Source organism: Faecalibacterium prausnitzii (assembly GCF_003287495.1).
GTDB lineage: Bacteria > Bacillota > Clostridia > Oscillospirales > Ruminococcaceae > Faecalibacterium > Faecalibacterium prausnitzii_I.
On record NZ_PRLE01000007.1, the window covers coordinates 1 to 56,419 of the forward strand.

Below are 56,419 nucleotides of genomic sequence, written 5' to 3' on the forward strand. Positions count from 1 at the left end.
ACATGTTTTCCACTGAAAAATAATTGCCGGAATGACATGACGGCGTTCAACCGCAACTTCGGCGGCTCGTCCGGCGGTAGTGGTGGAAACCACAACAATGGCGGCGGATGCGGCTGTCTGACTGCTATTATCTTGGCAAACAGAATGGGCACGGTTCCCGAATCCTGTACTGAAAATGGAGAAAAATGTTGAAATACAGAGAAATCGTGGACGGCATTTTTCTTGAGTTCCCCAACTATTTTATTGCCTATGTGGGCGTGAACGGCACGGTGGAAACCGCCCTGCGGGAACTGTCGGAGGGCGTTATCGAAAAGCTGAAACTGCTGACCGATGCCGAGTTTGCCGAACTGGATTTTCCACTGGACTGACTTTTGCCGCCTGCGGGCGGCGTACATAAAGTATTTTGTTCTTCCAAAAGATATGCTATAATCAAATTAGACAAAATTCCTCTCTTCAAGCGATTTCTCCGCAATTTTCCTGTGGCTCTGCTCGTATCAAAAATAAGGGACCGATTTTTCATTGTCAGAACGGAGGAACCATTATGGCAATCCTTGAAAAGACCATCCGAAACAAGAATTTTGACAAACTGCTTCGGAAGCTGGAACAAGAAATCCCGGACAGCAGTTGGTCGGCAGATTTAGAGGCAGGCAGTGATTTCAAAGAGGGCGATGCCCGGTGCAGTGTCCGTGTGTTTGAACGGTACAGCATGATGGGAGGCAACCGCCTGAGTCTGACACTGACCATGTTCCAGAATGCGGACAGTCCGATTCGGCTGTCTGCCATCACCGCAGGAGGCAGTCAAGCGGTGTTCTTCAAGGTGAACACCCTCGGAGAAGAATCTTTTCTGGACGATGTAAAGGACCTGCTGGAAGAAATTTTGGAGGAATAAGATGTTTTACGCTGGAATTGATATGCTGTTCAGCATTCTGTTTCCCATCCTGTTTCTTGTGGTTTTGGGTATGATCCTATACACCATCATCGGAAATATCAGCACATGGAATAAAAACAACCATTCGCCGCGGCTGACTGTTCCGGCAACGGTTGTGGCAAAGCGAACGGAAGTTTCTCGCCACCATACAGACAATACGATGGCGCATACGTTCACGACCTATTATGTGACCTTTCAGGTAGAGAGCGGCGACCGCATGGAGCTTACCGTAAGTGGTCCGGACTACGGAATGCTTGTGGAGGGCGACATTGGAAAGCTGAGTTTTCAGGGCACCCGCTATCTTGGGTTTGAGCGGAGCTAAGCGTTCTCTTACATTATATAGTATCGTATCACATTCACCCATTCTCCTTGGAATGCCTGATGCTGAAATTTTCAGCTTCGACAATGGCACGATTCATCCTTGTCAGTATGAAGATACGGACAGCTACGTTATCACCAAAACAGTTGTAAATAATCGGCAGCATTTTTTGAACCAGCTTCTGAACGAAGAGCCGTAATGCCGGGAAAGGACATTCCTTATGAGTGATTCTACGTTGAAAGAACTTTGGCAGCAGGTCGCTGAAAAGAAAAGCTGCGAAGCAAAACAGAAAGAACTGACCGCCCAGAGAGATACGCTTGCTGACCGCCTGAAAAAGCTGGAAAAATCCAAGCTGGCAGAGCAGGCTGATGTGGACCGTCTGGAGGGACACAGCCTTGCCGCATTTTTCTATCAGGTTATCGGAAAAATGGATGAGAAGCTGGACAAGGAACGGAAGGAAGCCTATGCAGCCCGTGTCAAGTACGACGCGGCTCTCCATGATCTTTCTTCCGTTGATGCCGACTTGGGGCAGATTCAAAATAGACTGGCACGGCTGTCCGATTGCGAAAGGCAGTATCAAGCTGCTCTTTCCGAAAAAATCAAAAGCATCAAAGCATCTGCCCACCCTGCCGCACAGCAGGTTGCGGAAAGCGAAAGCCGCATTGCCGCGCTGAAAGTCCAAAAACGGGAGCTGCTGGAAGCCATCAACGCCGGAAAGACCGCCCTGCATACGGTCAATGAAGTTCTGGAAACCCTCGACAATGCCGAGAGCTGGAGTACATGGGACGTAATGGGCGGCGGTTTGATGGCCGATCTTGCCAAGTATGAGGAACTGGACGATGCACGGGAACAAATCGAACAGCTCCAAGTGGAACTGCGGCGGTTCAAAACTGAGCTTGCCGATGTTGAGATCACCGCAGACCTTCAGGTTACGGTGGACAGCTTTTTGAAATTTGCGGATTTCTTCTTTGATGGCCTCTTTGCGGACTGGGCAGTTCTGGATCACATCAATCAGGCACAGAGCAGGGTGGAAAACACCAAGGATCAAATCAAGCGAGTCCTTGCACTTTTGAAAAAGATGCGCGAAGATGTTGATGTCCAAATCGCTGACGAAAAAGAGAAGCAGGAGCAGCTTGCAGTGGAAACTGAGCTGTAAGTTTGAAGCATCCACTTATGTGATATGACTCGATAAAACCGAATTTACAGGAGGTGTTTCGATGAAAACAAGAAAGTTTGCCTTATGTCTGGCAGCGGTTTTTCTGGTGGCGATTTATATCAATATTCAGAGAAGCCATACTTTCACCCTTTCAAACGATGAAGGCACCATAAAGACAGAACAAATACAGCCACTTTGGGGAACTGTAAAAGTGAGCGGTGATTGTGATACTGAGGTGGTCTTTACCGATGTAGAGACTGGAGAAAAATACAGAATCGGATATATTACACAGGGCGTAACGGAAAGAATCAAACTCGAAAGAGGCAAATGGTATAAGGTGGCGGGCGGAGGCAACCTTACACTGAATCCGGTAAACATTCGAGTCGAATAAATGGAAGTTCCTTGCGGGCAGCTATGAAAGCTGAAGCTGAGAAGAGAGCTTTGAATATTCACATAGGAAGGAGTACAGTTCTATGAATTATGGATGGGCAGCGATTTTCACCGTGGGAGCATGGTTTATCGGAGGCTTCCTTGATGGTCTTTTGGATTCTGGTGCCCTCGGTCTGAACACTTTGTTCGCTATTATTGCAATGGGCTGCTGCATCATGAAATTCATAAAGGACAACAATATTCAATAATCAATCTTTATTACATCCCTTGCGGGCAACCTTAAAACGGTTGCCCGCTCTTTTTATACCCTAAAATCTGAAAAAGGAGGAACGCTATGCCAAGCAAAACCGAAGAATATCTCGCCCTTGCCCAGCGTCCGGCTGGGGCTGGTGCAGGAGTTGCGGCTCATGCAGTGCTATCTGATGCCCGATGAAACCGCCCTGCGGGAACTGTCGGAGAGGGTTATTGAAAAGCTGAAACTGCTGACCGATGCGGAGTTTGCCGAACTGGAATTTCCACCGGACTGATTTTTGCCGCCTGCGGGCGGCGTACATAGGGTTGTTGTCAACGATGATATTGCTCTATTCTGAGAATATGTGTATAATAAATAAAAAAGAAAAGGAGAAAACTCATATGGATAACACTACATATTCGAACTGTATCTTTTGCGGAAATAGCATAAAAACAGAATTGATTGCGAATCCGCATAGTCGATTGTATGTTTGCCCCATCTGTGGTAGGTATGAATATCTCCCACAGTATTGTGATTTTTCTCACTTCAACCGAAATCACCTTTCATCATATCTTGCTTATAATGGATTTAATAACCTCAGTAAAGATTATGGCTTCTTTTCGACTCGTTCCAAGGACGCTTGTGCGAGATTAAAGGAAAACCATGAAAAAGGACTCTTCCTATATGGATTTCCCGTACATTTAGATCCTATTGATGTTGAAAACTGGTTTCCGTACAAAATCGAGGAAAAAGTTGAATGGATTCTGAAATGGCTTGATTGGAATACCAGATATTGGGGTGATTCCATCTGCATAGAAAACAAAAAAGTTTACAGTGCTTTTTTTGTCGAGATATATAAACACGAAGAAGATCAGTGGATAAGACGCCCTGATGAAGAGTTAGATACACAACTTAAATATATTATCAATTATCTGCGAGAGCAAGAGTTGATTGAAAGTCCACTGAGCTATTCTGGAAATCGCCCCATAACATTAGCTCCAAAAGGCTATGCAAGACTAGAAAAATCAAAATATACCTCGACAACACAAAAAAGCGCATTGGTTGCAATGGCGTTTAACGAAAAGACCTTAAAACTGCGTGAAGCAATACGAAAAGGAATTCAAGATGCTGGATATCTTGCTGTTTTTATTGATGAGGTTGAACATAATGATTTTATCACTCCGGAACTGTTAAAGCATATCGAGGACAGCAAGTTTGTTGTAGTCGACCTCTCACATCAAAATAATGGTGCATATTTCGAAGAGGGCTACGCAATGGGCATAGGTAAACCAGTAATTCAACTGTGCAAGCAAGATGTGAAATTGCATTTTGACATTGCTCAAAAGAACACCATAATTTGGAGCAATGAATCGGAAATTCCTGACAGACTAAAAAGAAGAATTCTTGCAACAATTGATTGACCAAGGTTGTGATTTAATGAATAACGCGAAATGGGGGTTTGGAATGGCTCCCCTAAAGCCTATTACTGACTTAAAAAACAAACAGGCGCTTCGTGAAGTGAAAAAATTCGTCATAGGCGAGGATATTGTTGATTTTGACACATTACCAGAAAATATCAGCTTGGTGAAAGGCCTTTTTAATCGTGTCATAAAACAAGATCAGTGGGATTGGTTTACAGTCAATATGTACTTTGACTATCCGACTTACCGACATATGGAAAACATTGTCAAATCTTTGCGAAATCTTCGAAATGCCATATCTTATAACAACAATGCTTTGGGAGAAGAAAGCCTAATTGCTTTAAAAAAGAATCGATTTATAGAGTATTGTGACAACTATTTAACATTTGATATTGGCAACGACTCTAATAGTGAATACCTTTATATACTATCTCGACGCGAAGAAAAGGATATTTTAAAAATCGGTATGACCACACGAAACATTCAAAAACGTGTTAATGAAATAAATTCAGCAACGGGTGTTTTATATCCATACTCAGCCAGAAAAGTGTTTAAAGTGAAAAATTGCAAAAAAGTCGAGAAGGAAGTTCATGAACTATTGGCTCAATATAGAATTCGCAATGACAGAGAATTTTTCAAGCTAAGCTATTCAGATGCTTGTTCATTTATTGAGCAGTATTTAACTAGCACCCACCAACATTATTATGACTAAAGCTCTTCTATTAGCAAAATTTTATGCGGGCAACCTTAAAACGGTTGCCCGCTCTTTTTATACCCTAAAATCCGAAAACGGAGGAACGCTATGCCAAGCAAAACCGAAGAATATCTCGCCCTTGCCCAGCGCACAGCCAACGGCTTGACCCGGTACTGGGAAAGCTGGACGGATTAAACGAATACCGCCGAGGAACTTCCCCAGTTGGGAGGCATCCTCGGCGGATTTTTTAGTTTATAGAGCAGTTTTTCGGAGCAATGCGCCTGTTACCCGTATATTTTCCCCACGATCTTTCCTCGTGCTGCAGCAGGCAGGAGCTTGCACAAAAGGCTCAGGAATTTATACTGTGCACCGGCAACATAAACGACTGCCGGGTTCTTTTTCTCCACAATACCGGCGATGTACCGTCCAATGCGTGCCGGGTCCATGCCGTTTTGCTCGTCATGCTCCATCTGACTGACGCTCCGGGAAATACGCCCGCCGTATTCATCATCGCCGAGAATGCTTTTCTGGCGTGCTTTTGTAAAACCGGTACAGATGTCACCCAATTCTACGACGGTAACATGGATGCCGTAGGGCTTGACTTCGTTTGCCAGCGCATAGGAGTAAGAGGAAACAGCAGCTTTGCTTGCAGAGTAGAAAGCCTGGAACGGAATGTGCGCTACGGCGGCAACCGAGCTGATGTTCACAATATGCCCCTTCCCTTGATGGCGCAGGAAGGGGAGAACTGCTCTATTTACAGTGACCGTCCCGAAAAAATTCACATCAAACTGTGCTTTGGCTTGCTCCAAGGACGTAAACTCCACCGCACCGGAAATGCCAAAGCCTGCACAGTTGATCACTGCATCAATTTTGGTCTCTTTTTGGATGACCTGCTGCACAGCGGCGTTGACCGCATCTTCATTGGTCACATCGACGGATAGATGGGTGACGCCCTCCATAGGGATACTTCTGCGGCTGAACTCATAGACGATGCAGCCGTTCTCTTTCAGAGCGGATGCCGTGCACCGTCCGATGCCGGAGCTTCCTCCGGTAACAATGACCACCTTGTTGGTTTCTCCCACCATGATTTTCCTCCTGAAAATGTTGATCTGGTTCGAGTATACCGCATCGCAAGACGACTGTCTATACGGATAGCCGGATTGTGGAAAAGTACAGGGATCAACTTGCGTAAATTTTCACGCAGATTGGCCTCTCTTTTTTTTACACAGCCAATGCCAATTAGCGCTTGAAATCGAAACGCTGCGCAAGTATACTATACTATATTAGCGATACTGTACAAGCTTGATCAAAAATCAGTATGCCAGTTGACCATAAAAGACATACCAGAATTGAAGTGCGCGGCAGAATCAAAACCCTACGAGGATGAAAATGAAATTCGATAGAAGACTTACAGATGAAATCTACACTTCCGACACGGTAAGGCTGGGAAAAGATGCATTTCAGGCCATGCAGGAGACGATCTATCATAATGGCGGTGTCGGAACCATTGCCGGGTACTATGATGCCGAATTGTCGATCCTGTCGGTCAGTGATCTGTTGCTGCATAATCTGAACCATAGCTATGCATCCCTGATGGAGCAGACAAAGGGTTCGCTGAAGAATCTTTTCAATCAAAAGGATGCTACGTTCCTCGACAATGCGCGCTTTCGTCAGATTCAGGGCGAAGGGGAAGGCCGGATCCTCACGGCAGATGGGTCTCCCGTCTATGTGCGTCTCTACAAAAAAGATGCAGTCGATACGGATGGAACACCGATCTGGATCATGTCAGTACAGATGAACTGGGCGTATGAGAACCTTGCGCTGGTCAACGAATCCATCCATTCTGCACTATGGTATTTTGAGTGTAATGAAAACGGTGAGATCGTTCATGTGAACTGGAGCCATGCGTTCCGGCAGATCCTTGGTTATCATGACATTCTGGATTTTCCGAACAAACTGGATTCGTGGTCGAACCTTCTGCACCCGGAGGATCATGACCGGGTAATGCAGCTGCTTTTGGAAACGATTGCGGACAAAACCAATACTACAAAATATAATGTTGAGTACCGACTGAAAATGCAGGATGGCCAATACCAGTGGTTCCGGGCATCGGCGGAGGTGATACGCCGTCTGGATGGTTCGGCCAATCGAATTGCCGGAATCATCAGCAACATTGACGCGGAAAAAAGAAGCCGGATGCAGGCGCAGCGGGCAGCGGCATTTCACCGTGCATTTACCAGCGCAAACCTCTGCGAATACTATGTAAATCTGGAAAAGAACACCTTTGATACGTTCAAAGTGGAGCCCTCTTTGATGACGGCCTTTGAGCAGAACCACACATGGGATGGACTGGTCCGATTCTTTGTGGATCACTATGTGGTGGAAGAGGACAAAAAGCCTGTAACGGATTTCTGCAATCGCGCTTACATCACAGAAAAACTAAAGGGGCTTGAGACGGAGCTGCGTCAGGAGTGCCGCATCGTTCTGGATGGGGAGGAACGATGGGTCAGCAACGTGGTCATGCGCGGTGAGATCGAAGATTCCGAATATGCGATGATTTTTCTGCGGGACATCACAGAGTCCAAAGCAGAGACGGCACGGCGGATGCAGATGGCCTCAGATAACGCATCGATGGATCTTTTGATCAAGAGTATGGTGCGTCTGCTGGACCGCTTTGTCGTCTGCGATCTGGAGAATGACCGGTATCGGTTCTATAATCTGCAAGGTGAAATGATATACGCGCCGACGGGAACCTACCATGATTTTGTGGAGCAGGTGGTTGCAAAGTATAAGACACTGGAACCGCTGGACGCATTGGCCACTTTGATTTCACCGGAAAATATCCGAAAGAATCTGCAGGGCGAGAACGACATCTACAAATTTGAATACTGCTCCATAGATGAGAACACCTATAAGATCGCTTCTTTCATTCCGCTGGAGTGGGATGGCAAAAAACTGGTCAAAGCACTGTTGGCATCTATGGATGTGTCACAGGAGAAAAAGGCCGAGATCGAATCCCATAAGGCACTGAAGGAAGCGTACCGGGTGGCGGAAAACGCAAGCCACGCCAAGACGGAATTCCTCTCCAATATGTCCCATGATATCCGTACACCGATGAATGCAATCGTTGGCTTGACCGCCATTGCGGGCGCGAATATCGAGAGTCAGGACAGGGTGGTCGAGTGCCTTGGCAAGATCACAAAATCGAGCCGTCATCTGTTGGGACTGATCAATGAAGTGCTGGATATGGCCCGGATCGAGAGCGGGCGAATGAGCCTTGCCGAGGAGGATTTCAGCCTGCCGGAGCTGGTCGATAACCTGCTCACCCTCATAAAACCGGCAATCGACGAGCACCACCATCAGCTCGAAGTCCATGTTGAGCACATCGAGCACGAAGCTGTCTGCGGCGACAGCCTGCGCATCCAGCAGGTCTTTGTGAACCTGATGAGCAACGCCGTCAAGTATACCCCGGATGGAGGAAACATCACCTTCACGATCAAGGAAAAACCGAACGGCTTCTCGGAGCTTGGCTGCTACGAGTTTTCCATCGAGGACAACGGCATCGGTATGACGCCGGAATTCCAGAAGATCATGTTCGAGCCGTTCAGCCGGGCAGACGATCACCGGACGACCAAAGTGCAGGGCACCGGTCTTGGCATGGCCATTGCAAGAAACATCGTCAACCTGATGAATGGTGACATTCAGGTCGAAAGCGCTCCCAACAAGGGAACGAAGATCACGGTCACGGTCTATCTGAAACTTCAGGAGAACGAGAAGGAACAGGAAAAAGAACTGCTCGATCTGCCGGTACTGGTCGTGGACGATGACAAGACCTGCTGCGAAAGCACCGTTGCAACCCTTCAGGAGATCGGCATCGCGGGCGAATGGGTCCTGACCGGCAAGGAAGCCGTGGAACGCTGCGCGGCGCGGCACAAGACCGGCCGCGACTATTTTGCGGTGATCCTGGACTGGAAGATGCCGCAGATGGACGGCATCGCAACGGCCAGAAGAATTCGGGAATGCGTCGGGGAGGACGTCACGATCATCATCCTGACTTCCTTTGATTTTAGCGAGATCGAAGAAGAAGCCAGAGCAGCGGGCGTGAATGCGTTTATGGCAAAACCGCTGTTCCGTTCCCGTCTGACGGCAACTCTGCGGCAGTTTACATCCGGGAAGAAGGAGAAAAACGCCCGGAACTATCTGGAAGACTTTGCAAAGGAAAACTATGCGGGCAAGCGGATCCTTCTTGTGGAAGACAATGCGCTGAACCGTGAGATCGCAACCGAGATCATAGGCATGACGGGCGTGACCATTGACATTGCCGAAAACGGAAAAATTGCAGTCGAAAAGGTGATGGAAGCGCCAGAAAAGTGGTACGATCTCATTTTTATGGACATCCAGATGCCCATCATGAATGGTTACGAAGCCACTGCTGCGATCCGTGCCCTTGCCGGCAGCCGGGGCAAAGTGCCCATCATTGCCATGACGGCAAATGCCTTTGCCGAGGACGTGCAGCTGGCAAAGAACACCGGCATGAACGAGCATATCGCCAAACCGCTTGATTTGAATAAGCTGAACGATGTGCTGAAACAGTGGCTGTGATCTGTGCATTGCCGTAAGGCGCGTGATAAGGCTGAAGCCCCAATTGCTCCAGCCAATGTCAGAGTTTCTTAATTGTCCATTAAAAATACGTTGGTACGTTTTACACTGTGACGATTCAAAAAACAGAGGAGAGATATTTTACTATGATCTACAAAAAGCGATACGGTCAACCGTTTGATACCGAAAGTGTAGTGGGTTCTTTTTTGCCCATGATGGAAACGATCCCCTATCTGACCAAGGAGCCGGATGGTTTCTCCTATGCCATGGAGCCGCAGGATGTCCTGTATGGTCTTGGCGAAAACGTCCGTGGTATCAACAAGCGTGGGTGGGTGTACGAAAGCAAATGCTCCGATGACGGCAACCATACCGAGGGCAAATCCTCGCTGTACGGTGCTTATAATTTTATGATCGTGTCCGGCAAGGATACATTTGGCTTTTTTATCGACTACCCGGGCAAGGTCACCTTTGACTGCGGCTACACCGACATGGATACTTTACGCATCACGGTGGCCGAGGAAAATTACGATGTCTACATCATTGAGGGGGAGAGCCTGACCGATATTGTGCACCAGTTCCGCCAGTTGGTGGGGCGCAGTTATATTCCGCCCAAATGGGCTTTTGGCAACGCCCAGAGCCGTTGGAGCTACATGAACGAGGACGAGGTCCGCGAGGTGGTGGCAAATTACCGTGCCAACAATATGCCGCTGGACGCTGTGGTTCTGGATATTGATTACATGGAGCGTTACAAGGACTTTACGGTGGATGCGCAGCGCTTCCCGCGTTTTGCAGACTTTGCCGCCGAGATGAAAGCGCAGGGCATCCATCTTGTCCCCATCATCGATGCAGGAGTCAAGGTCGAAGAGGGATATGATGTGTACGAGGAAGGCGTGAAAAACGGCTACTTCTGCACGAATCAGGATGGCACCCCCTTTGTAGCCGGTGTGTGGCCGGGACGGGTACACTTCCCCGATATGCTCAACCCGGAAGCCCGTGCTTGGTTTGGCAGTCAATATAAAGTTCTGCTGGATCAGGGAATCGAGGGCTTCTGGAATGATATGAACGAGCCTGCGATCTTCTACGCAGAGGAAAGACTGAAAAAGACCTTTGCTAAAATTGGGGAATACAACAAGCAAAACCTGGATATTTCCAGCTTTGGTGCTTTTACCGGCATGGTGGCAGAGCTTTCCAACAACGAAAACGATTATAAGATGTTCTACCACAACACCAAGCAGGGGCGTATGCGGCACGACAAGGTACATAATCTTTTTGGTTATAACATGACCCGTGCTGCAGGCGAGGCTTTTGAGCGGCTGGAGCCGGACAAGCGCATTTTGATGTACTCCCGTTCTGCCTGCATCGGGATGCACCGGTATGGCGGCATCTGGACTGGCGACAACCATTCTTGGTGGAGCCACATTCTGCTTGCGCTGCACATGATGCCCTCCCTGAATATGTGCGGCTTCCTGTACGAGGGCCCCGACATTGGCGGCTTTGGCAGCAATACCACGGAGGATCTGGTGCTGCGCTGGTACGGCATGGGCATCTTCTCTCCGCTGCTGCGGAACCACTCTGCCAAGGACACCCGCCGGCAGGAGCCCTACCGCTTTAAGAACAAGGCTGCCTTTGCCGGTATTTTACAGCTGCGCTACCTGCTGCTGCCCTACATTTACAGCGAGTACATGAAAGCTGCCCTGCACGACGGCATGTACTGTATGCCGTTGGCGTTCGCCTTCCCGGAGGACGACTTTGCCCGCCGGGTGGAGGATGAGGTGATGATCGGTGAAAGCCTGTTGATCGCCCCGGTATATGAGCAAAATGCCCGTGGTCGGTATGTTTATCTGCCGGAGGAGATGCTGCAGGTGCGGGTAAAGTGCAGCGAAAGCAACCGCATCGAAACCAGCGTGCTGCCAGCAGGCCATCATTACATTCCGGTGGAGCTGGATGAAGTGGTGTTCTTTATGCGCAAGGGACACCTTCTGCCCCTTGCCAAGGACGGCAAAAAGATCCAGAGCGTTGCCGATGTGGATTTTGCAGATCTGCGCCTGCTTGCCTATGCTCCCGATGGTGCATCCTATGAATACTATACCGATGACGGCGAGACAAAGGATTACGACAAGCCGGAACATTTTGTGCAGATCACGCTGGATGCGGATGGAAACGCAAAGAGCGATCGTGCTACGGTCAAAGTAGAAAGATAATCGTCAGTCATTACGCAGTTCCTACAGAGTGACAGTGTTTCAGCTTGAAATGCTGCCACTCTTTTTTGTTGTCTGAATCACAGAGATCGGTTCTGTTTGAGCTGTTTCATGAAGTCGTCGGGTACCCGCTGTGTGCTGGGAAGTGGCTCAAGGATAGATTGGCATTCACAGCGACATTTGTGAAAAGAGCAGATCCTGTAGGGATGCGCTTTGCAACACCGAAAACGGACGGATGATCGTGGAGCTGTATCTGGGCAAGCAGGAACATCACGTCTCCAGAATTTTGTACTGAAAAAAAGGGCTGCTGCACAGGGAACAGACCTTGTGCAGCAGCCCTTTATGGTATGGAGGAACTCAGTCCTTCTTCTCGGCGGTGCGGGCAAAGAAGTTGGCGAGGACGGCACCGGAAATGTTATGCCACACAGAGAACACAGCGCCGGGGATGGTTGCCAGCGGATACTGTGCAAAGTGGGCGGCAGCCAGAGAGGTGGCCAGACCGGAGTTCTGCATTCCGACCTCGATGGAAATTGCACGGCACTTGGTGGAATCCAGCTTCAGCAGCTTCCCCACGCCAAAGCCGGTGAGGTAGCCCAGCAGGTTGTGCAGGATGACCACGGCAAGGATCAGCAGGCCGCTGGTCATGATCTTGGCGGAGTTTGCGGACACAACAGCGCAGATGATGAGCACGATGGCGGTGGTGGAGATCAGCGGCAGCACCCGGACGGCGTTCTGGGTGAAAGCGTGGAAGAAGTGGTTGACCACAAAGCCCAGTGCGATGGGAACCAGCACCACCTTGACGATGGACAGGAACATATTTACAGGGTTCACATCCACGCGCTGGCCGGCATACAGCAGGGTGAGCAGCGGGGTGAGGAAAGGTGCCAGCACGGTGGAAACTGCGGTCATGCCAACGGACAGTGCAACGTCGCCCTTGGAAAGGTAGGTCATCACGTTAGAGGAGGTGCCGCCGGGGCAGGTACCCACCAGAATGACACCGATGGCAAGCTCAGTGGGCAAGTGGAACACCTGGGTCAGCGCCCATGCCAGAAAGGGCATCAGGGTGAACTGGGCAATGCAGCCGATGACCACGTCTTTCGGGCGGCTGAACACGACCTTGAAGTCCTCCGGCTTCAGGGTGAGACCCATGCCGAACATGACGATGCCCAGCAGGGTGTTGACCCATGCGGTCTTTACCACACTGAAAGTGCCGGGGAACAGCAGAGCCAGTGCCGCTACCACAATGACGATGGCGGCCATATACTTGCCCACAAAGTCGCTTACTTTTTCCAATGTTTTCATGATGAAATCTCCTTTTCTGAACACTTATTTTTGCGGATGCAAAGGCAATGAAACATCCGGAAAATGGCTTTCCCGCAAACAAAAACGCCTTTGTCCCCTACGGTTCGTAAGAGACAAAGGCGTATAAACTCCTCTGCGGTACCACTCTTATTGCCGGTGCAAAGCCCGGCCCCTCAGTGCGCATCCAACAATGCGCGGCCCGTGATAACGGGGGCCTGCCGTTCCCGCTTACTGGGGCGCATACACCGCCCATTCAGCCGGAAAGCTCGGAGAGGATCTTCCCACGGACGCCCTGCACTGCCTTGCACCATCCGGCAGCTCTCTGCAGCATTCTTTCCGGGTACTCTTTCTCGTCATAGCCGAATATTTCACTGCCACGGAGTATACTCTTCTGCCGGGTCGAAGTCAAGAAAAACGACCCTTCTAGTTTTTCATCCGGCTCACGCCAAAAGTGAAGCTGGCTCATGCAATGGCGAACGGCATTTTTCTTGACCGCCCCAACCGTTTTATTGCCCATGTAGATGTGAACGGCACAGTGGAAACCGCCCATGTCAAAAACACCGGGCGGTGCAGGGAACTGCTGCTGCCCGGTGCGGCGGTGCGTCTGGAAATCGTGGAGCAGCGGGAAATGAAAGATACCGGTGCATCGGATCTGTCCCCGGAGAGTGGCAACAAGCCCTCCGGGGGCATTTTTGTTTTTCACTATCTTTTCCGCAAGGGAAAACCATGGTATACTGAACGCAACGAATCCAAAGCCATAAAATGGGAGGTACCGTTATGAAGTGGGGAATTTTAGCGACCGGCACCATTGCCAAAAAGTTTGCATCCACGGTGGAACAGATGGGCGCAGAGGGAGAGCAGCTTGTTGCCGTGGGGTCACGGCACATGGAAAGTGCCCGGGCGTTTGCGCAGCAGTACGGCATCCCCCGCTGCTATGACTCCTATGAAGCCCTTGCCGCCGACCCGGAGGTGGAGGCCATCTATATCGCCACCCCCAACACCCTGCATTACGAAAACTGCAAGCTCTGCTTGGAGCAGGGCAAGCACGTTTTGTGCGAAAAGCCCTTTACCATCCGCCCGGAGCAGGCGCAGGAGCTGTACCGTCTGGCAGAGGAAAAGCACCTCTTTCTCATGGAGGCGTTCTGGATCTGGCTGCTGCCGCTGTACGACCGCCTGCGCCAGATCCTTGCGGCGGGCACCATCGGAGAACTGAAGCAGATCACCTGTCAGTACGGCTTTGTGGCCTCCGGTGCCCGGAAGGACCGCAAGTTTGATTCCGGTCTGGGCGGCGGTGCGCTGCTGGATATCGGTATCTACAATCTGGGCTTTCTGCGCATCCTTACCGGACAGGACCCGGAGAGGGTGGAGACCAAAGAGGTGCACATCAACGAGTACGGCACCGATGATTACAGCCGCCTTGTGCTGACCTACCCCGGTGGCTGCAAGGCAGAGTCGGTCCAGACCATCGGGCAGGAGCTGGAGCGCAATGCCCGCATCCTTGGCACCAAGGGCAGCATCTTTCTGCCGGATTTCCAGCACGCCGAGACCATGACGCTGGAAGTGGAGGGCAAAGAGCCGGAGGTCATCCGCTGCCCGGTGGACATCAACGGCTTTGAGTACGAGATCCGGGAAGCAAGCCGCTGCGTCAAGCTGGGGCGCACCGGCAGTGACCGCTACACCCCGCAGGACAGCCTTGCCCTGACTCGCCTGATGTACGACACCCGCATGAACTGGGGCATGAAGTTTGCGGGCGAGGTGTAAGTGCACACCCTGCCGCAAAGGGCTTTTTTGCGTGCGAAAACCATGGTATACAGAGAGCGAAAACTCGGAATTTGTTAAATTGAAAAATTAGAATTTAGAGGAGGCAATGCAATGGATATTTCCTATAATTGTGAAAATCAAAAATTTAATTATAGAGTATGTGCCATGATAATCGCGGAAAATAAAATTTTAGCGATGCACGATGAACGTTCACCCTATTTTTATCTTCCGGGTGGAAGAGTTAAGATGGGTGAAACTGCTGAGCAAGCAGTGGTTCGGGAAGTTCAGGAAGAACTTGGTGTAACTCCAAAGATTACACGTCCATTATGGCTCAATCAGGCTTTTTTTACCGAAGATGTGGATAATCTACATTATCATGAACTGTGTATTTATTTTCTGGTGGATATTTCAGAGACAACTCTACTGGAAAGAGGAAACGTCTTTACTCTGACAGAAGGAAAGCATATCCATACTTTTGAATGGCTGGAGTTTGATAGATTGAAAGATGAATATTTTTATCCGCTTTTCCTGAAAAAAGCAATTTACGATCTTCCCGATGAATTCACCCTTCGCACGGAATTAGAGTAACAAATCCCAGTTTGCCGGGCAGACAGGCAACTGAAAACCACACAAAAACGAGGAAACAGCCATGGTACTTTATTTTACGGGAACCGGCAACAGCCGGTATCTGGCGCGGCGCATTGCCGAAAGGCTGGAGATGCCGCTTTGCGACCTGAACGCCTGCATCAAGGCAGGGGATACCGCCCCGGTGCAGACCGGGCGGGACGTGGTGCTGGTGACGCCTACCTACGCATGGCGCATCCCCCGGGTGGTGTCCGAGTGGCTGGGCAAGACCGCGCTGACCGGGGCAGAGCGCATCTGGTTTGTGATGGATTGCGGCAGCGAGATCGGCAATGCGGCAGGCTATAACCGGCAGCTTGCAGCACAAAAGCAGCTGCAGTACATGGGCACAGCCCAGATCATCATGCCGGAAAACTACATTGCCATGTTCAATGCACCCCAAAAAGAGCAGGCACGGAGCATCGTGGAGCAGGCAGAGCCAGCACTTCAGAGAGTGCTGGCGCAGCTCAAAGCCGGGCAGGAATTTCCCCCGCCGAGAGACAACCTCTACGACCGCCTTATGAGCGGCCCGGTGAACCCGGTGTTCTATCGCTTTTTTGTAAAAGCCGATGCTTTCCGGGCAACGGATGCCTGCATCGGCTGCGGTAAGTGCGTGGAGTTGTGCCCTTTGAACAACATCCGTCTGGAAAACGGCAAACCGGTCTGGGGCCAAAACTGCACCCACTGCATGGCCTGCATCTGCTATTGCCCCAAAGAAGCCATCGAGTACGGCAAAAAGAGCAAAGGCAAGCCCCGGTATCACTTTGAAGCACTGGAAAAGCAGCAGGACGTATGAAGAAAAAAGGAAAAACGATGATGGTAAAAAGTAGATGAAGTATTTATACTTACATGGATTAGGACAAAAACCAGACAGTTGGGACAGAGTAATAAAAGAAACGACGGTTTCGGACAGAAGCGTCAGCTTGAGTCTGGCAGAGATGCTGGAAGGAAAAGCGGCTACCTATGGGGAGCTGTATACTGCATTCTCAGAAGAGTGCAACAAGGAAAATGACGAAATCGTCTTATGTGGGCTCTCTCTGGGTGCTGTTTTGGCACTTAATTATGCAATAGACCATCCGGATAAAGTAAAGGCGCTTGTGTTAATTGCGGCACAATACAAAATGCCTGAAAAATTATTGAAATTCCAGAATATGCTGTTCCGCTTTATGCCAAATGCAATGTTCAAGCAATTTGGATTCAAAAAAGCCGATGTGATCAGTTTGTGCGGCACGATGGCAGAATTGGATTTCAGAGATTCATTGTGTAAAGTGTCTTGTCCTGTATTGATCGTTTGTGGGGAAAAGGACAACGCAAACAAAAAAGCCTCAAAGGAACTTGTCAGCTATTTGAACGATTCCCACTTCCATGAACTTCTGAAAGCAGGTCATGAAGCAAACATAGAATCTCCGGAGGAATTGGCAACAGTGTTACAGGAATTTTATGATAATGTCGAATAAACTACGATTCATCAAAGAAAGAGGACTGTAAAATGAACATCGAAGAACGGGCGGCACAGGCAGATGCTTGGAAAGCACCTGCGGTGCACGAATCGGCGCGGTGATGGCGGCGGGCAACCGGCGGACGAAAAGGCAGAGTTGTCTTTACGAGAACAAACCTATTGACATGGTGCGAAAATGGGTTTATACTATCCCCAACACAAGGAAAGGGAGCACAGGCAGATGAAACGTACAGCAGATGCCCGGCACGGGCTGCCCGGGCGAATGCGCTGCTCCCAGACAAATTCCCGGCAGACAGACTGAGAAAAAACAGGAAGATGCCGTTGTCTGGGAGAAGTGCCCGAACATACATCGTCACAATAAAAGGAGAACCGACAATGGCTGATTATAAACTGTGGAACGCACTGAAGAATGCTAAAAAATATCGCTGGGTGGAACTTTCTCACTCGCTGAACAACGAAAGCCCCTACTGGTCCGGCATCCCGGAAGGCTCTGTGGAGCTGGCAAAGACCGTGTGGGACTGGGGCAAGCCGGAACTGGAATGCCTGATCCAGACTTTCAAATTCCCCGGACAGTTCGGTACCCATATCGACTTTCCGGGGCACTTCATCAAGGGCAAAGCGCTGTCCGAAAAGTACGATGTGAACGACCTGATCTTCCCGCTGGTGGTCATCGATATTTCCCAGCAGGCCAAGAAAGACCCCCGCTACGCCGTGACGGTAGAGGACATCAAGGCCTATGAAGCAAAGTATGGTCCTATCCCGGATGGTGCGCTGGTGGCTCTGCGCAGCGACTGGTACAAGAAGTGGCCGGATATGGATGCGCTGTCCGGCATCGACGCAGAGGGCAAAGAAAATGCCCCCGGCTGGTCGCTGGAAGCATTGGAGTATATCTACAAGGTGCGCAACGCCGCCGCCAACGGCCACGAAACGCTGGATACCGATTCCTCTGCGGTGGCGGAGGAAAAGGGCGACCTTGCCTGCGAGCGCTATGTTCTGGACAACGACAAGCTGCAGGTGGAGGTGCTTGCAAATCTGGATAAAGTTCAGCCTGCCGGTGCGGTGGTCATCGTTTCTTATCCCCGCATTGAAGGTGCAACTGGTCTGCCCGCACGAGTCTGGGCCATTACCGAATAAGAGCGGAGAAGTGGGAAAATGTCCTTTGAAAAAGCAAAAGCAGACCTGTTGGAGCAGAAGTCTTCCCTGTAAAAATGGTACGCCGGAGCGTCCGCAGAGGCTCCGGCGTATCGAAATGATAGATCTCCCAGCCAAAAGGAGGCTGCTGCACAAATACTGCGCAGCAGCCTCCTTTTTTTAGTTCAGATGAATCGGCAAAAGCCCAGCCAGCAGCCCAGCAGGAAGAAGAGCAACCCTTTACCCAGCACCGGCAGCCATAGATGCTTGCACAAGGTGGTATCCCACCGGTGGATGTTCTGCTTGGGGCAGGTGCCAACGCAGGCTTCACAGGCGATGCATTCCGCGCTGCGCAGGCTGGTTTCCTCCAGCTTCAGGCACACCGGGCACTGCTGTTTACAGGCATTGCAGTCCGGGATGCAGCCGTCGCTCTTCCGGTGCAGCCGCGCAAATGGCAGCACCGGCAGCAGGGCAAACACCGCTCCCATGGGGCAGAGGAACTGACAGAAGAACCGGGGCTGCACCGCCATACCCAGCAAAATGAGCACAAGCAGCCCGATGCCCACACCAAAGCCCTCCGGCGGCAGATGCAGAGCCGTCAGGCGGGAAAACACCTCCCACGGGCTTGCGCCGGTCAGCATCTTTTCCTGCCGGGTCACATACAGTGCTACCAGCCATGCCAGCAGCAGATATTTGACCTTCTGCCCCAAAAGCACCGCCCGCTCCGGCAGACGGAGCTGCTTTTTGCGGTGGAACAGCTTTTTCTGAATAAGCCCGGAAAGCGCCCAGACGGCATCGCCCAAGCTGCCGAAAGCACAGGCGTACCCACAGAAAAAACGGTCGAAAAGCAGGGTGAAGCCGCACAGCCCCAGCAGGGAAAGTGTGAAGCTGTCCACAGAGAGCACCTCGCCTGCACCGATGTGCAGAAAGATCTGTTTTACCCCGGAAAACCCGGCCACGAATGCGCCCGGCATGGACACAAAGAAGAACAACTGCACCCCGGTGCGCAGCCATGTACGGCGCTTTTTGTCCCGCTGACGCTGCTGCGCCGCTGTTAAAGGCTTTGCCTGCGTTTTTTCCATCATCCTGCCGCCTTTCCCAGTGCGTTCTCTACCGCACCGATCAGTCCTTCTGCCGTGAGGGTGGCGCCGGAAACGGTATCCACCTCAGCAGACTGCACTGCCAGCATCTCGTCCAGCAAAGGCAGCGCCTGCTTATAGTAGGGCTTATCCTCGCCGGAAGCATCCAGCACCGCAATATCGGTCATTTTTCCGTTCTGGATCGTCACCGACACCCGAATGACATCGCCAAAACCATAGGCGCTGCCCTCATAGATGCCGTCCCGGTAGCCGCTCTGCTCTGCCTGTGCTGCGCTCTGCGCCTGCAAAACGGAAGCATTGTAGGCTTCCACTTCGGCAATTTCCTGCTCGCGCTGGCTTACCGCTGCCGCCCGGGTCAGCGCCACCTGCTGGTATTGCCACAGTACCCCCAAAATTAGCAGCAGGTTCACCGCCCGGAGGAGAAAATTTTTGTATTTCATTCTGCTGCTCCTTCCGTTTCAGGTTCAATCCCGGTCTCTTCCGGCGGCAGTGCCGGCTCGGATGTCGGCAGCACTTCCTCAGAAGATGCCGGTTCCGGTTCAGAGGATGCCGGTGCATCTGCCGGGAAAAGCTGCTGCCATACTTCCTTGAGCCACACGGGAACGGCGCTCTTTTCCTCCGGCTGCACCACCTCCACGGTGGGCGCGGTGACCGGCGTTTCCCCGGGCTCTGCTGCTTCAGACAGTGCGGTTTCCTCTGCCGTCTCTTCCGATGCAGTCTGCTCCGGAGCGGTTTTCTCTGCCGGGGCAACAGCGGCCTTTGCCAGTGCCAGCTTGACTGCGTTCAGAATTCCGGTGGAGGAGTAGGTGGCACCGGAAACAGTATCCACGTTGGGGCTTTGTCCCTCCAGAATGGCGGGGATGACCTGTTTTGCCCGGGAGAGATATTCCTCCTCGTCCTCGGCGCTCAGGATCGTGATATCGGTAATTTTATCCTCTGTCACCGTGACCTGCACTGTGATCTGCCCCTCAAAGCCCGTGGCTTCGGCAGTGTAGATGCCGTCCAAGTAGATGGAGGGAGCCGTAAATTCCTCCACCACAAGCGTTGCAGCGGGCTTTGGCTGGGGCGGCAGGGGATTGTTGACCACCTCGCCGGTCAGGGCGTTCTGCACTGCGCCCAGAATGCCCCGGCTGGTGTAGGTGGCCTCGGAAATGGCATCCACCTCCCAGCTCTGAGCCTCCACCACGGTGGTCAAAAGCCGCTTGGCACGCCGCAGAAACTGCTTGGTCTCGTGGGATGCGTCCAAGATCTCCACCTCCGTGATGCTGCCGTTTTCCATGGTGACCTGTACTCGGACGGCACCGCCGTAGCCCCGGGAAGAGCCGACGTAAACGCCGTCGGCATAGGGCAGCTTGGGCAGGGTTTCTTTCTCCGCTTCGGAGGAGGCGGCTTCCACAGGCTGCTCCACCACGGTTGTCAGCTTTTCCGGCACGGCGGCCAGCACCGGAACGGTGCGGGGCAGGGCAAAAAGTACAGCTGCCGCTACCGCCACCGTCGGGAGCAGCTGCACCAGCGGCAGCAGGGTATGGCATCGTTTTTTGTTCATTCCAACTCCTCCTGACACGGAAAAGCAAGGCCGCCTGATGCCAAGCGACCTTGCCGTTTTGTGCTATATTTTACAATAAATTAGGCAGTTTCCCGTGCATTCACAGCGCCACATTGACCGGCAGGACATACACGCCGTCGGCGGCGTAGAAGGTGATCTGAGTAATCGTCTTGCCGATGATGGATGCAAAGTAAGGATCATCGGCATTGAAGCCCAGCTTGGTACCATGCCAGATGTTGGTCACATGATGCAGGCCGTACTCACTGCCATCGGCGGTGGTCAGAACTACGCCGTAGACCTTGTTGGCCTTGTAGTCCAGATCAAAACCGGAGAGCTTCATCTCGTAGGTGGCGTGGTGACCGTTGGGATTCAGCTCCACAGTGGTGCCCTCTACGGTGGTCTCGGTGGCGTGGACCTTGCCAAACTCCCACTTGCCGCTCAGCAGGTTATACCATGCGGTGATGTAGTAGGCAGGGGTCTCACTGAGTTTGTAGTAAGCGTAGCTCTCGTTCTCAAACAAGGCATCTACGCCGGTGTAGGTGGTGGTGGATTCCTTGCCCTTCAGGGTAACGGTAATGTCGTAGCTGTCGGCATCGGTGACCTGCTTTGCGTTCTTCAGCGCCCACGGGGTCAGCACCTTGACCGGGAAGGAAACGCCGGTGATGTCGGTGCCATCTGCGTTGACGTGGTAGGAACCGGCGGCAAGGTTGCCTGCACGGGTCTTGTTCTTGGTGGCGCTGGTCACAGCGTCGATCTCAGATGCGTTGTCCACACCGGCAGCCTTGTAGAAGTCGGCGTAGGGGATGTTCATCTGGACATAGCTGGAGGTCAGGCCGTTTTCCTGTTCCACCTCTTCCGCAGCGAAGGCCGGGACTGCCACAGCGCATACCAGCATAGCGGTCGCAAGTGCACCTGCAAATACTTTTTTCAATCTCATGATAACACACCTCTATCTCAGTTTTGAAAAAACAGTTAGCTTTACCTAACAATTGATGCAAAAAAATGCAGGGGCAAAACCCCTCAGATGGTTAGGCAAAACAAATTCGCGAACTAAAAATAGCACTCCCACTGGGCGTTGTCAAGCAGAAACCGGCAAGTTTGCAGAGGTGAACTTTTCGGTGCAGGAAACGATCTGCATCCGCTATCTCGCAAAGTCCTTGACCTTTTTGCCGGAGCGCAGGATTCTGGCAGCAGGCATCGTGGTGCCCGCGTTGCCCTATCTGCTCAGCTTTGCTGCCGGAGCCATGCTGTATGTCGTGGCGGAGGAACGGATCCCCGAAATGTCGCAGAGGCAGCACTCCAACGTTGGCACGGTATTTTTCGCGGTGGGCTTCAGCGTGATGATGGTGCTGGATGTGGCACTGGGGTGACGGTTGGGGGTTCCCGAAAGCGAAATCTCTTTCGGAATCTCCGAAAATGCCTAAACTCCTTGACAGAGGCAACGGCAGGGCGTATTATTTTGGCAGAAGGACCGCTGAGAGGCGGCTTTTTATAGAACAGAAAGTTAGCTTTACCTAACTTGCAGCACGAGGAATTGCTGGCCTGTCATCCGGTGCAGTGGGCGCATCTGGTAAAAAGCATTGCATTGTGAACGGTAAACAGAAAGAGGGAGGCATTATGTCCTTTTTTGAAAACACCCGAAAGCCCGTAGGACTTGGCGGGAAGATCATGGTTGCTATGATGAACTTTGGACACAGCGCAATGGCAGAATGGGGGCTACGTTTTTTACAGCCTGCCCCGGATGCCATGGTGCTGGACTGCGGCTGCGGCGGTGGAGCGAACATGAAAACGCTGTTGAAACTGTGCCCCAACGGCAAGGTGCAGGGCATCGACTACTCAGCCGTCAGCGTGGAAAAAGCGCGAAAAGTCAATGCCGGAGCCATTGCGGCAGGACGGTGTACCGTGCAACAGGCAAGTGTGGCAGAACTGCCGTTTGAGGCGGAGCAGTTTGATGTGGTGACTGCCTTTGAAACGGTCTACTTCTGGCCGGAGCTTGCACAGAATTTCAGAGAGGTTTATCGGGTGCTGAAACCCGGCGGAATCTTTTTTATCTGTAACGAAGCAAACGGCGAAACGACAAAAGACGATAAATGGACGCAGATCATCGATGGCATGGCCATCTATACGGATACTGCACTGAAAGAGTATCTGGAACAAGCAGGATTTTGTCAGATCCAAAGCCACAAAAATAAAAAGGGCTGGCTTTGCGTTACGGCGCAAAAGCGGTGAAGTAGTGCAACCGTAACACTTGGAACAGGGAAGAGCATGGCATGGTTTGTCTGCCGGAAAGCAGAATGAGGAGAACAGGGAGGAACCTATGAAATACAAGATCGAGAAAAACACCGTGCAGGAGACGTTGATCCTCCCACTGTATTCCCGGAAGCTGTGCACCGAGCTGTATCCGAACCTTTACCGGGACGAAACGGCGGTGCGCTTGCTGAGCGAGATCGACTACGACTTTTCAGAGGCAGAGAAAAATTCCCGCAGCCTGATGCAGCGTTTCGGTGCACTGGAGGTGGCCATGCGGCAGAATGACCTTGCCTTTGAAGTGCAGGCGTACCTGAAAAACCACCCCTGCGCGGCAGTAGTCAACCTGGGCTGTGGGCTGGATAACACCGGCAGAGCCTGCGACAACGGCAGATGCAAGATCTACAATCTGGACTTCCCGGATGTGATTGCCTTGCGCCAGCAGCTTCTGCCCGCCGGGGAGCGGGAACAAAACATCCCCTGCGACCTGAAAGACCCCGCATGGTTTGACAAGATCGATGCCACCGGCGGGGCGGTGTTTTTTGCCTCCGGGGTGTTCTATTACTTCCTGACCCAGCAGGTCAAGACGCTGGTGCAGGGGATGGCGGATGCTTTCCCCGGCGGGGTGCTGGTGTTCGATGCCGCCAACCGCACGGCGGTAAAGATGATCGCCAAGACATGGCTCAGGACGGCGAAAATCAAGGATGTAGGAGCATATTTCGCGGTTTCGGATGCGAAAAGCGAGCTTTCCCCATGGGACAGCCGTCTGCAGGTCACAAGCCGGGGCTATATGCTGGGGTACAACGATTTGAAAGATCCTTCTGTCAGCGGCTTTTTCCGATTTCTCGCCAAGGTCGGGGACAACGGGATGAAAATGCAGATCGTGAAGATCAGATTTGGAGACAGACAATGAAATATGTCGGGATGCCCATGGGGATGTGGGTGCTGTTTGCCGGTTCCTTTCAAAAGCAGCCGACCGCAGCCCCTACTCGTGGAACAGTGTTCTATATATAGCAGCAATATGAAAGCAGTATTTCACAGCGGGGCATGATGAATCTATAATAGTAGTTGGAAATAAACAGAAAGAGGGTCTTTTTGATGGCAACGATATTTCCAAGAGAAGAAAAGGCAGAGGCACTGTTCGGGGAGATCCTGAAAAATCCAGAAGCCTGCCACCGCCTGATGGATACCTTCAACGACTCGCTGGACATGGCAGACGTACTGGATGCGCCGGCCGTGAGTGCACAGCAGTTTGCCGCGGCGCTGTTCAATGCCTACGAGAACAAGGATCTGTCTGCCTTTCTGATGGCGATCTGCCAGCACAGTATGTTTGACCTGCTACGGAACGCTGCCCTGATCCCGTTCAAATTCAACGCCGATGGTCAGCCGAACCCGGTGATCCTGACGGATGATGCCGGCGTTCTTTTGCCGAACAACAAAGTTGCCGTGAGCAGCAAAGTATACGACCGGTTCACCCGGGTGTTCCAGAAGCAGGAAAAGGTAAAAATGTACCTTGCCAGCGGCTACTGCAAGTATCACGGCTACGACGAAGGCTCGATGGATGTGGTGGAGTACCACTACAACCAGCATTTGGGGCTGCTGCTGATCTACGAACTGCCGGACACCGTGAAGCAGAAGGTAACGGAAGCGGAGGCCTACTCCACCGTCTGGGATATCCAGATGAAGCTGCAGCACGCACTGCCCCGTTCCGTGGTCTACTATGGACAGGATACGCTCAAGGACGGCGGAACCCGCTACGATGAACTTGGCGTTTTTCTGCCGCTGGAACACTTTGCCGACCGGCTGGAACGCCATGTGGAAACTGCTACCAAGATCGTTTACGGCGAGTAAACGCCCTGTAAACGGACTCCCTTATAAGTGCATCACAGCAAAACAAAACGCAGCGAACCGTTAAAAGATTCGCTGCGTTTTGCCTTATAAGGGAGAATGGAAATGCTGCACATCAGGTGCAATAACGGAAAGTCTTGTCAGTGACAATACGGGCGAAGATCAGCCCTAACGGCAGTGCTACGATGATGAGAATGGCATCTGCAAACCATGTGGCGGAGTCCATCAGAGACAGGATGCCCAGATTATAGATGGCACGGTAGAAATACAGTCCCGGTACCATGATAACGATGGACGGCACGGTGACGGAGATGCGGGGATAACCGACGGCGCTCTTCAGGCAGGAGGCCAGCAATCCGGACAGCAGTGCGCCCAGAAACGCTGCAATAGCGGGCGGAAAGCCCGCAAGGCTCACCAGCTCCAGCCGGAACGTGTTCGTTACCGCACCGATAAGGGCGGCGCAGACTGCCAGGTTCCGGGGACTGTTGAACATGAGCGAAAAGCCGAACACACCGCCAAAACTTGCCAGCAGCCGGAACACGATCTCTTCCGGGAGTGTCAGGCTCAGGGCAGGGAACTGCACCGGCTGCAAATGCAGCAGCAGTGCCATGATCCAAGCCGTCATGGTTGCCACCAGAATGATGAGGACGGCGTAGGCCAGACGTTCCAGCCCGGAGCGCATATCCAGCTTGGCAAGGTCGATGCCGCTGGTAATGAACGGAAAGCCCGGAATGATGAAGAGCATGGAGCAGATATACCCCGCCTCGTGCTGCACCGATACGGCAAACAGCACCTCTGCCAGCTTCAGCAGGATGGCATACACGAGGCTTGCTGAACAGACCGACGCCGTAATGCCCAGAAACAGGGTGAAATGGTGCTTTGTCAGCTTGCACCGTACAAAGTTGCCGATGCCTGCACCGCAGAAAGCACACAGCATTTCCACAATGCCGCCGCCAAGCAGAAAGGTGAAGCAGCCGCAGGCCAGTGCAGCTGCAAAACCCAGTGCGATGGGCGAATACAAGCCGTGGATGCGCTCGATCTCATCAAGGTGGCTGTGCAGCTCTTCGCCGGTCATAAATTTTCCTTCCCGTTCGAAGTCGCTGACGAAATGCTCCAGCCGGTTCAGCCGGGAGGTATTCACGCCCGTATTTGTCAGACAGAGTGACTGGGTATAACACTGGTCACCGTCAAAGCAGGTGAACTCAATGGACAACAGGCCGATGTCCGCTGTTGTTGTGACTCCCAGCTCCCGCGAAAGGGTGTTCATGGAGCTTCGGACACGCCATGCGCCGGTGCCGCATTCCAGCAGCATCAGCCCGGTGCGTCCAATGACGGAAGCTTTTTCCACAAGCCCCGCCTCGGTAATGGGGACGCCCTTGCTGGCCGAAGCATAGTCGTGCCAGTAGACTTCCATGTGATTTTTGATGATCTCACTTTGCCGTTGTCCCATACCGGAAAGCCTCCTTTGTGATATGGGAATGTTGCAGCCGTTTCAAGACTGCGGTGCTATTATAAGGGAAATTGCAGGGCGGGTAAAACGTATCTTGGATATGCCGGCAATGTTCGTTTGGTATTTCAAAGAAGAAAATACGTTGCGTTTTTGGCGGCTCTGCGGTAGGATAGAAAAAACACGCCGAAAGGCAACCGCCGTGACCCTTCAACAACTCCGCTATGTCACGGCTGTTGCCGGCACCATTACTTGATAACTGTATACGATAAAACCAAAGGGAGCTCTGCCCGGATCTTCGTCCGTGACGGAACTCCCCTTTTTAGCTTTATAGAAAAACCATAAGTCATCTGCCACACTCAACGGAGCAAGAACCACACGCCCAGCAGGAGCACAAGGAAGATCAGGTTGGATAGGGTGAACAGCCCAAAATATTGCTTCTTCCCCTGTGGCAGCTCCCGTGCGATCTGCCGGTAGGAAATAAGACTGGCCATGGATGCGATCAAAGTGCCAAGACCTCCCAGATTGGTGCCGATGATGAGGGCTTGTGTCTCTGCCGTGAACCCGGATAGCAGCAGGGCGGCGGGAACATTACTGGTGACCTGCGAAGCAAGAACCGCCACCAGCACTTCCCGGCCGGTCAGAAACTCCTGCAGCCAGCCGGAAAAAGCGGGAATACGGCCCAGATTGCCAATGAAGATGAAAAAAGCCACAAAGGTCAAAAGCAGGGAATAGTCCACCGCCCGTAAGGTGTGCGGGTCTGCAAAAAGGGCGCAGACGAGCACAGCGGCAAAGGCAATGCCATAGGGCAGCACCCGGATCACGGACAGCAGGCAGACGGCAAACAACACCAGATACAGCAGGATGATCTTCTGATCTCCCTGAGATGCAGAGGAAGAAACAAGCTCGTCCACGGAGAGGGCGGCAGAGGCTTTCCGGCAGACCAGCGCTGCCCAAGCCAGCAGCAGGAGCAGAGAGACCAGGGTGTAGGGCAGCATAAGAAGCACAAATCCCCCGATGCTCATGCCGCTTTTTCCGTAAAGATAGAGGTTCTGCGGGTTGCCGATGGGGGTCAGCATGCTGCCAAGGTTTGCCGCAATGGTCTGCATACAGACCACCGGAATCAGAAGGGAGCGGCGAACATCCGCTCCCAGACGGCTCAGGACTACGAACGTAAAGGGAACGAAGGTCAGCAGGGAAACATCGTTGGTGATGAACATGCTTCCGAAAAAGCACAGCCCGACCAGCACCAGCGTCAGCTGAAAGGTGCTGTGGGTACGGGACAGCAATGCTCGGCCCAGTCCATCAAAAACGCCCTGCCGCCGCAGTCCGGCCATGACCGTCATCAGGGAAAACAGAATCGCCAGCGTGCGCAGGTCGATGTAGCCGAGATACTGCACATCCGGCGGAACAAAGAAAGCGGAGACAACGGCCAGCACAGCGGCTGCGGTGAGGACCGTTTCCTGCTGAATGAATTGTTTGAGTAGTTTCATAGAGACACATCCTTATAGTTGCAAAGGCAGTCCTGATGCGGTGCCGGACGGCCTTTTTTGTATTTCAGAGCAGCAGCTCAAACAACCCGATCATCAGCGGCATGGTCAGGATGGAAAGCAGCGTGCTCAGGACATAGATCGCACTGGAATGAGAAGCATCCCGGTCATAGAGCTGTGCCATGGAGGTGACCGTTGCACAGGCGGGGGTAATGGCAGAAAGGTAGACCGTCATCAGGATGGGCTTGCCGTCCGGGATCCAAAGGGATGCGTGAACTGCCCAAAGCAGCAGAACGATGACCAGCGGAACACCCAGCAGACGCAGAAATACCGGCAGATAGTTGCGCGGGGTGCAGAAAACCTTTTTCAGGGGCACTTCCGCAATGGCCATGCCTGCCAGCAGCATTCCCATGGGGCCGATCATATTGCCGACACTGCTCAGTGTGCTGGTGATCGGGGCAGGCAGCGAGACGTGCAGCAGGTACAGCAGAGCACCGGCTGCAATGGCAATCAGGTTGACATTGGTAAGGAGCTTGCGCCATTCCAGCTGTGCAGACCCTTGCAGGCAGGCGCTTGCATGGGTCCAGAGCAGCACCAGCTGTACAATGACAAAGGCGCAGGAGTAGACAACATATTCCTCCCCCAGCAGGGCTTGCACGATGGGGATGACCAGCGCGGCGGCATTGCTGTAAATGATATTGACCTGCTCCACAGCGTCCAGCTTGAGAGCTTTGCGGAACAGCGCATTCAGAAGCAGAAATACAACGTGCATTCCAACGGCGATGCCCATGGAATAAAGCAGGCCGGTGCGGATCTCCGGTGTATCCTTGATCTGAAAGGCGTTCAGAACGACACAGGGCATGACCAGATAGACAAAGACCACAGACAGCACCTTACTGTCCGATTCCTTCAACAGGCCGGTTTTTACAACGGCATATCCCATCAGCAGAATCAGAAATAGCTGCGCAATCTGCTGCATCAATAAAAGGCTGATTTGCATTTGAATCTCCTCTTTTGCAATTCGTTTTTGCAGCACCATCCTACTCCATTGGCGGGGCATCGTCAAGAGAAAACAGAAAAAATACGATTAGAGCAAGAAAAAACGGATGGCTCCGCAGAACCATCCGCTAAAATCTGAGATCCACCCGGCAGCGAAAGGATCCATACATGCCCATTTTTGTATCGTTACTCGGAAGATATGTTTACTTATGCCTGTGGGGGGGCTGGCCATTTCCCTTGTTGATACAATTCAACACACATCCTTTTGTATTCATAACTGTATCGCATAAAAATACCCCCAATACTGGGTGTCCAGGATTAGGGGTACATATTAAAATGCTGCCACTCTTTTTTTGTTGTCCGAATCACAGACAAAATAGCTGCTCTATCTTGAAAACAGCGTAAAGATTTGCTTTAATAAGATAAATGGTTGTATCTTTTGCAAAGGAGGGCAGAAGTATGGCAGCGCAGCGCACCTATCTGGCAATCGACCTGAAAAGTTTCTACGCCTCGGTGGAGTGCGTGGACCGCCATCTCGACCCTCTGACCACCAATCTGGTGGTGGCGGACGCAACCCGTACCGAAAAGACCATCTGCCTTGCAGTGTCGCCCTCCCTGAAAGCTTACAAGATACCCGGCAGAGCGCGGCTGTTTGAAGCCGTTCAGCGGGTGAAAGAGGTCAACGCTCAGCGGCTGCAGACTGCCATCCGGCAGCAAAAGGCAGTCCGAGGAGAGGATGGCAAATATCACTTTGCCAGCACCTCTTTCGATGCCAACGCCCTGAACGCAGACCCGGCGCTGGGCTTGAGTTACATCATTGCGCCGCCCCGGATGCAGCGATATCTGGACGTGTCCACCCAGATCTACAAGACCTACCTCAAATATGTGTCCCCGGCGGATATCTACCCCTACTCCATCGACGAGGTTTTCATTGATGTGACGGGCTACCTGCCCTATTACCACATGAGCGCCCACGAGCTTGCCATGACTATGGTGCGGGAGGTGCTGACCAACACCGGAATCACCGCAACGGCAGGCATCGGCACCAACCTCTACCTTGCAAAGCTGGCCATGGACATTGTGGCCAAACACATCCCGGCAGACAAAGATGGCGTCCGCATTGCGGAACTGGATGAGCAGTCCTATCGGTATCTGCTGTGGGACCACCGCCCGCTGACGGATTTCTGGATGACAGGACCCGGCACCGTCAAACGACTGGAGGCCCACGGCATTTATACGATGGGGGACTTGGCACGGTTTTCCATCCACGGGGAAGATCGTCTGTATGAAATTTTCGGCGTGGATGCAGAGATTCTCATTGATCATGCATGGGGCTATGAACCCTGCGGCATGGAGCAGATCAAAAGCTACAAGCCCAGCACCAACAGCATCAGCGAGGGGCAGGTGCTATCTACTCCTTATCCGTGTGATAAAGCAAAACTCATCGTCCGGGAAATGGCGGAAATTCTGATGTTCCGGCTCACGGAAAAGAAACTGGTGACGGAATCCATCACTTTGGAGGTGGGCTACGACCGGGAGAACGTGGACAACGGCGGCTATCGTGGTCTGACCCAGACCGACCGCTACGGCAGAACCATCCCCAAGGCAGCCCACGGCACCGTCCGGTTCGATGCTCCTACCAATCTGGGCAGCACCCTCATCAACGAAAGTGCAAAGCTGTTTGAGCGTATTACAAATCCGGCACTGACGGTGCGGCGCATCACCATCAACGCCAACAAGGTCACGCCGGACGAGGGGATTTATCAGGTGGATTTTTTCACCGACACCAAGAAGCTGGAAAAGGAGAAGAAACTCCAGCAAGCCATGTTGGGCATCAAGAACAAGTACGGCAAAAATGCGGTGTTGAAAGCCAGCAGCTACGAAGAAGGTGCCACCATGCGCCAGCGAAATGCGCAGATCGGCGGTCACAGCGCAGGAGATTCAGATGGAAAACTACAAAAATAGCAAGGCCGGGCGGGAGACCGTCCGGAAATACGGGGACATTCTGGAGATGGAACGCCCCCAGACCGAAGAATCCCTCCGTAAGCACCCGCGCATGACCTTACAGAACCGGGCAAAGATCTTTTCGCCTTTCTCTCCGCTGCGGGGTTACGACGAGCAGCTTGCCGCAGAAAAACAGCGCACCGAGCGTGTGGCCAAGCGCATTCTGACCGAGGAAGAAAAGTCCGCCCTGTCCGATCGGCTGATGCAGGTCACCAAGGGCATGACCATCACGGTGCGGTACTTCAAGGAGGACACCGCCCACCCGGAGGTTCCGGCGGTGGGCAACTACATCACCCTGACCGGAAAAGCGGACCGCATCGACCCGGTGTTCCGCACCCTGCAGGTGGGCGACACCGTGGTGCCCTTTGAAGATCTGGTGGAGGTCAGCGGGGGGCGAATAGAGGAAAATCTGCCGGACTTTTTTTACCAGCAGCTCTTCCGAGATGTGGGAGAAAGGCAGGAGTAAAGATTCAGACTTTCCGCCAGTGTGCCGATGCCGCGGTTGCGTCTGGGAAGAAAATACAGTATAATGGTCACAGAGATTCCATGGGTTTCTGAACACGAAAAACGCCGCCACTGCGGCAGAAAACGAGGAAATGAATATGAATCTGCCTGAAAAGAAACAGCGCTGGGTCTCCCATGCTGAGGTTCTGCCGCAGCCCGCCGGGGCGGGCGTCACCCGCCGGGTGCTGGCTTATACCGACGGCCTGATGTGCGTGGAGAACACCTTTGAAAAAGGAGCCGTGGGTGCTTTACATCACCACCCGCACACCCAGATCACCTATGTGGTGTCGGGCGCGTTTGAATTTACCGTGGACGGCGAGACCCATACCGTCCGGGCAGGGGATACCATCCTGAAAGAGGACGGCGTGGAGCACGGCTGTGTCTGCACCGAGGCCGGTATCCTGCTGGACATCTTTACCCCTATGCGGGAGGATTTTGTCTAAGCAAAGTGCAGACCGAACCAGAATCAAAGCAAAACAGCACCCTGAACGCTCTTTGCAGCGTCTCAGGGTGCTGTTTTTACAGAGAAATTACGGATTACTTGCTCTGGATGTACTCGTCGATGGCCTTGGCGGCGGCCTTGCCGGCACCCATGGCCTTGATGACGGTAGCGGCGCCGGTCACGGCGTCACCGCCAGCGTACACACCCTCGCGGCTGGTCTTGCCCTCATCGCCCTCGGTGACGATGCAGCCATGCTTGTTGGTCTCCAGGCCCGGGGTGGTGGAGCGGATGAGCGGGTTGGGGCTGGTGCCCAGGCTCATGATGACGGTATCCACATCCATGGTGAACTCGCTGCCCTTTTTCTCAATGGGGCGGCGGCGGCCGGAAGCGTCCGGCTCACCCAGTTCCATCTCGATGCAGGTAATGGCCTTGACAAAACCGTCCTCATCAGGCAGGATCTCCACAGGGTTGCAAAGGGTCTTGAAGATGATGCCCTCCTCCTCGGCGTGCTCAACCTCCTCCTTGCGGGCGGGCAGCTCGGCCATGCCGCGGCGGTAGACGATGTAGACCGTCTCAGCACCCAGGCGCAGAGCGCTGCGGGCAGCGTCCATGGCCACATTGCCGCCCCCAACAACGGCCACTTTCTTGCCGGTGCGGATGGGGGTCTTGCTGGTGGGCAGGTAGGCTTTCATCAGGTTGGAACGGGTGAGGAACTCATTGGCGGAGTACACGCCTTTGAGGCTCTCGCCGGGGATGCCCATAAAGCGGGGCAGGCCGGCACCGGAGCCTACAAAAACGGCCTCATAGCCGTACTCGCCCATCAGCTCGTCGATGGTGAGCACCTTGCCGATGACCATATTGCACTCAAAATCCACGCCCATCTTCTTCAGGCCGTCGATCTCCTGCTGGACAATGGCCTTGGGCAGACGGAACTCAGGGATGCCGTACATCAGCACGCCGCCGGCCACATGCAGGGCCTCGTACACGGTGACTTTATAGCCCAGCTTGGCCAGATCGCCTGCAGCGGTCAGACCGGCAGGACCGGCGCCGATGATGGCGACTTTGTGGCCGTTGGACGCGGGAACGATGGGAGCGGTGTGGACATTCTCGCGGTGCCAGTCGGCCACAAAGCGCTCCAGACGGCCGATGCCGACGGGCTCGTTCTTGATGCCGCGGGTGCACTTGCCCTCGCACTGGCTCTCCTGCGGGCAGACACGGCCGCAGACGGCAGGCAGGGAAGAGGAGCGGTTGATGACCTGATAAGCGGCCTCAAAATCGCCCTCTGCCACATGGCCGATGAATTCCGGGATATCAATGCCGACGGGGCAGCCCGTCTGGCAGGGTTTGTTTTTGCAGTGGACGCAGCGCTTGGCCTCGTTGACAGCCATCTCAGCGGTGTAGCCCAGTGCCACTTCCTCAAAGTTCTTGTTGCGGACGTTGGGGTCCTGGGTGGGCATGGGGCATTTCTTCGGGTCCATATTGAAAGCCATCTTATTTTACCTCCTGATTCAGCAGATTGCAGGCTGCTTCGCGGGCGCGGGCCTCAAAGGGGCGGTACATGGTGCCGCGGGCCATTGCCTCGTCAAAATCCACGAGGTCGCCGTCAAAGTCGGGGCCGTCCACGCAGGCAAACTTGGTCTGGCCGCCCACGGTCAGGCGGCAGCCGCCGCACATGCCGGTGCCGTCGATCATAATGGGGTTCATGGAGACGATGCTCTTCAGGCCATGCTTCTGGCAGGTCTTGACCACAAACTTCATCATGATGAGCGGGCCGATGGTGATGACCAGATCATACTGGTTGCCGGCGGCCACCAGCTCGTCCAGGGCAGCAGTGACCACACCCTTGGTGCCGTAGCTGCCGTCGTCGGTCATCACGCGCAGCTCGTCGCTGCAGGCCTTGAACTCGTCCTCGAGGATGAGCAGGTCTTTGCTGCGGAAACCGACCACGCTGTGCACCACGCAGCCCTGCTCGTGCAGTTCACGGGCGATGGGCAGAGCGATGGCACAGCCCACGCCGCCGCCGACCACGCAGACCTTTTTCAGGCCCTCCACCTCTGTGGCGCGGCCCAGGGGGCCCACAAAATCGTGGACGCTCTCGCCCACCTTGAGGCTGTTCAGCTCCATGGTGGTGCCGCCCACGATCTGGAAAATGATATCCACAGTGCCTGCCTCGCGGTCATAACCGGCCACGGTCAGGGGGATGCGCTCGCTGTCCTCAAACGGGCGCACAATGATAAACTGGCCCGGCTTTGCTTTTTTGGCAATGAGCGGGGCTTCAATGACCATCTTTGTCACGGTGGGGTTCAGCGCGACTTTCTCAGTGATCTTATACATTGCGTTTGCTCCTTTTTCTGGCAAGATCTCAGTGCATGAAAACGCGTCTGCCCTGCCCGCACGGCAGGCTACAGACGCGGAATCCTTCAGGCAACAATTTGACAAAATAATTATAACGGTTTTAGGATGGAATTGCAATTAAATTCTCTTCGTGTCAGCGGCGGCAAACTTGACCAAACAAAAAAATTGAAAAAAATGCAAATTTGTGGTTGACAATGACCCCGGGGTGCGGTATAATAATCGACGTCGCCGGGAGCAACACCCCGGGACGCCACATGGAGTATGCGGCCGTAGCTCATCTGGTAGAGCGCCACCTTGCCAAGGTGGAGGTAGCGAGTTCGAGCCTCGTCGGCCGCTCCATTATTGTGGAAGTTTAGCTCAGCTGGGAGAGCATCTGCCTTACAAGCAGAGGGTCAGCGGTTCGAGCCCGTTAACTTCCACCATGTGGCCCGGTAGCTCAGTTGGTTAGAGCACCAGCCTGTCACGCTGGGGGTCGTCGGTTCGAGCCCGATCCGGGTCGCTACATTTGAGGCGAAAGCTTCTACCTACTTTGAACTTGTTTCAGGGCGTCAGAAATGACGGGTGCAAGGGTAAATGCACCGATTATGCGGCCGTAGCTCATCTGGTAGAGCGCCACCTTGCCAAGGTGGAGGTAGCGAGTTCGAGCCTCGTCGGCCGCTCCAACACGAAGCCATCATCAATGCGTATTGCAAAGATGATGGCTTTTTTGTTTGATTCTCGGAGTGGGAAAGTTTGCAGATGTTGACAGAATCTGCGAATGCCCTTATACTGGCATCGTTCGGTTTTGAAAAGCATATAGGGCGGCTCGCCTTTGTGCGCGTTTTTGCTGATGGATAGGAAAAGGAGGGAAACGTTGCAGTGATCTTTGGCAAGTACATCAACCGCTACTACCTCAAGAATGCTCCGGTGCTTCTGCTGGGCCTGGCGGCACTGCTGACGGTAGACTACATCCAGCTTTTGATCCCCCGGCTTTACCGGCTGGTGATCAACGGGGTCAACATGGGGCAGGTGGTCGTGGACGGGCAGACTGTGGCTTTTGGCAAAGAGGTGCTGTTCCAGCACATCTGCCTGCCGATGATCTACATTATTATATTGATGGTGCTGGGCCGCTTTTTGTGGCGCGTCTGCTTCTTTGGCAGTGCCGTGCGGGTCACGGCAGATCTGCGGGAGCGGATGTTTGACCACAGCCGCCAGCTCTCCCAGCAATATTATCAGGTCAACAAGGTGGGCAACCTGATGAGCCTGTACACCAACGACCTGGATACCATCCAGGAGTGCTTTGGCGATGGCGTGCTCATGTTTTTTGACGCCCTGACCCTTGGCCTGCTGGCCCTTTATAAAATGTGGAACATGGATCACCAGCTCACGCTGTTGGCCCTGATCCCGGCGCTGCTGATGCTGGCCATTGGCACCGTGATGGGCAAGACGATGACCAAGACCTGGGAGAAGCGCCAGCAGGCTTTCTCCGACCTCTCAGACTTCGCGCAGGAGAATTTCTCCGGCATCGCGGTCATCAAGGCCTTTGTCAAGGAACTGAAAGAGCTGATCGCGTTCCGGAAGCTCAACAAGGAAAACGAGAAGATCAACGTGGAGTATACCCGCATCTCGGTGCTGCTGGAGATCATGGTCACCCTGCTTGTGGAGTCGGTCATCTGCGTGATCCTGGGTTTTGGCGGCTATCTTGTCTACGTCGGGCAGTTCAACGCGGGCCAGCTGGTGGAGTACATCGGTTACTTTGAGGCCATCGTCTGGCCCATCATGGCCGTGGCCATGCTCATTGAAAAATCCTCCCGTGGCAAGGCGTCCCTCAACCGCATCACCGAGCTGCTGGATGCCCCCATTGATGTGGCTGACCGTCCCGGCGTGCCGGATCTGGCCAATGTGCAGGGCGGCGTGGAATTCCGGGACCTGACGTTCCGCTACCCGGACGGCGAGTTCGATGTGCTCAAAAACATCAGCTTCACGATCCAGCCCGGCGAGAGAGTGGGCATCGTGGGCAAGACGGGCGCGGGCAAGACCGCTCTGGTAGACCTGCTGCTTCGCACCTACAACGTGCCGGACGGCACCCTGTTTGTGGATGGAAAAGACGTCAACACCGTTTCCATCCACTCGGTGCGCAACGCCTGCGCCTATGTCCCGCAGGACAACTTCCTCTTCTCGGACACCATCGCCCATAACATCGGGTTCGGTGTGGATGACGCTACCCGGGAGGACATTGACCGTGCTGCCGCGCTGGCGGACGTCCGTGACAACATCGTGGACTTTAAAGACGGTTATGAGACCGTGCTGGGCGAGCGCGGTGTGACCGTTTCCGGCGGCCAGAAGCAGCGCATCTCCATTGCCCGCGCCCTGCTCAAGAACGCGCCCATCCTGATTCTGGACGATTCCGTCTCGGCCGTGGACACTCGCACCGAGAAGATCATTCTGGACAACCTCAAGGCCAGCCGGGCAGGGAAGACCACCCTCCTCATTGCCCACCGCATTTCCACGGTGGAGGGGCTGGACAAGATCATCTTCCTTGAGGATGGCCGGGTGGAGGCCGTGGGCCCCCACGACAGCCTGTATGCTTCCTGCCCCGAGTATCGCCGGATGGTGGACCTCCAGCGGCTGGAAGATGAGGTAGGAGGTGACAGCAATGGCTAATGTGAATCCGCTTCTGCTGGTGGGAGCCGTTATTGGTGTGGTCACGGCCCTGCTGGTGTTTGCCTACGCCTCCGTCAAGGACAAAAAAGGATCCATGGGCTTTGAACGGAATATGGCCGATGGCGAGATCGTCCGCCGTCTGGTCCAGTACGCCAAGCCCTATGGCGGAAAATTCATCATTGTGGGCTTTCTGGTCCTCTTCTCCATCAGTTACGATATTGCGTCTCCTCTCATCGTGGGCTATATTGAAGAGCTGGTGGTAGGGGACTTTACCCTCGACCATCTGTTTGCCTCGGTGGCGGTCTATGCGGGCGTGCTCGTCTTCTCGATGCTGAGCACCTATTTCCAGGCCGTCATCCTCCAGAAAGTGGGGCAGCGCATCATTTCCGACCTGCGCGAAGACCTGTTTACCCACATCGAGTCACTGGCTCACGAACAGCTCAATGAGATCCCGGTGGGCAAGCTGGTCACCCGCGTGACCAACGACACCAATGCCATCTCGATGATGTTTACAAACTTGCTGGTCAACCTGACCAAGAACGCGTTCGTCATTCTGGGCATTCTGGTGGCGATGCTCTGCCTCAACTATGAGCTGACCCTGATGGTGCTCTGCTTTGTGCCGTTCATCGTCATCTTCACGGTCATCTTCCGCAAGTTCTCCCGTCGGGCTTACCGCAAGGTGAAAGATGCCACGACCGACATCAATACCTATCTTTCCGAGAACCTCTCTGGCATCAAAGTGACCCAGATCTTTGGCCGGGAAGACGAGAAGATGACCGAGTTCCGCCAGAAGAGCCAGACTCTGGCCCGGGCGAACCAGGAGCAGATCTTCGTTTTTGGCGTGTTCCGCCCGCTGGTGTATATGCTTTATATCAGTTCCATTCTCTGCCTGTTCTATCTGGGCGGCATGGGCCACCTGACGGGGGCCACGTTCCTGGGGCAGAGCATTTCGTCCGGCACCATCGTCACGTTCTACATGTACATCTCCAAGTTCTTTACGCCGATCCAGAACCTGGCGGAGCAATTCAACTGGCTGCAGTCGGCCTTTGCGTCGTCGGAGAAAGTTTTCTCCATCATGGACATTGAGCCCAAGATGCAGGATGCCCCGGACGCCATCGAGCTGGAGGACATCAAGGGCGAGATCGAATTCAAGGATGTCTGGTTCAGCTATATCCCCGGCGAGTGGGTGCTGCAGGGCGTTTCGTTCCATGTGAACCCCCGCCAGACCGTTGCATTCGTGGGCTCCACGGGCTCCGGCAAGAGCACGATCCTCTCCCTCATCTGCCGCAACTATGAGTTCCAGAGAGGTGAGATTTTGATTGATGGCATCGACATCCGCAAGATCAAAATTTCCTGCCTGCGGAAGCACTTCGGCCAGATGCTGCAGGATGTTTTCCTCTTCTCAGGTACCATCCGCTCCAATATTGTCCTGCGGGAGGAGAACATCCCGGATGAAGAAATTATGGAGGTCTGCCGCTATGTCAACGCGGACCACTTCATCAACAAGCTGGACCATGGGCTGGACGAGGAAGTCCGGGAGCGGGGCAACAACTTCTCGGCAGGCCAGCGCCAGCTGCTCAGTTTTGCCCGCACCATCCTGCACAAGCCCAGCGTGATGATCCTGGACGAGGCCACCGCCAACATCGACACCGAGACCGAGCTGCTGATCCAGGATTCGCTGGAAAAGATGCGCTCGGTGGGCACTATGCTCATTGTGGCTCACCGCCTGTCCACCATTCAGCACGCGGACAACATCATTGTGCTCTCGCACGGCAAAATTCTGGAGCAGGGCACTCACCAGAAGCTGCTGGCCCGGCACGGGCGGTATTACCAGCTCTACACGCTGCAATACCACAAAGAGCAGCTGAATTCGCAATAAAGGAAATCAAAAGACAAAACGCTCCCGCATTGGGCCAAGACCCTTTGCAGGAGCGTTTTTTGAGAACATTTTCGTTTTACGCCATCGTGAGCACCAGCGCGCACAGCGGCAGGGTAAGGATGCTGAGCAGGGTGGTGAGTACAACGCACCCGGCGGCAAACTGCTCATCGTGGCCGAACTGCACCGCAAACACCGAGGTGATGGCAGCAGCGGGGCAGCACTCGAGCAGCAGCACGACCTGTGCGGCCATCCCGAAGCGGAACAGCCCCAGCAGAGCAAAGGCCCCAAGGCAGAGGGCTGGGATGACCAGCATCCGCACGGCGGCCAGTTTCCAGATGGGGCGGCTGCAGACGATGCTCTTTAAATCGCCCGCTGCGATCAGCATTCCGGTGATGAGCATGGAAAGAGGGGTGTTCATGGCACCCAGCAGGGAGATGGGCTGGGCCAGCAGGGCGGGGATGGGGATTTGCAGGAGGTAAATGGCCAGGCCAACCAGGACAGCGTAAATGGCCGGGGTGTGGGCCAGGCTCTTCACCACGGCTTTGGGGTCAGAGCTGCCGCTGACCATGCTGTAGCCCAGCGTCCAGAGCAGGACGTTGAACACCGTGACATAGGCGCTGGCGTAAAGCAGCCCCTCCGAGCCGAACAGGGCCGAGATGAGCGGGAAGCCCATGTAAGCTGCATTGGAAAAGATGCTGGCGAAGCGGAAGATCGCGGTCCGGCTGTTCTTGCGGCGGGCGGTGAGGGCCAGCGTGAGCACGGTACCCAGTGCAACGGTGAGGATGCTCAGGCCGAACGCCGCCAGCAGGTTGCGCAGAATTTCAAAGCTGAACTCCATCTGATAGGAGTTTACGATCATGGCCGGGACCACGATGTTGACCAGCAGATTGGACAGCGGCTGTTTATGTTCCAGCTTCAGGACACCCGTTTTGACAGCCAACGTGCCCACCCCAATGAGCAGAAACAGCACAATGACCTGTTGGGCGCAGATAAGTGCCAACTCCATAAAGAATCCTCCTTGCAGTCCAGACAATCAAAAACATTACGAAGAATACAACACGGGTATACCATAGAAAGACTGAAATTGCAAGAGGGAGCGCGGTAAAATTACAAAATCACATTTTTAATCAGGAGGGAGACACTGCCGTCCGCATCGTGGAGGAATTCCACGGCCGAATCCTCGGAAAGCATCTCGGTAGGGATCTTGACCTCAATGCCGTTGGCAGTGTGGATGCTGCGGCTCTCCATCCGGCGGATGCGGGCAGGCGTCACCGTCACGGGCTGGTCGTGCATGGCGGGTTCCAGCACGTCGCTTTTCTCCACATAGTCATCAAAGGGGACGGCAGCCAGCGGGTAGTCCTCGGCCAGCTGTCTGCGCACCTGCTCCACAGTGACTTGATTGTCGTTGTCAGAGGCCTGATTGGCGATGAGCATGGCTACCTGTGCCTCGGCGTGGGGCTCGTCGGCATAGCTGTCTTTCACAGCCTGGGCAGCGGCTTCCTGGATGGCCTGCAGCTTTTTCTTTTCGGGCTCGGCCTGGGTGTACTGGAACACCACTGTGGAGAGGTAAAACTCTTTGTGGCCGTCGATGTCGTATTTCTTTTCCAGCAGGCGCATGGAGTAATCGGTCAGGTCCACAAGGGCACCCTCCTCCACCTTGCCGCTCTGGGTGGGCAGGCAGGCCCGCTGCTGGATAATGGAGTTGACGGGGGCTCCGCCCACCTCCTCCGTGTAATGGGTGTAGCCGTTTTTGTAGTTCAGTTTCAGGATCCCCAGCCAGGGCTCGCCATCCCGGGTGAAATCCACCACGGCCAGGTCTGCCCCGGGGATGGTGGTGTGGGCGTGCATGTAATCAAACAGGACACCCGCGATCCGGCAGGAGAGGTCCACGAAATCCTTGTTCTGTTCCAGCTCGTTCTGAAACGCGGAGTCGGGCAGGGGACGGCACTGGCGGATGTCATCGCTGGCCAGCAGTTTTTCAATGTGGTATTGCAGGTACGCCATTTTCTCGGCGGTAGGCTCCATGCAGCTGCCGCTGAGCACCGGGGCGTCCAGTGTGGTGTCCAGCACATGCAGAATGGCCTGATGAATGATGATCTCCATAATATCCCTCACGGTTCTCGTTTATTTTGGGCCCCGGGAGCGGGGCAGAAGTTCTCGAAGTGAATTATAACATATCCCGCGCCCAAAAGCGAGAGCTGGACATCTTGCAACACCACGCTGCAGATGCTATACTGGGCACAGAATGAACTGCGCTACAGCACTGAAAGGGGAAGACAGAATGGAATTTCGGGATAAACCGATGCAGAACCTCATCCGCGTCAAAGAAAAAGAGATCTGCAAAAATGTGCAGGAGCTGCTGCTGGACGGCGAGCAGATCGTGGGAGCCTACAAGACGGTGCGTGACCAGGCCGTGTTTACCTCCCACCGTATTTTTATTGTGGATATGCAGGGCGTCACGGGCACCCGGCAGGAGATCTTTGTGCTGCCCTACCGGAAGATCGTCCATTTCGGCATCCAGACGGCCGGCTTTGGCGACCCGCTGCAGACCTCACAGCTGACGGTCTGCTATGCGGATGAGCACGAGATGAAGTTTGGCTTTATCGGGCAGGAGGAACTGCTGGCGGTGGCAAAGGCCATCAGCCGCTGCATCCTGTAAAACAGCAAAGCAAACGAAAGGCCCGCTCCGGGGCATTGTACGCCGGGGCGGGTCTCTCGTTTTGCTGTAATATGTGAATGAGATGATGGCAATTTAGCAGGCGCGGTCCTTGCGGCCGGCCTCCAGCATATAGTGCAGGAAGCCCGTCACGTCAGCAGGGTCGGCCACGCTGATGGAAAAGCCCTTGGCGGGGGCTTTCATCATCTGGAACAGCTCGGTGGCGGCAGAATCTTTCTTCAGGTCGCAGGTCTCGCCATTGTCCAGATGCAGGTAAACACTGCCCTTGCTGGCAGCAACCTGGCGCATAAAACGGTCTTTATCAAGATATTGAATCCGAAGCATAAAAATACCTCCTAGAAAACAGATTTAGAGACATCGGGTGCGGGCAGTTGTTTTCCGTCCGTCGCGGTGTTATACTGAGCTTGCAGCTCTGATGAAATAATACCACAAAACAGGTGGATGTAGTAGAATAAAAGCACCCGATTTATACAACAAAATCGGCTTGGATAAAAAACTAACATTCATGTGGGGAAAGGAATTGGCAAATATGGCGGTACAGGTCTGCAACATTGTTGTGGCAAGCTCGGAGGGCCGGGAGCTGGCACAACACGGAAGCCCAATGTTCCCCATCGCGTGCTATGCGGAGGACATGACGGCAGATTCCGTGGCATGGCACTGGCACGAGGAATTTGAGTATATCCTATCGGAAAAAGGCATTTTGTGTGTGGATGTGAACAAGACCCGCGTCCGCCTGAATCAGGGAGAGGGTATTTTTGTGAACTCCGGGGCGCTTCATGCGGTGGAGCAGAGCCCCGCCCTGCTCCACTCCTGCGTGTTCCACCCGCGGCTGGTGGGCGGTATGGACACCATCTTCTGGCAGAAGCTCATCAAGCCCATGACCCAGCCGGGAGCTCCGGCGTTCTTCCTCCTCAATGAGGCGGTGCCCTGGCAGAAAGAGGTGCTGGCCTGCCTGCGGGATGCCTGGCGGGAGGTGGCCGATGAGCCCTTTGATTATGAGAACCGGGCGCGGTATCATCTCTCGGCGGCGTTGCGGATCCTCAGCACCCAGTGCGTGGGCGGCAAGACCAAAGTCTCCCAGCAGGAGCAGATCGCGGCCGAGCGGATGAAGCAGATGCTCCGCTTTGTGGAGGAGCACTATGCGGAGGAGCTGACCGTGGAGAAGATCGCCGCCTGTGTGGCTCTGAGCGAGAGTGCCTGCCTGCGCTCGTTCCGGCAGCTGCTGGGAACCACCCCCATCCAGTATGTCAAGCAGTACCGGGTGGAAAAGGCCGCCGAACTCCTCCGTTCCACCCGCCTCAAGACCGGGGAGATCGGGGCTGAGTGCGGTTTTGCAGATGGCAGCTACTTTATTAAAACATTCCGCGAGGTGAAACACTGTACTCCGCTGGAATACCGGCAGCGCTTCGGCCTGGAAGCATAAAACAGGAGTTGAAAAAATTGGAAAAGGAGAATCCGTTTATCGTGCAGCGCAGTCTTACCCAAGGGCCCATTACCCGCAATATGCTGCTGTTTGCCCTGCCGCTGATGTGCGGCAACCTCTTGCAGCAGATGTATAACATTGCCGATACCTGGGTGGTGGGCCGCTTCCTCGGAGCGGACGCTCTGGCCGCCGTGGGTTCATCTTACACCCTGATGACCTTCCTTACCTCCATTGTGCTGGGCCTGTGTATGGGCAGCGGCGCGGTCATCTCCATGCAGTATGGCGGTGGGGAAGAGGCCCGGATGCGGCAGAGCGTGTTCCAGTCCTTTGCCCTCATTGCGGGCATCTCGCTGGCAGTCAACCTGCTGGTTTATCTGGGCCTCAACGGCATTTTGTGGGTGCTGCGGGTCCCGGTGGAGATCCGCCCGCTGATGAAGCAGTACCTCGTTATGATCTTCGGCGGCATTTTTGCCACTTTTTTGTATAACTACTTTGCAAATCTGCTCCGGGCTATCGGGAACTCGATGGTGCCGCTGGTCTTTCTGGCAGTGTCGTCGATCCTGAACGTGGTGCTGGACCTGGTCTGTGTGCTGGTGCTCCACTGGGGCGTCCAGGGTGCGGCCATCGCCACCGTGTTTTCCCAGTTTGTATCCGGCGTGGGCATCGGGCTTTATACCTTAAAGCAGTTCCCGGAGCTCTGCCCCCGGCGGGAAGACTGCAAGTGGGACAAGCACAATCTGGGAACCATCCTGAATCTGTCCGTTATGACCAGCGTCCAGCAGTCCATCATGAACTTTGGCATCCTGATGGTGCAGGGCCTTGTCAACAGTTTTGGCACGGTCATCATGGCGGCCTTTGCAGCGGCGGTCAAAATTGATTCCTTTGCCTATATGCCGGTGCAGGATTTCGGCAACGCGTTCTCCACCTATGTGGCCCAGAACTACGGGGCCAACCAGCCGGAGCGCATCCGTAAGGGCATCCGGAGCGCGGCGGCCACTTCTGCTGTGTTCTGCATCTGCATCAGCGTGCTGGTCTGCCTGTTTGCAGCTCCGCTCATACAGATTTTTATGGATCCGTCCCAGACGGGGATCGTCGCGGCGGGGGTGCACTACCTCCACATTGAGGGGGCCTGTTATCTTGGCATTGGCATCCTGTTCCTGCTGTACGGCTACTACCGCGCTGTCAACCAGCCGGGAATGTCGGTCATCCTGACCATTGCTTCGCTGGGCACCCGTGTGGCGCTGGCCTACCTGCTCTCGGCCACTCCACTGGGCGTGACGGGCATCTGGCTCAGTGTGCCCATTGGCTGGGCACTGGCGGACGCCATTGGCATTGGCTATTATTTCAAAAATAAGAAAACGAAGGCAGCAGCATGAAAACCATCTGCCTTATGTGCCATGGCGAGACGCTTTTCAAGGGGATAAATCTGGACTCTTTGGCGCCGGGGTGGTGGATTTCATATAAGATGCTTGCGGTAAACTAAGAATCGGCGAAGCCCTCTCACCAGTTGCGTGGGAGGGCCTTTTTGCGCCCAAAACAGGGATTTACACAACGAAAACTTTTGTTTGGTTTGATAAATACTTGTGAAAGAACTGTAAAAGCTAAATCTTTTTAGATAAAACTCTTGACATCTGACCGGAATTCGATATAATGGCCTTGTTCGACAACTCAAAAACTTTAGGTAAACAATTTGAAACACACAAGATAAACCATTTGATAAAAGGAGACCATTACTATGACTTTCGATGAGATGAAGAAGATCGTTGTTGACACCCTGAACTGCGAGGAAGACAAGGTGACCATGGAGGCCAGCCTGACCGAGGACCTGGAGGCCGACAGCCTGGATGCTGTGGAACTGAACATGGCTCTGGAAGATGCATTCGGCGTCTCTATCTCCGATGAGGAGCTGGCCAACATGAAGACCGTGGGCGATATCTTTAACTACCTGACGGCCCACGCGGAATAAGGTACCGAGGCAAGCGAGATGAACGATATCAGAGACCTGCTCCCTGGCGGCAAGATGCGGGAACGCACGTTCCAGCTCAAGGCCCGGCGTGACGTCGGCGTGGCCTGGACAGAACCCCAGTTTGTGGAGTGTAAGCAGTGCGGCCGCCGCACTACCCGGCAAATCTGGGCCAAAAGCTTTTTCGTCTGCCCCAACTGCGGCTTCCACCTGCCCATCGGCGGCTACTATCGGCTCAGCCTTGTGCTGGACCATGGCAGTTTCCGGGAGCTGGATGAGTCGCTGCCTCCGCAGGATGTCCTCCATTTCCCGGGCTATCCGGAAAAGCTGGCAGGGGCAACGGCGAAGACAGGCCTGAGCGAAGCTGCCGTCACGGCCGTGGGTCGGATCGGCGGCGTGGCCTGCGTGGCCGCGGTGCTGGACAGCCGCTTCTTTATGGGCAGCATGAGCACGGCTGTGGGCGATAAGATCACCCGCGCCATTGAGTATGCTACCAGCAAGCACCTGCCTCTGGTCATCTTCTCGGCCAGCGGCGGCGCCCGGATGCAGGAGGGCATTTTCAGCCTGATGCAGATGGCCAAGACCAGTGCCGCCATTGAGCGTTTTTCCAGCAAGGGCGGGCTGTACATCAGTGTGCTGACCCACCCCACCACGGGCGGTGTCACCGCCAGCTTTGCCAGCCTGGGCGATATCATGCTGGCCGAGCCCGGGGCACTCATCGGCTTTGCCGGCCCCCGCGTCATCGAGCAGACCATCGGTGAGACACTGCCGGCGGGCTTCCAGCGCAGTGAGTTCCAGCTGGAGCACGGCTTTGTGGATAAGGTGGTGCCCCGCAGTGAGCTGCGCGCTACGCTGATCCAACTGCTGCAGCTCCACGCAGAGGGAGGAAGACGGAATGATTAAAGACCTTTTGGAGCAGCTTGCTCCGCTGGATGCCCAGATCGCAGCCCTGCGCGGCAATGCAGCCGACGAAGAGAGCGATATGAGCGCCATCACGGCCCATGCCTCTGAGCTGGCGGAGCTGGCTGTGGAGGAGGATGAGATCCTCCGCAGCTGCGGCCCGCTGACCGCCGAAGACCGGGTCTTTCTGGCCCGGCATCCGGCCCGCCCCCACATCGACGAGACCGTCAACGCTCTGTTTACCGATTTCTTTGAGCAGTGCGGTGACCGCCAGTGCCGGGAAGACCGGGCCATTCTGGGCGGCATCGCCAAATTCCACGGGATGCCCGTGACTGTCATCGGTCACCGCAAGGGGGCCACACTGGAAGAAAACATGGCCTGCAATTTTGGAATGCCGGGCCCCGAGGGGTACCGCAAGGCCCTGCGCCTGATGAAGCAGGCCGAAAAATTTGGCCGCCCCATCATTACCTTTATTGACACGCCGGGCGCTTACCCCGGCAAGGAAGCCGAGGAACGGGGTCAGGGCGAGGCCATCGCCCGCAACCTGATGGAGATGAGCGGCCTGACGGTGCCCATCATCGCCGTCGTCACGGGCGAGGGCTCCAGCGGCGGTGCACTGGCATTGGGCGTGGCAAACCACATCCTCATGCTGGAAAACGCCGTTTACTCGGTGCTCAGTCCGGAGGGCTTTGCCAGCATCCTGTGGAAAGATTCTTCCCGCAGCGGCGAGGCCTGTGAGCTGATGAAGTTGACGGCCCAGGACCTCTATCGGGATGGGATTGTGGAAGAGATCATCCCGGAGCCGGTGGGCGGCGCGCAGCGCAGCCACGCGGCTCTGTACGCGGCGCTGGACACGGCCCTGAAAAACCATCTGCGCACTCTCTGCAAGATGGGCGGCAAGGCCCTGGCCGAGCAGCGTTATAAAAAATACCGCCAGATCGGGGAAACGAGGAAAGCATGAACGGGTTACAGCTGATCGCAACCGGCGGGGCACTGCCCGGCCGCACGGTCACCAACGAAGATCTGAGCCGCGTCGTGGACACCAGCGACGAGTGGATCACCACTCGCACGGGCATCCGCACCCGGCACTGGTGCACGGAGGGGGAGAGCGCGGCCACCCTGGCGATCGCAGCCGCCCGGCAGGCGCTGGAACGCAGCGGCCTGGCCCCGGAGCAGATCGCCTGTTGTGTCTGTGCTACCCTCTCGGCCCCGGACGCGACCCCGAGCGTGGCCTGTCAGGTACAGCGTGCGCTGGGCCTGCCCGAAGACCGCCCGGCACTGGACGTCAACGCGGCCTGCTCCGGCTTTGTCTACGGCACCGCCGTGGCCCGCGGCCTGCTCACCACACTGGGCGGGCAGTATGCGCTGGTGGTAGGGTGCGAGGCCCTTTCCCGTCTGATGGACCCAACCGATCGCTCTACCTGTGTCCTCTTTGGAGATGGCGCGGGCGCGGCCGTTTACGCGCTGGCCGATACTCCTTTCGCCATCACGCTGGGAGCCCGGGGCAATGATGCCATCCACGCAGGCGGGCCTGATCGGGCTGGTTCTGCGCCCATTACTATGGACGGCAAGGCTGTTTTCCGCTTTGCGGTGGATGCCCTGCCCAAGAGCTTGAACAAGGTTTTGGCTGAGACAGGACTGACGCTGGACGATCTGGGCTGGGTGGTCTGCCATCAGGCCAACAGCCGGATCATCGACCACTGCATCAAACACCTGAATGCCGACCCGGCCAAGTTCTACAAGAACATGGACCGCCACGGCAACACCAGTGCTGCCAGCATTCCGGTGGCCCTCAATGAGCTGGCCGAAGCAGGGAAGCTGACTCCCGGCCAGCGGGTGGCCTGCATTGGCTTTGGCGGCGGCCTCACCTGGGGCGGCATGATTCTGACATACAAAGGTTGAAAAAATGAAACTTCTAAACGAGATTCTGGGGACGAAGTACCCCATCATTCAGGGCGGTATGGCCAACATCGCCACCGGCGAGTTTGCGGCCGCCTGCTCCAATGCGGGGGCCCTGGGCCTCATCGGCGCGGGCGGAATGCGGGATGCGGATACCCTGCGGGAGAACATCCGCCGCTGCAAGGCATTGACCGACCAGCCCTTTGGCGTCAACATCATGCTGATGCACCCCCTTGCAGATGAGTTTGCAAAGATCGTGGTGGAAGAGGGCGTGCAGGTGGTTACCACCGGCGCGGGCAATCCGGGCAAGTATATCCAGATGTGGAAAGAAGCCGGCATCAAGGTCATCCCCGTGGTGGCTGCTGCCGTGCTGGCAAAGCATCTGGAGCCGCTGGGCGTGGATGCCATCATCGCCGAAGGCACCGAGAGCGGCGGCCATGTGGGCGAGATGACCACCATGGCGCTGGTGCCCCAGGTAGTGGATGCCGTCAATGTCCCGGTCATCGCGGCGGGCGGCATTGCCGATGGCCGCCAGCTGGCAGCAGCTTTTGCGCTGGGGGCCTGCGGTGCTCAGGTGGGCACCTGCCTGCTGGTGAGCGAGGAGTGCCCCATCCACGAAAACTACAAAGCGGCCCTCCTCCGGGCCAAGGACAGTGACACCATCGTGACCGGCCGCATCGGCGGCACCCCCGTCCGTGTTTTGAAAAACCGGATGAGCCGGGAATATGTCCGGCAGGAAAAGGCCGGTGCCGATAAGATGGAGCTGGAAAAATACACGCTGGGCAGCCTGCGCCGTGCCGTCTTTGAGGGCGACACTGCCACGGGCAGCCTGATGGCCGGTCAGGTGGCCGGAATGCTCCATGAGGTGCGCCCGGTGGCTGCCATTCTGGAGGAACTGTGGGAGAGTGGGAGGCAGCGCATGGCCGCGCTGAGTGAGCTATGCTGACCCTCGCGGGCAAACCCCTTGCAGTCCCCATTTTACAGGGCGGCATGGGCGTGGGCGTTTCCCTGGGCGGGCTGGCCGGAGCCGTGGCGGCCTGCGGCGGCATGGGGTGCATCTCCACCGCTGACACCGGCTACCGGGAACCGGATTTTGCCAAAGACCCGGTCGGCGCCAACCGCCGCGCCCTGGCGGCGGAGATCAAAAAAGCAAAAGAGATTGCCAATGGTGTGGGTCTTGTGGCCATCAACGCCATGGTTGCCACCCAGAACTATGCCGACGCCGTGAAAACAGCGGTGGAGGCGGGAGTGGACGCCATCGTCTCGGGGGCCGGGCTCCCGCTGGAGCTGCCCGGTCTGGTGGAAAAAGCCGATGTGGCGCTGGCACCCATCGTATCCAGCGGCCGAGCGGCCAGGCTGATCTTGCGCCGCTGGGCCAAATCCTTTGGCCGTACCGCTGATTTTGTGGTCATTGAGGGCTGCAAGGCGGGCGGACACCTTGGCTTTTCCGAGGAAGAGCTGCTGGCAGGCAAATGCCAGACCTTAGATGAAATTCTGCCGGAAGTCCTTGCGGAGGTAAAACCCTACGAGGAGCAGTTCGGCCACGCCATCCCCGTGTTTGTGGCGGGCGGCGTTTACACGGGCGAGGACATCGCCCACTATGCCCGGCTGGGAGCCGCCGGTGCCCAGCTGGCCACACGATTCATCCCGACCTATGAGTGCGACGCCAGCCAGACCTATAAAGATGTCCTGCTGGCGGCACAGCCGGAGGATGTCCGTATCATCCACAGCCCGGTGGGAATGCCCGGCCGTGCGCTGAACACCCCGCTGGTGCAGAAGCTGGCCGAGGGCCTGCGCTTCCCCCCGAAACGGTGCGCCCGCTGCCTGAAAGCCTGCGACCCTGCAAAAGTACCCTACTGCATTACCCACGCGCTGATTGAAGCGGTCAAGGGCAATGTGGAAGAGGGCCTGTTCTTCTGCGGGGCCAACGTGGGGCAGCTGGACCGGATGCGCAGCGTCCGGGAGCTGATGGATGAACTGATGGACGATTGGAGGAAACACCAATGAAACTTGCCATTCTTTACGCCGGGCAGGGCAGTCAGCACCCCGGCATGGGCAAAGACCTTTACGAAGCATATCCCGCTTTCCGGGCCGCTTTTGATGCCGCCGCGCTGGATTTTGACCTGCACAGCGTCTGCTTTGAAGACCCGGACGGCGTTTTGAATCAAACCGAATACACCCAGCCCTGCATGGTGGCCTTTGCGGCCGGCGTGACTGCTGTTTTGCAGGAAAACGGCGTCAAGGCGGATGATCTGGCCGGCCTCTCGCTGGGTGAGTATTCCGCCCTGCAGGCCGCCGGTGTCTTTACGGCCAAGCAGGCGGTGGAACTGGCGGCTTACCGCGGCAAGGCGATGGCCGATGCCGCCAAAGGCATCGACTGCGGCATGACCGCTGTGATGAACCTGGACCGGGACGCCCTCGCAAAATGCTGCGAAGAGGCTTCCGCACTGGGTGTTGTTCAAATTTGTAATTACAACTGCCCGGGTCAGCTGGTCATCGGCGGCGAGAAAGCCGCTGTGGAAAAGGCTGCCGAGCTGGCAAAAGCCGCCGGTGCCCGCCGCTGCATCCCCCTCAAGGTCAGCGGCCCGTTCCACACCCGACTGATGGCCCCGGCAGGCGATGCACTGGCCAAGCGCTTTGCCACTGAGAACTTCGGAGAGATGAAAACTCCCGTTCTCTTCAACTGCTTGGGCCATGAAAAGAGCGCGGAGAATTCCATCCCGGCGCTGCTGGAAAAGCAGGTGCAGAGCAGTGTTTACATGGAGGATACCCTCCGCCGCCTGGGTGAGCTGGGCGTCACCGAGATCCTGGAAGTTGGCCCGGGCAAGGCACTGAGCGGCTTTGTCAAAAAGACGCTGGGCCCGGACGTGCCCTGCACTGCCGTGGAAACGGCGGAGGAGCTGGCCGCGTTCCTGACCAAGTGGAAGGAGGCCCACGCATGAGCGAAGCTGTGGTGAAGCGTGCTGCCGTTGTCACCGGCGGCAGCCGGGGCATTGGCCGTGCCATCTGCGTGGCTCTGGCCAAACAGGGTTGCAATGTGGTGGTCAACTACTGCCGCGGTGTGGATGCTGCTGCTGAGACGGTGGCCCAGTGCACCACTCTGGGCGTGCAGGCTGTGGCCGTACAGGCCGATGTCTCCACCGCCGAGGGCTGTAAAAAACTGTTTGAAGAGGCGGTCAACGCCTTTGGCCGGGTGGATATCCTCGTGAACAACGCCGGTGTCACCCGGGATAATTTGATCCTGCGGCTGAGCGAGGAGGATTTTGACAAAGTCCTCAACGCCAACCTCAAGGGAGCGTTCCTCTGCTGCAAGGAGGCTGCCCGACGAATGGTCCGTCAACGCTTTGGCCGGATCATCAACCTCAGCAGCGTGGTGGCCCTGCGGGGCAATGCGGGCCAGACCAACTACGCCGCCAGCAAGGCAGGCCTCATCGGTCTGACCAAGAGCCTGGCCCGGGAGCTGGCCAGCCGCGGCGTTACGGTCAATGCGGTGGCCCCCGGCTTTATTGCAACGGATATGACGGCTGTCCTGCCCGAAGCGGTTCAGGCGGAAATGACAAAGGGCATCCCGCTGGGCCGTGTGGGCCAGCCGGATGATGTGGCAAACGCGGTGGCGTTCCTCGCTGCCGAACAAAGCGGCTATCTCACCGGGCAGGTGCTCTGTGTAGACGGCGGCATGGCAATGTAAAAGGAGAAATTCTCTTATGGAAAAACGCAGAGTCGTGATTACGGGCCTTGGCACCGTGAACCCGCTGGGCAACACCACCGCCGAGAGCTGGGCCGCTGCCAAAGCAGGCAAGTGCGGCATTGGGCCCATCACCCAGTTTGACGCCAGCGAATTCAAGTGCAAGCTGGCCGCTGAGGTCAAAAACTTTGACCCCGAGACGGTTGTGGATAAAAAAGAGGCCCGCAAGATGGCCCGGTTCACCCTGCTGGCGCTGGGCGCTGCCGCGGAGGCACTGACCGACAGCGGCCTGGATCTGGCCGCAGAGGGCGAACACATCGGTGTCAGCGTGTCCAGCGGCATCGGCGGCCTGCCCACCATCGAGGAGCAGCACAGCCGTGGTCTGGAAAAGGGAATGGAAAAGGTCAGCCCTTATTTTGTCCCGATGGCCATTGCCAACATGGCAGCGGCCCAGATCGCTATTCGCTTTGGCCTCAAGGGAATGTGCACCTGCCCGGTCACGGCCTGCGCGGGCGGCACCAACGCCGTGGGCGATGCCTTCCATCGCATCCGGGATGGCTATGAGCCCATCATGGTCTGCGGCGGTGCCGAGAGCTGCATCAGCCCGCTGGGCATCGGCGGTTTTACCAGCATGAAAGCCCTCTCCACGGCCCAGGACCCGGAGGCAGCCAGCCTGCCCTTTGACGCCCGCCGCGGCGGCTTCGTCATGGGCGAGGGCAGCGGCATCCTCGTACTGGAAAGCCTTGAACACGCCCAGGCGCGCGGTGCCAAAATTTACGCGGAAGTAGTGGGTTACGGTGCCAACTGTGACGCCTACCACTTTACCGCCCCGGCTCCCGGCGGCGTGGGGGCCATCGGCTGCATGAAGCAGGCGCTGGCCGACGCCGGCGTTGCCCCGGAGCAGGTGGACCACATCAACGCCCACGGCACGGGCACCCACATGAACGACAGCTGTGAGACGGCTGCCATCCATGCGGTGTTCGGCGAGCACGCCAAGGAGCTGGCGGTTGTCTCTACCAAGAGCATGACGGGCCACCTGCTGGGCGGTGCCGGCGGTGTGGAAGCGGTGTTCACGGCGCTGGCCCTGCGGGACCAGTTCGCCCCGCCCACCATCCACTATGAGCAGCCGGACCCGGAGTGTGACCTGGACTATGTGCCCAATGTGGGCCGGGAAATGTCCATGACCTACGCGTTGAGCAACAGCCTGGGTTTTGGCGGCCACAACGCCTGCCTGCTGCTGCGCAAGTGGGAGGGCTGAACCATGGCGGAACCTCGCACCGTGCGTGAAAACGCAAACAGCCTCACCTCGGAGCAGATCGCGGCCATCCTGCCGCACCGCTACCCGTTTGCACTGGTGGACCGCATCCTGGACTATGAGCCGGGCCAGTGGGCCATCGGCCGCAAGTGTGTTTCCCGCAATGAGGAATTTTTCTGCGGCCACTTCCCAGGCCAGCCTGTCATGCCGGGCGTCCTCATCCTGGAAGCGCTGGCTCAGACCGGGGCCGTCGCGGCTCTCAGCCTGCCGGAAAACGCGGGCAAACTGGCCCTCTTTGGCGGCATCAAGAATGCACGCTTCCGCAAACAAGTCACGCCGGGGGATGTGCTCACCCTCCACTGTGAGCTGGTGGAACAGCGGGGCCCGGTGGGCATCGGCAAGGCGTCCGCCTATGTGGACGGCAAATGTGCCGCCACTGCCGAGCTGACCTTTGTACTGACCGACCGCACCGAATAACAAAAACGAGAAAAGCACTCCGGAGCTGCAGAGATGCTGCGGCTCTGGGGTGCTTTTTGCCAAAAACAGGCGGCAGCGGGTAGCGCTCCCACAAGGTGTTTGAAATGGTGCATAAAATGCACAAAAATGGAAAGATATGCAGTACCATTTCTTGAACGGGGTTGCGCCGAAAAGCGTTTCGTGTTATGATTGTTCAAAGAAAGAAACAGACACCATCAGACGTTGACCGGAAGGAAGCAAACGAACCATGGCAAAGCTGGAAACGTGCGGAAAAAAGGGCTTGGCACAGCAGGGATCAAAAGATGCGCTTTTAGAGGAACTGGAAGATTTTTTGCGGGAAAACGCGGAACGGCGCTTGTGTATGGCGGCCGTGGATGTGGAGCATTTCAAGCTGGATGAGGCGGGCTGCAACTGGGAGCAGTACAGTCCCTCCATGCGGGAAAAGCTCAAGCAGCGCCAGCAGTTGCTCATTGAGATAGAGCGGGCGCTGCAGAACAAGGAATTCTGCTTTTACTTACAGCCCAAGTGCAACAGCATGACCCACGCCATTGTGGGGATGGAAGCGCTGGTGCGCTGGAACCACCCCACCCGGGGCATCGTGTCGCCCGGGGAGTTTGTGCCCCTGATGGAAGAGACGGGCCTCATCACCCGGCTGGACCTCTACCTGTGGGAAGAGGTCTGCCAGATGCTCCAAGGCTGGAAAGCCCGGAACGAGAACATGGTGCCCATCTCGGTCAATGTCTCCATTTCGGATATCGCGGCGCTGGATGTGGCGCAGGTGCTCTGGGAGCTGGTGCAGAAATATCAGCTGGAGCCCAAACTGCTGCTGGTGGAGATCACCGAGAGTATGCTGGCCCAAAACCTGAAAATGGTGGAAAACACCATCGCGGCCCTCCACCGCAAGGGCTTTGCCGTGCTGATGGATGATTTTGGCAGCGGCTATTCCTCCCTGAATATGCTCCGCAATACCAGCGTGGATGCCATCAAGCTGGATATGCAGTTCATCGTGCGGGACAGTGAAAGCAGCAAGGGCAGGCAGATCGTGGAATCGGTCATCGAGATGGCCAGGCGGCTGAACCTGCCCATCATCGCCGAGGGCGTGGAGACGCAGGAGCAGGTGTTCATGCTCCAGTCCATGGACTGCCTTTACACCCAGGGGTACTATTTTTATAAGCCCATGGCCGTGAAACAGGCCGAGGAGCTGCTTGCGCAGCCTGCCATGGAAAATTACTGGGACTTGCGCCGGGACATGACCCGCCGGAATTACAAGGCCTTTACGGGCGGTCTTGTGAGCGAAAAGAGTGCCATTACCCTGCAGGCGTTTCAGATCCTGGCCGATAACGCCCTGGTGCTGGCCCGCCTGGATCTGGTTACAGGGGAATACCGCATCGTCAAGCGGGACGAACGGCTGATGGGGGTTCCCGAAGAGAAAACGCTTCAGCTGGAAAGCTACTGCGAGCAGCTGGTGGCCGAAAAAGCCATCCACCCGGAGGACGCAGCGCAGTTCCGCGCGCAGGCGAAGCTGGAGCTGCTTCAGGCGGCATTGTTCCGGGAGCGGCGCTCGGTGATCCGCCGCTGCCGCCGAATGGTGGCGGGGGAGTATGTCTGGGTACGCATCGAGGTGCTGCCCTGCAAAGACTGCAGCCCGGAAGACCCCTGGGCTGTGGTGGTCGCGCGGGAAGAATTTCCCGAGGAATAACGGTTTTATCAAGGCCCTCTGCCGTGGTGCAGGGGGCCTTTTGTGCTGTCTGGCGGCAAAATCTAAAGCAAAGATTAAGATTTCCTAAGAAAAATCCAATGGAAAAGCCGGGCCGTTGCTGATATACTGAAAACGGTAAACGCTGGAAACGTGAAAAATGGGAGGAAACAAGATCATGGCGGCACAGACGATACTCATTGCGGAAGATGATCCGGACATCCGGGACGGTGTGCGCATTTTGCTGGCCGGGGAGGGCTACCATATCCTGGAGGCAGAAAACGGCACCCGGGCGCTGGAGATCTTCAACCCGGAAGTAGACCTGGTCATCCTGGACATCATGATGCCCGGCATGAGCGGGCTGCGAGTCTGCGAGGAGCTGCGCAAGGTGTCCACGGTGCCCATCCTGTTCCTGACGGCAAAATCGCAGGAATCGGACAAGCTGCTGGGCCTGACGGCGGGCGGCGATGATTACCTGCCAAAGCCGTTCTCCTTTGCGGAGCTCAGTGCCCGGGTCAAGGCTCTGCTGCGGCGGTACTGCGTCTATCAGGGCAAGGGGCAGGTGGCTGCCCAGCCCGAAAACCTGAAGCTCATTTCCAATGGCGTCCAGCTGGCACTGGACTGCAACCGGGTCTGGGTAGAAGAGCGGGAAGTGGACCTGACCGAGACGGAGTATAAAATTCTGCGGATGCTGATGCAGAACCCGGAGCGCATCTTCTCCGTGGAGATGATCTATGAGACCGTGTGGGGCGAGCCTTACTACTATACTTCCAACGGCACGGTCATGGTCCACATCCGCAACCTGCGGACAAAAATTGAAGCCGACCCTCAGAACCCCAAGCGGGTGTGTACCGTGTGGGGCAAGGGGTACCGGTTTGTGAGTGAGGAACAGGTATGAACAGACAGAGCCTCGTTGCAAAAATGCTCCACCTGCAGGTGGCGTCGGCGCTGGGGTGCATTCTGCTGTATTTTGCGCTCTTGTTTGCCACGCGAGCGGGGCTGAGTTACTACAATAACCACTCCGATATTCAGCAGCGCTCCATTGCCCGGCAGGTGGAACGATTTCAGAAATACGTTACAGCACAGGAGATCTCCGCAAAAGACACCCGGGCCATTGATGAGTGGGTGGGGCAGCAGAGCTTTTTGCTGATGAACATTTACCGCGGGCATCGGATGCTCTACTCAAACTTTTCGTTCAGTTTTGGAGATGGCCCGGATGAGGAACGGGAACCCGGTTCAAACTTTTCGTTCAGTTTTGGAGATGGCTCGGATGAGGAACGGGAATCCGGTAAGAGCTGGCAGGAGTTTTATCTTGTCCAATTCTCGGATGGCCCGGCCCAGGTACAGCTGTTCTGCAATGTGGTGCTCAACTGGTGGGTCCTGTTCAGTAAATTGCTGATCGTTTTCTGCGTGGGTGTGTTTCTGGTGGTGTTCTGGTTTGCCTGCCGCCGCATTGTGAAATATATCATCCAGCTCAGTGAGGAGATCCAGGCCATGGAGGGCGGCGACCTCGACCACCCCATCACCATCCGGGGAGATGATGAGCTGACGACGCTGGCCCGCTGCCTGGACTCCATGCGGGTCACCCTGCGCCAGCAGCAGGAGGAGGAAGCAAAGGCCTCCGCCAAGGTGAAGAACCTCATCACCGAAATGTCCCACGACCTGCGCACTCCGCTGACCACGCTGCTGCTGTATACCGAGATCGTCCGGAGCCGCAAATATGAGAACG

The 56,419-nt window shown here is 55.4% G+C and carries 56 protein-coding genes, 4 tRNA genes, 2 pseudogenes and 1 other annotated feature (1 of these 63 cut by a window edge); of the genes and pseudogenes, 48 read left to right on the forward strand and 14 right to left on the reverse strand.

Going from position 1 to position 56,419, the window contains the following annotated elements:
• The 10 genes and pseudogenes from C4N22_RS12990 to C4N22_RS11270 all read left to right on the forward strand — a co-directional run.
• Positions 1-192: pseudogene (locus C4N22_RS12990) on the forward strand (hypothetical protein); the annotation flags it as partial.
• Positions 189-368: a transposon-transfer assisting family protein gene (locus C4N22_RS13105; protein ID WP_112149031.1), complete on the forward strand. Its 180-nt coding sequence runs from the start codon at positions 189-191 to the stop codon at positions 366-368. The pseudogene C4N22_RS12990 and the gene C4N22_RS13105, both read left to right, overlap by 4 nt.
• Positions 369-541: 173 nt before the next feature.
• Entirely contained in the window at positions 542-889 is a 348-nt protein-coding gene (locus C4N22_RS11235; protein WP_112149032.1) for a DUF6054 family protein, read from the forward strand.
• Between the two features lies 1 nt (position 890).
• On the forward strand, positions 891-1,250 hold the full coding sequence (locus tag C4N22_RS11240) for a DUF2500 domain-containing protein (RefSeq protein ID WP_112149033.1): 360 nt from the start codon (positions 891-893) through the stop codon (positions 1,248-1,250).
• Positions 1,251-1,467: 217 nt separating this feature from the next.
• Positions 1,468-2,403: a hypothetical protein gene (locus tag C4N22_RS11250; protein ID WP_112149034.1), complete on the forward strand. Its 936-nt coding sequence runs from the start codon at positions 1,468-1,470 to the stop codon at positions 2,401-2,403.
• A gap of 61 nt (positions 2,404-2,464) precedes the next feature.
• The gene (locus tag C4N22_RS11255) at positions 2,465-2,794 is read left to right on the forward strand and encodes a hypothetical protein (RefSeq protein ID WP_112149035.1); all 330 of its coding nucleotides are present in this window, start codon (positions 2,465-2,467) and stop codon (positions 2,792-2,794) included.
• A gap of 82 nt (positions 2,795-2,876) precedes the next feature.
• Complete coding sequence (locus C4N22_RS12965) at positions 2,877-3,041, forward strand: hypothetical protein (RefSeq protein WP_181567210.1); 165 nt, start codon at positions 2,877-2,879, stop codon at positions 3,039-3,041.
• 108 nt (positions 3,042-3,149) lie between these two features.
• Complete coding sequence (locus tag C4N22_RS11260; protein ID WP_112149036.1) at positions 3,150-3,320, forward strand: transposon-transfer assisting family protein; 171 nt, start codon at positions 3,150-3,152, stop codon at positions 3,318-3,320.
• A gap of 106 nt (positions 3,321-3,426) precedes the next feature.
• Positions 3,427-4,446, forward strand: a complete 1,020-nt coding sequence (locus C4N22_RS11265) for a hypothetical protein (RefSeq protein WP_112149037.1) — start codon at positions 3,427-3,429, stop codon at positions 4,444-4,446.
• Complete coding sequence (locus C4N22_RS11270; RefSeq protein ID WP_112149038.1) at positions 4,430-5,158, forward strand: GIY-YIG nuclease family protein; 729 nt, start codon at positions 4,430-4,432, stop codon at positions 5,156-5,158. Before C4N22_RS11265 ends, C4N22_RS11270 begins: the two co-directional genes overlap by 17 nt.
• 266 nt (positions 5,159-5,424) lie before the next feature.
• On the opposite strand, the gene C4N22_RS11275 is transcribed toward C4N22_RS11270, so the two are convergent.
• Positions 5,425-6,225 (reverse strand): SDR family oxidoreductase, encoded by an 801-nt coding sequence (locus tag C4N22_RS11275; RefSeq protein ID WP_112149039.1) that lies wholly within the window; start codon positions 6,223-6,225, stop codon positions 5,425-5,427.
• 304 nt (positions 6,226-6,529) lie between these two features.
• On the opposite strand from C4N22_RS11275, the gene C4N22_RS11285 reads away from it, so the two are divergent.
• Positions 6,530-9,742, forward strand: coding sequence for a hybrid sensor histidine kinase/response regulator (locus C4N22_RS11285; RefSeq protein ID WP_112149040.1), 3,213 nt, complete (start codon positions 6,530-6,532; stop codon positions 9,740-9,742).
• 143 nt (positions 9,743-9,885) lie between these two features.
• Entirely contained in the window at positions 9,886-11,940 is a 2,055-nt protein-coding gene (locus tag C4N22_RS11290) for a TIM-barrel domain-containing protein (protein WP_112149041.1), read from the forward strand.
• A 354-nt stretch (positions 11,941-12,294) separates the two neighbouring features.
• On the opposite strand, the gene C4N22_RS11300 is transcribed toward C4N22_RS11290, so the two are convergent.
• Positions 12,295-13,239 (reverse strand): bile acid:sodium symporter family protein, encoded by a 945-nt coding sequence (locus C4N22_RS11300; protein WP_112149042.1) that lies wholly within the window; start codon positions 13,237-13,239, stop codon positions 12,295-12,297.
• A gap of 106 nt (positions 13,240-13,345) precedes the next feature.
• Positions 13,346-13,605, reverse strand: a binding site (T-box leader).
• A gap of 103 nt (positions 13,606-13,708) precedes the next feature.
• On the opposite strand from C4N22_RS11300, the gene C4N22_RS13265 reads away from it, so the two are divergent.
• From C4N22_RS13265 to C4N22_RS11335, 6 genes are all read left to right on the forward strand, one after another.
• Positions 13,709-14,020 carry a hypothetical protein gene (locus tag C4N22_RS13265; protein WP_112149044.1) on the forward strand — a complete coding sequence of 104 codons (312 nt, stop codon included), beginning with the start codon at positions 13,709-13,711 and terminating at the stop codon, positions 14,018-14,020.
• Positions 14,017-15,000: a Gfo/Idh/MocA family protein gene (locus C4N22_RS11315; RefSeq protein WP_112149045.1), complete on the forward strand. Its 984-nt coding sequence runs from the start codon at positions 14,017-14,019 to the stop codon at positions 14,998-15,000. The genes C4N22_RS13265 and C4N22_RS11315 overlap by 4 nt, the downstream gene beginning before the upstream one ends.
• Positions 15,001-15,111: 111 nt before the next feature.
• Entirely contained in the window at positions 15,112-15,588 is a 477-nt protein-coding gene (locus tag C4N22_RS11320; protein ID WP_055191196.1) for an NUDIX hydrolase, read from the forward strand.
• Positions 15,589-15,649: 61 nt separating this feature from the next.
• On the forward strand, positions 15,650-16,417 hold the full coding sequence (locus C4N22_RS11325; RefSeq protein WP_112149046.1) for an EFR1 family ferrodoxin: 768 nt from the start codon (positions 15,650-15,652) through the stop codon (positions 16,415-16,417).
• A 34-nt stretch (positions 16,418-16,451) separates the two neighbouring features.
• The gene (locus tag C4N22_RS11330; protein WP_112149047.1) at positions 16,452-17,078 is read left to right on the forward strand and encodes an alpha/beta fold hydrolase; all 627 of its coding nucleotides are present in this window, start codon (positions 16,452-16,454) and stop codon (positions 17,076-17,078) included.
• Positions 17,079-17,455: 377 nt separating this feature from the next.
• Positions 17,456-18,214, forward strand: a complete 759-nt coding sequence (locus tag C4N22_RS11335; protein ID WP_112149048.1) for a cyclase family protein — start codon at positions 17,456-17,458, stop codon at positions 18,212-18,214.
• Positions 18,215-18,396: 182 nt separating this feature from the next.
• Here the strand turns inward: C4N22_RS11335 and C4N22_RS11340 are convergent, their stop codons facing one another.
• From C4N22_RS11340 to C4N22_RS11355, 4 genes are all read right to left on the reverse strand, one after another.
• Positions 18,397-19,296 (reverse strand): 4Fe-4S binding protein, encoded by a 900-nt coding sequence (locus C4N22_RS11340; RefSeq protein WP_112149049.1) that lies wholly within the window; start codon positions 19,294-19,296, stop codon positions 18,397-18,399.
• The gene (locus tag C4N22_RS11345; RefSeq protein WP_112149050.1) at positions 19,293-19,751 is read right to left on the reverse strand and encodes an FMN-binding protein; all 459 of its coding nucleotides are present in this window, start codon (positions 19,749-19,751) and stop codon (positions 19,293-19,295) included. The genes C4N22_RS11340 and C4N22_RS11345 overlap by 4 nt, the downstream gene beginning before the upstream one ends.
• Positions 19,748-20,857 carry an FMN-binding protein gene (locus tag C4N22_RS11350; protein WP_112149051.1) on the reverse strand — a complete coding sequence of 370 codons (1,110 nt, stop codon included), beginning with the start codon at positions 20,855-20,857 and terminating at the stop codon, positions 19,748-19,750. Before C4N22_RS11350 ends, C4N22_RS11345 begins: the two co-directional genes overlap by 4 nt.
• Before the next feature lie 100 nt (positions 20,858-20,957).
• Positions 20,958-21,794: a hypothetical protein gene (locus C4N22_RS11355; protein WP_112149052.1), complete on the reverse strand. Its 837-nt coding sequence runs from the start codon at positions 21,792-21,794 to the stop codon at positions 20,958-20,960.
• Between the two features lie 244 nt (positions 21,795-22,038).
• Between C4N22_RS11355 and C4N22_RS11360 the strand changes: the two are divergent.
• From C4N22_RS11360 to C4N22_RS11375, 4 genes and pseudogenes are all read left to right on the forward strand, one after another.
• Positions 22,039-22,227 (forward strand): annotated as a pseudogene (locus tag C4N22_RS11360) (ZIP family metal transporter); the annotation flags it as partial.
• Between the two features lie 247 nt (positions 22,228-22,474).
• Positions 22,475-23,086 (forward strand): class I SAM-dependent methyltransferase, encoded by a 612-nt coding sequence (locus C4N22_RS11365; RefSeq protein ID WP_112149053.1) that lies wholly within the window; start codon positions 22,475-22,477, stop codon positions 23,084-23,086.
• 88 nt (positions 23,087-23,174) lie between these two features.
• Positions 23,175-24,017 carry a class I SAM-dependent methyltransferase gene (locus C4N22_RS11370; protein ID WP_112149054.1) on the forward strand — a complete coding sequence of 281 codons (843 nt, stop codon included), beginning with the start codon at positions 23,175-23,177 and terminating at the stop codon, positions 24,015-24,017.
• A 185-nt stretch (positions 24,018-24,202) separates the two neighbouring features.
• Positions 24,203-24,955 (forward strand): DUF4866 domain-containing protein, encoded by a 753-nt coding sequence (locus C4N22_RS11375; protein WP_112115349.1) that lies wholly within the window; start codon positions 24,203-24,205, stop codon positions 24,953-24,955.
• A gap of 112 nt (positions 24,956-25,067) precedes the next feature.
• Here the strand turns inward: C4N22_RS11375 and C4N22_RS11380 are convergent, their stop codons facing one another.
• Complete coding sequence (locus C4N22_RS11380) at positions 25,068-26,402, reverse strand: threonine/serine ThrE exporter family protein (RefSeq protein ID WP_112149055.1); 1,335 nt, start codon at positions 26,400-26,402, stop codon at positions 25,068-25,070.
• A gap of 22 nt (positions 26,403-26,424) precedes the next feature.
• Here C4N22_RS11380 and C4N22_RS11385 point away from each other — a divergent pair, with 22 nt between their 5' ends.
• Positions 26,425-26,655, forward strand: a complete 231-nt coding sequence (locus tag C4N22_RS11385; RefSeq protein ID WP_242981015.1) for a hypothetical protein — start codon at positions 26,425-26,427, stop codon at positions 26,653-26,655.
• A gap of 103 nt (positions 26,656-26,758) precedes the next feature.
• Here the strand turns inward: C4N22_RS11385 and C4N22_RS11390 are convergent, their stop codons facing one another.
• A complete protein-coding gene (locus tag C4N22_RS11390; protein ID WP_112149056.1) occupies positions 26,759-27,892 on the reverse strand; it encodes an SLC13 family permease in 1,134 nt (377 codons plus the stop codon).
• 64 nt (positions 27,893-27,956) lie between these two features.
• Entirely contained in the window at positions 27,957-28,889 is a 933-nt protein-coding gene (locus C4N22_RS11395) for an AEC family transporter (RefSeq protein ID WP_112149057.1), read from the reverse strand.
• Positions 28,890-29,347: 458 nt separating this feature from the next.
• Here C4N22_RS11395 and C4N22_RS11405 point away from each other — a divergent pair, with 458 nt between their 5' ends.
• The 3 genes from C4N22_RS11405 to C4N22_RS11415 all read left to right on the forward strand — a co-directional run bounded on the left by C4N22_RS11405 (position 29,348) and on the right by C4N22_RS11415 (position 31,839).
• Positions 29,348-30,853, forward strand: a complete 1,506-nt coding sequence (locus C4N22_RS11405; protein ID WP_112149058.1) for a DNA methylase — start codon at positions 29,348-29,350, stop codon at positions 30,851-30,853.
• Positions 30,834-31,358 (forward strand): hypothetical protein, encoded by a 525-nt coding sequence (locus C4N22_RS11410; RefSeq protein WP_242981016.1) that lies wholly within the window; start codon positions 30,834-30,836, stop codon positions 31,356-31,358. Before C4N22_RS11405 ends, C4N22_RS11410 begins: the two co-directional genes overlap by 20 nt.
• 136 nt (positions 31,359-31,494) lie before the next feature.
• Positions 31,495-31,839, forward strand: a complete 345-nt coding sequence (locus C4N22_RS11415; protein WP_112149059.1) for a cupin domain-containing protein — start codon at positions 31,495-31,497, stop codon at positions 31,837-31,839.
• A 94-nt stretch (positions 31,840-31,933) separates the two neighbouring features.
• Here C4N22_RS11415 and gltA read toward each other — a convergent pair whose 3' ends face one another.
• The gene (gene gltA, locus C4N22_RS11420; RefSeq protein WP_112149060.1) at positions 31,934-33,328 is read right to left on the reverse strand and encodes an NADPH-dependent glutamate synthase; all 1,395 of its coding nucleotides are present in this window, start codon (positions 33,326-33,328) and stop codon (positions 31,934-31,936) included.
• A 1-nt stretch (position 33,329) separates the two neighbouring features.
• On the reverse strand, positions 33,330-34,172 hold the full coding sequence (locus C4N22_RS11425; RefSeq protein WP_112115356.1) for a sulfide/dihydroorotate dehydrogenase-like FAD/NAD-binding protein: 843 nt from the start codon (positions 34,170-34,172) through the stop codon (positions 33,330-33,332).
• Between the two features lie 284 nt (positions 34,173-34,456).
• Here C4N22_RS11425 and C4N22_RS11430 point away from each other — a divergent pair.
• The 6 genes from C4N22_RS11430 to C4N22_RS11455 all read left to right on the forward strand — a co-directional run bounded on the left by C4N22_RS11430 (position 34,457) and on the right by C4N22_RS11455 (position 38,715).
• Positions 34,457-34,532 (forward strand) — tRNA-Gly (locus C4N22_RS11430).
• A 7-nt stretch (positions 34,533-34,539) separates the two neighbouring features.
• Positions 34,540-34,615, forward strand: a tRNA-Val gene (locus tag C4N22_RS11435).
• 3 nt (positions 34,616-34,618) lie between these two features.
• Positions 34,619-34,692: transfer RNA gene (locus C4N22_RS11440), tRNA-Asp, on the forward strand.
• An 87-nt stretch (positions 34,693-34,779) separates the two neighbouring features.
• A tRNA-Gly gene (locus C4N22_RS11445) sits at positions 34,780-34,855 on the forward strand.
• 196 nt (positions 34,856-35,051) lie between these two features.
• A complete protein-coding gene (locus C4N22_RS11450) occupies positions 35,052-36,836 on the forward strand; it encodes an ABC transporter ATP-binding protein (RefSeq protein ID WP_112149061.1) in 1,785 nt (594 codons plus the stop codon).
• Positions 36,829-38,715, forward strand: a complete 1,887-nt coding sequence (locus C4N22_RS11455) for an ABC transporter ATP-binding protein (RefSeq protein WP_112149062.1) — start codon at positions 36,829-36,831, stop codon at positions 38,713-38,715. The genes C4N22_RS11450 and C4N22_RS11455 overlap by 8 nt, the downstream gene beginning before the upstream one ends.
• A gap of 76 nt (positions 38,716-38,791) precedes the next feature.
• Here the strand turns inward: C4N22_RS11455 and C4N22_RS11460 are convergent, their stop codons facing one another.
• Together C4N22_RS11460 and C4N22_RS11465 are read right to left on the reverse strand one after the other, a co-directional pair.
• Complete coding sequence (locus C4N22_RS11460; protein WP_112149063.1) at positions 38,792-39,721, reverse strand: AEC family transporter; 930 nt, start codon at positions 39,719-39,721, stop codon at positions 38,792-38,794.
• A gap of 101 nt (positions 39,722-39,822) precedes the next feature.
• Positions 39,823-40,818 carry a nucleoid-associated protein gene (locus tag C4N22_RS11465; RefSeq protein ID WP_112149064.1) on the reverse strand — a complete coding sequence of 332 codons (996 nt, stop codon included), beginning with the start codon at positions 40,816-40,818 and terminating at the stop codon, positions 39,823-39,825.
• Positions 40,819-40,996: 178 nt separating this feature from the next.
• On the opposite strand from C4N22_RS11465, the gene C4N22_RS11470 reads away from it, so the two are divergent.
• Complete coding sequence (locus tag C4N22_RS11470; RefSeq protein WP_112115361.1) at positions 40,997-41,374, forward strand: PH domain-containing protein; 378 nt, start codon at positions 40,997-40,999, stop codon at positions 41,372-41,374.
• A gap of 93 nt (positions 41,375-41,467) precedes the next feature.
• Here the strand turns inward: C4N22_RS11470 and C4N22_RS11475 are convergent, their stop codons facing one another.
• Entirely contained in the window at positions 41,468-41,716 is a 249-nt protein-coding gene (locus tag C4N22_RS11475) for a hypothetical protein (protein ID WP_022256311.1), read from the reverse strand.
• A 205-nt stretch (positions 41,717-41,921) separates the two neighbouring features.
• Here C4N22_RS11475 and C4N22_RS11480 point away from each other — a divergent pair, with 205 nt between their 5' ends.
• From C4N22_RS11480 to C4N22_RS11550, 15 genes are all read left to right on the forward strand, one after another.
• Positions 41,922-42,815: an AraC family transcriptional regulator gene (locus C4N22_RS11480; RefSeq protein ID WP_242981017.1), complete on the forward strand. Its 894-nt coding sequence runs from the start codon at positions 41,922-41,924 to the stop codon at positions 42,813-42,815.
• Between the two features lie 80 nt (positions 42,816-42,895).
• The gene (locus C4N22_RS11485; protein ID WP_112149114.1) at positions 42,896-44,191 is read left to right on the forward strand and encodes an MATE family efflux transporter; all 1,296 of its coding nucleotides are present in this window, start codon (positions 42,896-42,898) and stop codon (positions 44,189-44,191) included.
• A 359-nt stretch (positions 44,192-44,550) separates the two neighbouring features.
• On the forward strand, positions 44,551-44,781 hold the full coding sequence (gene acpP / locus C4N22_RS11490; protein ID WP_022256308.1) for an acyl carrier protein: 231 nt from the start codon (positions 44,551-44,553) through the stop codon (positions 44,779-44,781).
• An 18-nt stretch (positions 44,782-44,799) separates the two neighbouring features.
• Entirely contained in the window at positions 44,800-45,681 is an 882-nt protein-coding gene (gene accD / locus C4N22_RS11495; protein WP_022256307.1) for an acetyl-CoA carboxylase, carboxyltransferase subunit beta, read from the forward strand.
• Entirely contained in the window at positions 45,674-46,639 is a 966-nt protein-coding gene (locus C4N22_RS11500; RefSeq protein ID WP_112149066.1) for an acetyl-CoA carboxylase carboxyltransferase subunit alpha, read from the forward strand. Before accD ends, C4N22_RS11500 begins: the two co-directional genes overlap by 8 nt.
• Entirely contained in the window at positions 46,636-47,580 is a 945-nt protein-coding gene (locus tag C4N22_RS11505) for a beta-ketoacyl-ACP synthase 3 (RefSeq protein ID WP_112149067.1), read from the forward strand. The genes C4N22_RS11500 and C4N22_RS11505 overlap by 4 nt, the downstream gene beginning before the upstream one ends.
• A 4-nt stretch (positions 47,581-47,584) precedes the next feature.
• Positions 47,585-48,523: a DUF561 domain-containing protein gene (locus C4N22_RS11510; protein WP_112149068.1), complete on the forward strand. Its 939-nt coding sequence runs from the start codon at positions 47,585-47,587 to the stop codon at positions 48,521-48,523.
• Positions 48,517-49,584: an NAD(P)H-dependent flavin oxidoreductase gene (locus tag C4N22_RS11515; RefSeq protein WP_112149069.1), complete on the forward strand. Its 1,068-nt coding sequence runs from the start codon at positions 48,517-48,519 to the stop codon at positions 49,582-49,584. Before C4N22_RS11510 ends, C4N22_RS11515 begins: the two co-directional genes overlap by 7 nt.
• On the forward strand, positions 49,581-50,519 hold the full coding sequence (locus C4N22_RS11520; protein WP_112149070.1) for an ACP S-malonyltransferase: 939 nt from the start codon (positions 49,581-49,583) through the stop codon (positions 50,517-50,519). The genes C4N22_RS11515 and C4N22_RS11520 overlap by 4 nt, the downstream gene beginning before the upstream one ends.
• Positions 50,516-51,265, forward strand: coding sequence for a 3-oxoacyl-[acyl-carrier-protein] reductase (gene fabG, locus C4N22_RS11525; protein WP_112149071.1), 750 nt, complete (start codon positions 50,516-50,518; stop codon positions 51,263-51,265). The genes C4N22_RS11520 and fabG overlap by 4 nt, the downstream gene beginning before the upstream one ends.
• Before the next feature lie 16 nt (positions 51,266-51,281).
• Positions 51,282-52,520, forward strand: a complete 1,239-nt coding sequence (gene fabF, locus C4N22_RS11530) for a beta-ketoacyl-ACP synthase II (protein WP_022256300.1) — start codon at positions 51,282-51,284, stop codon at positions 52,518-52,520.
• Positions 52,521-52,523: 3 nt separating this feature from the next.
• Positions 52,524-52,994, forward strand: a complete 471-nt coding sequence (fabZ, locus tag C4N22_RS11535) for a 3-hydroxyacyl-ACP dehydratase FabZ (RefSeq protein WP_112149072.1) — start codon at positions 52,524-52,526, stop codon at positions 52,992-52,994.
• Positions 52,995-53,241: 247 nt separating this feature from the next.
• Positions 53,242-54,693, forward strand: coding sequence for an EAL domain-containing protein (locus C4N22_RS11540; RefSeq protein WP_112149073.1), 1,452 nt, complete (start codon positions 53,242-53,244; stop codon positions 54,691-54,693).
• A 157-nt stretch (positions 54,694-54,850) separates the two neighbouring features.
• The gene (locus C4N22_RS11545; protein ID WP_347476112.1) at positions 54,851-55,588 is read left to right on the forward strand and encodes a response regulator transcription factor; all 738 of its coding nucleotides are present in this window, start codon (positions 54,851-54,853) and stop codon (positions 55,586-55,588) included.
• A protein-coding gene (locus C4N22_RS11550; protein WP_112149074.1) for a HAMP domain-containing sensor histidine kinase crosses the window boundary here: on the forward strand, positions 55,585-56,419 show its 5' portion. 515 nt of this gene lie beyond the right edge of the window; only the first 835 of its 1,350 coding nucleotides appear in the window; the start codon lies at positions 55,585-55,587; its stop codon lies beyond the right edge, outside the window. The genes C4N22_RS11545 and C4N22_RS11550 overlap by 4 nt, the downstream gene beginning before the upstream one ends.

Coding starts and splice junctions, on each gene's coding strand:
- C4N22_RS11505 (WP_112149067.1), top strand. CDS start 46,636: ATGAACGGGTTACAGCTGATCGCAACCGGCGGGGCACTGCCCGGCCGC.
- C4N22_RS11415 (WP_112149059.1), top strand. CDS start 31,495: ATGAATCTGCCTGAAAAGAAACAGCGCTGGGTCTCCCATGCTGAGGTT.
- fabF (WP_022256300.1), top strand. CDS start 51,282: ATGGAAAAACGCAGAGTCGTGATTACGGGCCTTGGCACCGTGAACCCG.
- accD (WP_022256307.1), top strand. CDS start 44,800: ATGAACGATATCAGAGACCTGCTCCCTGGCGGCAAGATGCGGGAACGC.
- C4N22_RS11385 (WP_242981015.1), top strand. CDS start 26,425: ATGGGAATGTTGCAGCCGTTTCAAGACTGCGGTGCTATTATAAGGGAA.
- C4N22_RS11330 (WP_112149047.1), top strand. CDS start 16,452: ATGAAGTATTTATACTTACATGGATTAGGACAAAAACCAGACAGTTGG.
- C4N22_RS11285 (WP_112149040.1), top strand. CDS start 6,530: ATGAAATTCGATAGAAGACTTACAGATGAAATCTACACTTCCGACACG.
- C4N22_RS11455 (WP_112149062.1), top strand. CDS start 36,829: ATGGCTAATGTGAATCCGCTTCTGCTGGTGGGAGCCGTTATTGGTGTG.
- fabG (WP_112149071.1), top strand. CDS start 50,516: ATGAGCGAAGCTGTGGTGAAGCGTGCTGCCGTTGTCACCGGCGGCAGC.
- C4N22_RS11275 (WP_112149039.1), bottom strand. CDS start 6,225: ATGGTGGGAGAAACCAACAAGGTGGTCATTGTTACCGGAGGAAGCTCC.
- C4N22_RS11320 (WP_055191196.1), top strand. CDS start 15,112: ATGGATATTTCCTATAATTGTGAAAATCAAAAATTTAATTATAGAGTA.
- C4N22_RS12965 (WP_181567210.1), top strand. CDS start 2,877: ATGAATTATGGATGGGCAGCGATTTTCACCGTGGGAGCATGGTTTATC.
- C4N22_RS11240 (WP_112149033.1), top strand. CDS start 891: ATGTTTTACGCTGGAATTGATATGCTGTTCAGCATTCTGTTTCCCATC.
- C4N22_RS13265 (WP_112149044.1), top strand. CDS start 13,709: ATGGCGAACGGCATTTTTCTTGACCGCCCCAACCGTTTTATTGCCCAT.
- C4N22_RS11515 (WP_112149069.1), top strand. CDS start 48,517: ATGCTGACCCTCGCGGGCAAACCCCTTGCAGTCCCCATTTTACAGGGC.
- C4N22_RS11375 (WP_112115349.1), top strand. CDS start 24,203: ATGGCAACGATATTTCCAAGAGAAGAAAAGGCAGAGGCACTGTTCGGG.
- C4N22_RS11410 (WP_242981016.1), top strand. CDS start 30,834: ATGGAAAACTACAAAAATAGCAAGGCCGGGCGGGAGACCGTCCGGAAA.
- C4N22_RS11425 (WP_112115356.1), bottom strand. CDS start 34,172: ATGTATAAGATCACTGAGAAAGTCGCGCTGAACCCCACCGTGACAAAG.
- C4N22_RS11350 (WP_112149051.1), bottom strand. CDS start 20,857: ATGAACAAAAAACGATGCCATACCCTGCTGCCGCTGGTGCAGCTGCTC.
- C4N22_RS11250 (WP_112149034.1), top strand. CDS start 1,468: ATGAGTGATTCTACGTTGAAAGAACTTTGGCAGCAGGTCGCTGAAAAG.
- C4N22_RS11370 (WP_112149054.1), top strand. CDS start 23,175: ATGAAATACAAGATCGAGAAAAACACCGTGCAGGAGACGTTGATCCTC.
- C4N22_RS11500 (WP_112149066.1), top strand. CDS start 45,674: ATGATTAAAGACCTTTTGGAGCAGCTTGCTCCGCTGGATGCCCAGATC.
- C4N22_RS11355 (WP_112149052.1), bottom strand. CDS start 21,794: ATGAGATTGAAAAAAGTATTTGCAGGTGCACTTGCGACCGCTATGCTG.
- acpP (WP_022256308.1), top strand. CDS start 44,551: ATGACTTTCGATGAGATGAAGAAGATCGTTGTTGACACCCTGAACTGC.
- C4N22_RS11325 (WP_112149046.1), top strand. CDS start 15,650: ATGGTACTTTATTTTACGGGAACCGGCAACAGCCGGTATCTGGCGCGG.
- C4N22_RS11235 (WP_112149032.1), top strand. CDS start 542: ATGGCAATCCTTGAAAAGACCATCCGAAACAAGAATTTTGACAAACTG.
- C4N22_RS11390 (WP_112149056.1), bottom strand. CDS start 27,892: ATGAAACTACTCAAACAATTCATTCAGCAGGAAACGGTCCTCACCGCA.
- gltA (WP_112149060.1), bottom strand. CDS start 33,328: ATGGCTTTCAATATGGACCCGAAGAAATGCCCCATGCCCACCCAGGAC.
- C4N22_RS11255 (WP_112149035.1), top strand. CDS start 2,465: ATGAAAACAAGAAAGTTTGCCTTATGTCTGGCAGCGGTTTTTCTGGTG.
- C4N22_RS11475 (WP_022256311.1), bottom strand. CDS start 41,716: ATGCTTCGGATTCAATATCTTGATAAAGACCGTTTTATGCGCCAGGTT.
- C4N22_RS11335 (WP_112149048.1), top strand. CDS start 17,456: ATGGCTGATTATAAACTGTGGAACGCACTGAAGAATGCTAAAAAATAT.
- C4N22_RS11520 (WP_112149070.1), top strand. CDS start 49,581: ATGAAACTTGCCATTCTTTACGCCGGGCAGGGCAGTCAGCACCCCGGC.
- C4N22_RS11290 (WP_112149041.1), top strand. CDS start 9,886: ATGATCTACAAAAAGCGATACGGTCAACCGTTTGATACCGAAAGTGTA.
- C4N22_RS11345 (WP_112149050.1), bottom strand. CDS start 19,751: ATGAAATACAAAAATTTTCTCCTCCGGGCGGTGAACCTGCTGCTAATT.
- C4N22_RS11315 (WP_112149045.1), top strand. CDS start 14,017: ATGAAGTGGGGAATTTTAGCGACCGGCACCATTGCCAAAAAGTTTGCA.
- C4N22_RS11470 (WP_112115361.1), top strand. CDS start 40,997: ATGGAATTTCGGGATAAACCGATGCAGAACCTCATCCGCGTCAAAGAA.
- C4N22_RS11485 (WP_112149114.1), top strand. CDS start 42,896: ATGCTGCTGTTTGCCCTGCCGCTGATGTGCGGCAACCTCTTGCAGCAG.
- fabZ (WP_112149072.1), top strand. CDS start 52,524: ATGGCGGAACCTCGCACCGTGCGTGAAAACGCAAACAGCCTCACCTCG.
- C4N22_RS11465 (WP_112149064.1), bottom strand. CDS start 40,818: ATGGAGATCATCATTCATCAGGCCATTCTGCATGTGCTGGACACCACA.
- C4N22_RS11300 (WP_112149042.1), bottom strand. CDS start 13,239: ATGAAAACATTGGAAAAAGTAAGCGACTTTGTGGGCAAGTATATGGCC.
- C4N22_RS11510 (WP_112149068.1), top strand. CDS start 47,585: ATGAAACTTCTAAACGAGATTCTGGGGACGAAGTACCCCATCATTCAG.
- C4N22_RS11405 (WP_112149058.1), top strand. CDS start 29,348: ATGGCAGCGCAGCGCACCTATCTGGCAATCGACCTGAAAAGTTTCTAC.
- C4N22_RS11395 (WP_112149057.1), bottom strand. CDS start 28,889: ATGCAAATCAGCCTTTTATTGATGCAGCAGATTGCGCAGCTATTTCTG.
- C4N22_RS11265 (WP_112149037.1), top strand. CDS start 3,427: ATGGATAACACTACATATTCGAACTGTATCTTTTGCGGAAATAGCATA.
- C4N22_RS11545 (WP_347476112.1), top strand. CDS start 54,851: ATGGGAGGAAACAAGATCATGGCGGCACAGACGATACTCATTGCGGAA.
- C4N22_RS11365 (WP_112149053.1), top strand. CDS start 22,475: ATGTCCTTTTTTGAAAACACCCGAAAGCCCGTAGGACTTGGCGGGAAG.
- C4N22_RS11540 (WP_112149073.1), top strand. CDS start 53,242: ATGGCAAAGCTGGAAACGTGCGGAAAAAAGGGCTTGGCACAGCAGGGA.
- C4N22_RS11340 (WP_112149049.1), bottom strand. CDS start 19,296: ATGATGGAAAAAACGCAGGCAAAGCCTTTAACAGCGGCGCAGCAGCGT.
- C4N22_RS11460 (WP_112149063.1), bottom strand. CDS start 39,721: ATGGAGTTGGCACTTATCTGCGCCCAACAGGTCATTGTGCTGTTTCTG.
- C4N22_RS11480 (WP_242981017.1), top strand. CDS start 41,922: ATGGCGGTACAGGTCTGCAACATTGTTGTGGCAAGCTCGGAGGGCCGG.
- C4N22_RS11380 (WP_112149055.1), bottom strand. CDS start 26,402: ATGGGACAACGGCAAAGTGAGATCATCAAAAATCACATGGAAGTCTAC.